Source organism: Erysipelatoclostridium sp. MSK.23.31 (genome assembly GCF_019125875.1).
In the GTDB taxonomy this organism is placed as follows: domain Bacteria; phylum Bacillota_I; class Bacilli_A; order Erysipelotrichales; family Coprobacillaceae; genus Thomasclavelia; species Thomasclavelia ramosa.
The window spans coordinates 115,344-173,014 of the sequence record NZ_JAHOCB010000002.1 but is presented as its reverse complement, the minus strand read 5'-3'; the positions used below and the strand labels follow the sequence as shown (position 1 = coordinate 173,014).

The window sequence follows — 57,671 nt, the reverse complement described above, 5'->3', positions numbered from 1 at the left end:
AAGTAATTCGTAATGATGAGATGACTGTTGATGAAATTGAAAAAATAGATCCTAATACGATCGTAATATCGCCAGGACCTGGAAAACCTAGTGAGGCGGGAAATATTGAGGAAATAATTAAATATTTTTATAATAAAAAACCTATCTTAGGCGTATGTTTAGGGCATCAAGCAATTTGTGAAGCCTTTGGTAGTACAATTACTTATGCTAAAGAATTGATGCATGGCAAAAGTTCGATTATCAAAATGACTGATGATTTAATTTTTCAAGGGTTGAAACAGCAAACTAAAGTCGCACGTTATCATTCGTTGGCGGTTAAACGGGAAACTTTAGCTAAGGTCTTGAAAGCCATTGCACTGAGTGAAGATGGTGAAGTAATGGCAGTTAAGCATATTGATTATCCAGTATATGGGTTACAATTTCATCCTGAATCAATTTTAACTGATGATGGTAAAAAAATGATAGAAAACTTTTTGGGGGTAAAAGAAAATGATTAAAGAAGCGATTTTAAAATTATCGAAGAAGGTTGATCTAACTGCCGGTGAGGCACGTAGCTGTATGAATGAAATTATGAATGGTGAAGCCAGTGATGTTCAAATGAGCAGTTATTTGACAGCCTTAAGTTTAAAAGGAGAGACAATTGACGAGATCACTGGTAGTGCGGCAGGAATGCGAGAACACTGTATCAAACTACTAAATGATAAAGATGTTTTGGAGATTGTTGGTACTGGTGGAGATGGTTCAAACTCATTTAATATTTCTACGACATCTTCTCTTGTTATTGCAGCAAGTGGTGTAAAAGTGGCTAAACATGGGAACCGGGCAGCTAGCTCTAAATGTGGTGCTGCTGATGTTTTAGAAGCTTTGGGAGTAAAAATTGATGTAACTCCTGAAAAAAGTGCTACAATATTAAATGACATTAATATTTGCTTCTTGTTTGCTCAAAATTATCATATTGCAATGAAATATGTGGCTCCAGTAAGACGGGAATTAGGAATTAGGACAGTGTTTAATATTTTAGGGCCTTTGACTAATCCGGCAGGTGCTAATATGCAGGTAATGGGTGTATATGAAGAGGCATTAGTCGAACCATTGGCAGAAGTGTTAACTAATTTAGGAGTTAAACGTGCCATGGTAGTATATGGACAAGATAGTTTAGATGAAATATCATTATCAGCCCCAACAAGTGTATGCGAAGTTAAAGATGGTACTTATACTCGTTATACAATAACTCCAGAACAGTTTGGATTAACACGCTGCTGCAAAGAAGAATTAGTAGGTGGTACCCCTAAAGATAATGCTAAAATTACAAGGGATATTTTAAGTGGTGTCAAAGGACCTAAACGTGATGCTGTGTTGTTGAATGCGGGAGCTGCTATTTATATTGCCGGTCGTACAAAAACAATGCAGGAAGGAATCGAATTAGCTGCTAGATTGATTGATGATGGTAAAGCATTAGCTAAACTAGAGGAGTTCATTAACAAAACTAACATGTAGAAGGAGTTTTAAAATGATTATTGATGATATTGTAGAAAGAACTTTGGAAAGAGTAGCAGAAAACAAAAAACGTAATTCCATTGAAAAATTAGCTAAATTGGCTTTTGATAAGCCAATTAATAAAGATTATCCTTTTGAACGAGCTTTAAGAAGAGCTGGAATTTCTTATATTATGGAGATTAAACGGGCTTCACCGTCAAAAGGAGTGATTGCTCCAAATTTTGATTATAAAAGTATTGCAAAGGAATATGAAGATATTGGTGCAGCTGCAATTTCAGTAGTTACAGAGCCCGACTTTTTTAAAGGTGATGATGACTTTTTAGCTGAAATTGCTAAAATAGTCAAAATACCAGTACTTAGAAAAGATTTTGTTGTAGATGAATATATGATTTATGAAGCTAAACTATTAGGTGCAGATGCCGTATTACTAATTTGCAGTATTCTTGATGAAATAACGCTAATGCGCTGTTTGAATTTAGCAGAGCGTTTAGGGATGAGTGCTTTGGTTGAAGCCCATAGTTCAATGCAGGTAAAGAAGGCATTGCGTGTTGGTGCTAAGATCATTGGTGTTAATAACCGTGATTTGAGAAATTTTGAAGTTGATCTAAATAACAGTATTGAATTACGTTCGATGGTACCAGAAAATATTATTTTTGTTTCTGAAAGTGGGATTAAGACATATGATGATATAAAAACGTTAGAAGAAAATAATGTTGATGCTGTATTAGTTGGAGAAACTTTAATGCGATCTCATGATAAACGTAAGACTTTTGAAATCTTACAAGGATTACGTAAACCGGATAATGCAAATTAAAATTTGTGGCTTATTTCAAGTAGAAGATATAGATTATGTAAATGAGGCAAAACCTGATTATGTTGGATTTGTCTTTGCTAAAAGTAAAAGGCAAGTAGATATTCATCAAGCAGAAAAATTAAAAAATAAACTTGATTCAAATATAAAGGCTGTTGGGGTATTTGTTGACGAACAAATTAGTGAAATTACTGCTATTGTTAAAATGGGGATCATTGATCTTATTCAACTTCACGGTCATGAGGATAATGCTTATATTAAGCAGTTAAAACAGTCAGTGCAGATGCCGATTATTAAAGCCATCAAGGTGATTGAAAAGGATGATCTTAATAACCTGGATTATGAATGCGATTATTATTTACTGGATAGTAAAATAAGCGGTAGCGGTAAGTCATTTGACTGGTCACTAATCAAAGATTTAGATAAACCATTTTTTCTAGCGGGAGGAATTGATTTAGATAATTTAGATGAGGCAATGAGTAAAGCTGATTATGGAATAGATGTTAGTAGTGGGGTAGAAACTAACGGAATCAAAGATCGTAATAAAATTATAGAAATAGTAAGGAGAACAAAAAATGGAAACAGGTAGATATGGAATACATGGGGGTCAATATATTCCAGAAACATTAATGAATGAAATCCATAATGTTGAAAAAGCATATGAATTTTATAAAAATGATCCTGAGTTTAATCGAGAGTTAGAAAAATTATTGAAAGAATACGCAGGGCGCCCATCGTTGTTATATTATGCTAAAAAAATGACAGAAGATTTAGGTGGTGCGAAAGTATATTTAAAACGTGAAGATTTAAATCATACAGGATCTCATAAAATCAATAATGTTTTAGGTCAAGTTTTGATGGCAAAAAAGATGGGGAAAACTCGTGTTATTGCTGAAACTGGGGCTGGTCAGCATGGAGTTGCAACAGCTACGGCTGCCGCTTTACTAGGTTTAGAGTGCGAAATTTTTATGGGCAAAGAAGATACTGATCGTCAGGCTCTAAATGTGTATCGAATGGAGTTGTTGGGTGCAACAGTTCATAGTGTAACAAGTGGAACAATGACATTAAAAGATGCTGTTAATGAAACAATGCGTGAGTGGACAAAAAGAGTTGATGATACTTTATATGTATTAGGCTCAGTAATGGGACCACATCCATTTCCGATGATTGTTCGGGATTTTCAAAGTATTATTTCTAAGGAAGCACGTGAACAAATCTTAGAAGATGAAGGAAAGTTACCAACAGCTGTTATGGCTTGTGTTGGTGGTGGAAGTAATGCAATGGGGATGTTCTATAATTTTATTAATGATCAGGAAGTTCAGTTGATTGGCTGTGAGGCTGCTGGTAAAGGAGTTGATACTGCTTTAACTGCAGCTACGATCAATACTGGATCATTAGGGGTTTTCCATGGAATGAAATCATATTTTTGTCAAGATGAATATGGACAAATCGCTCCTGTTTATTCAATTTCAGCAGGTCTAGATTATCCTGGAATAGGGCCTGAACATGCTAATCTACATGATATTGGTCGAGCTCAGTATGTACCAGTTAGTGATGATGAAGCAGTGGCTGCTTTTGAATACTTAGCTCGTACAGAGGGGATTATTTGTGCAATTGAGAGTGCTCATGCTGTAGCACATGCTCGTAAAATTGTACCATCAATGGATAAAGAAGATATTGTTATTATTTGTTTATCCGGCCGTGGTGATAAAGATGTAGCTGCAATTGCTAGATATCAGGGGGTGGATATTCATGAGTAGAATTAGTGAAGCCTTTAATAATAAAAAAGCTTTTATTGGATTTTTAACTGCTGGAGATCCTTATCAAAAAATGACAGTTGAATATATCTTAGAAATGGAAAAAGCAGGAGCATCATTGATTGAAATTGGAATTCCTTTTAGTGATCCAATTGCTGAAGGACCGGTGATTCAGGAAGCTAATATACGAGCATTATCGAAAGGAATGACAACCGATCAGGTTTTTGAAATTGTAGCTGAGGTTCGTAAACATTCGAATATTCCGCTTTGTTTGATGACTTATTTAAATCCAGTTTTCCACTATGGATATGATGAATTTTTTAAAAAATGTCAAGAAACCGGAGTTGATGGGATCATCATTCCTGATTGCCCGTATGAAGAAAGTAAGGAAGTTAGTGATATTTGTTATAAATATGATGTTGATTTAATCTCTATGATTGCTCCAACATCAAAAGAGCGAACACTTGAAATAGCAGCCCAGGCAAAAGGTTTTATTTATTTAGTTTCTTCAATGGGAGTTACAGGTATGCGAAGCAATATTGTTACAGATATTGAAGGAATTGTTGAATCAATTAAAACGGTTACTGATACACCAGTAGCGGTAGGATTCGGCATTAATAGTCCAGCACAAGTGAAGCATTTTGGAAATATTGCTGATGGTGTAATTGTTGGCAGTGCAATTGTTAATTTAATTAAAGAACATGGTGATCGTGCGCATCAACCATTATTTAATTACATCCAGACACTGATTAAGGAATTATAAAAGGATAATTAGAAGGGATTAAATTATTGAAATTTTAATTAGTTTAGACTGTTAATAATAGTTCGTTTAAAAAAATGAATTTGATTTATAGTATAAAATAAAACTAAAAAACAGCAATCTATCGGATTGCTGTTAAATTTAGTTTAAATTAACTTAAAAAAGTATTATTTTGATAAGGGTTTATTTGAATGATTGTCTTTAATAGTCAAATGATCTAATAAGGTGTCTAACGAACCGGTTAATAAATAGCCCCCGCCTAAAATAATAATCATTAAAATTAATAGTCCAACTGTTTCCATACTACCACCTCTATAGATAAAATACCAAAAATAGTATAAAAATGACGTAAGATATTCACTAATAAGATTAAGATTGTATAAAGATAATTTCTATCTTTATACAATCTTAATACTATTGAGGAAATCTTTATTTTATATTTATGAATAGTTTAGTATAGTGAACTTATAAGATAAAGTATAGGTAAAGGGAGCGATGTCCTATCAAAGAAAAACTAACTGAGAAATTATTGCATGGTCTTACGCCAATGAAGATTATTTTCTATGGTTTTTGTATTATTATTTTAATGGGGACGATTCTCTTGAGTCTCCCAATCTCGTTGAAAGAAAACCAGGAAGTTTCAATAATGACTTCTTTTTTTACTGCCACTTCAGCAACTTGTGTGACAGGCTTGATTCGGGTAGATACATATAGTCATTGGAGCTGGTTTGGCCAGTTTATAATTATTTTATTGATTCAAATTGGTGGTATTGGTTTTATGACTTTTTGTATTTATGCTTTAACATTAGCTAAAAAGAAGATAGGAATTATTAGTCGTTCAATCATGCAGAATTCAATTTCTTCTCCACATGTTGGGGGAATTGTAAAAATGACAAAATTTATTATCTTGGCGACTTTTTTTATTGAAGCGTTAGGGGCTTTTTTTCTTTCATTTATTTTTTGTCCAAAATTAGGATTGGTTAAAGGTTTGTGGTTCTCAATTTTTCATAGTATTTCAGCGTTTTGTAATGCAGGATTTGATTTAATGGGTAATTTTGAACCATATAGTTCGCTAGTTTCTTTTCAAGATAATTGGTATCTGAATATGATTATTATGCTCTTAATCATTATTGGGGGTCTAGGTTTTTTGGTTTGGAAAGATATTATTGATAATCGTGGACATTTTTCTAAAATGCGATTACATACTAAAATAGTTATTACAACCACAATAATTTTAATATTCGGAGGAGCACTATTTATTTATTTTTGTGAGCAGGGGAATGCAACTATTTTAAGTTCGTTATTTCAATCTGTAACTGCTCGTACAGCAGGATTTAATACAGTTGATTTATCGAAGATTAGAGAAACAACACAATTAATCATAATTATATTAATGTTTGTAGGTGGTTCTTCAGGTTCAACTGCTGGGGGAATCAAAACAACAACTATTGCAGTAATGCTAGTTAACATTATAAGTATGTTTAAACAAAAGAAAGGTGTTGAAGTTTTTAAACGGCGAATTAGTGATGAAATAGTAAAAATGGCAAGTTGTGTTTTAATGGCATATTTAGTGTTGACTTTGATTGTTTCATTGATTATATGTCAGCTTGAAAATATTTCTTATATAACGGTATTATTTGAATGTGTTTCAGCTATAGCAACTGTTGGATTGACGATTGGAATAACTTCACAACTTGGCGTTATTTCACAGTGTCTATTGGCCTTATTAATGCTCTTTGGACGAGTTGGTTCAATTACGTTCCTGCTTGCTTTTGCTTCGAATAGGGTGACGCCATTAGCAAAAGCACCAGCTGAAAAAATTCAAATAGGATGATGGAGGAACTATGAAATCTGTATTAGTAATCGGCTTAGGACGCTTTGGACGTCATTTGTCAAGAAAATTTATTGAAGAAGGAAATGCTGTTTTAGCAATTGAAAAAGATGAAACAAGAGCTGATTGGGCGGTTAATATTGTTAATGAAATTCAAATCGGTGATGCGACTAATGAAGATTTTATTAAATCTTTAGGAGTTAATAATTTTGATATTTGTGTAGTTGCAGTTGGCGATAATTTTCAAACGGCTTTAGAAATCACTGTACTATTAAAAGATTTTGGGGCTGAATATATAATTGCCAGAGCGAGTCGTGATGTTCACCGTAAATTATTACTTCGCAATGGAGCTGATCATGTTGTTTATGCAGAACGGGAAATTGCTGAAAAAATAGCAATTAAATATGGAGCAAAAAATGTTTTTGATTATTTAGAATTAACACCTGATATTGCGATTTATGAAATTAAGATTCCAGAGAGCTGGTTGAATAAAACAATTATCGAAAAGGCAGTTAGGACGAGATACCATGTTAGTATCTTAGCTACTAAAAAGAATGGGAGAATTTTTCCTTTGCCACCAACAAATCATGTATTTGCCGCTGATGAAACATTGATTGTTATGGGCACTGCAAAATCAATTAAAGAAATTACGCGTTAGCAAAATTGTGTTATAATATAAGCCGAGTGAGGTTATATTATGATTAATCAACAAGAACATATTCTACTATGTCTTTCTTCATCTACTTCTAATCCTGATGTGATTAAAATGGCTGCTGCTGTAGCACATGAAAATAAAGCAATTTTTACTGCTTTATATGTTGAAACACCAGATAATTCAAAAATTAGTAAGGATGATCGCGAAAGACTCCAATATAATACTAATTTGGCTAGAAAGTTAGGTGCTAATATCGAAACAGCTTTTGGTTTAGATATTGCTTATCAAATTAATGAATTTTGCAAAAATGCTAAAGTAACTAAAGTGTTTTTTGGACATAGTCAAAAGGACAGGAAACATTTATTTAGTTCAAGGCTAGATAAGAAATTATTAAATTTACTAAAAGATTTGGATATTAATATTGTCTATCATCAAAATACGGGGAAAGATAAATCAAAGCAAAGAGATTTTAATTTTGTTGTTAAGGGTAAAGATTTAGCTATTTCAATATTTATTCTGTTGATAGCAACCCTGATAGGGATATTATTCCATCATTTAGGTTTTAGTGAAGCAAATACAATTACAGTTTATATTTTAAGTGTTTTAATTACTGCTATAACTACATCTAACCGTATTTATAGTCTTGTATCATCGATTTTAAGTGTTTTAATTTTTAACTTTATGTTTACTAATCCACGTTTTACTTTAGCAGCCTATGGTTCTGGTTATCCTGTAACCTTTGCAATTATGCTGATAGCCGCTTTTATTACGAGTACTTTAGCAATAAGGATAAAACAGCAGGCAAAACAGTCTGCTCAACATGCATATCGTACAAAAGTTCTATTAGAGACAAATCGTCTTTTGCAAAAAGAAAAAAGTATTGCAGGAATTAAAGAAACGGCAGCTAAACAAATTGTTAAATTATTAAATAAATCAGTGATGATTTATCAAATTACTGAAAATGATACGATTTTACATGAAGTCTTTCATCATAATAATATGACTGTTCATGATTGTGATGAGATTGAAACTAATGTTCACTGGGTCTACCAGAATAATAAAACATATCAAGCTAAGAATTACTATTTACCGCTTGCTAGTACTAATGATATTTATGGTGTAGTAGTAATAATTTTAGAAGATGTTATTCTTGATGCTTTTGAAAATAATTTAGTACTATCAATCGTTGGTGAATGTGCTTTAGCTCTAGAAAAAGAGTTTTTTAACCAAAAGAAAGAAGAAGCTGCAATTGAAGCTAAAAATGAGCGGTTGCGTGCAAATTTATTACGTTCAATTTCGCATGATTTACGAACACCATTAACTAGTATTTCTGGTAATGCAAGTGTACTGATAAATAATAGCGGCAGCTTAGATGAAAATAAAAAAATGCAGTTATACGAAGTAATCTACGATGATTCATTATGGTTGATTAATCTGGTTGAAAATCTTCTTTCAGTTACAAGAATTGAAGATGGCAAAATGAATCTGCATTTAGAAACAGAACTTATTGAGGAAGTTATAAATGAGGCATTGAATCATATTAGTCATAAAAAGGATGAACACCGTATTGAGGTAAAGGCTAATGATGAATTTATTTTAGCAAAAATAGATGCTGGCTTAATAATTCAAGTAATTATAAATATTGTTGACAATGCAATTAAATATACACCAAAAGGTTCAATGATTAGTATTGAAACCTTTAAGCATAAAGATTTTGTAGAAATTCAAATTGCTGATGATGGAGCAGGAATCAGTGATAAGGACAAAGAAAAACTTTTTGAAATGTTTTATACTGTAAAGCATGAGGTTATTGACGGACGTCGCGGACTTGGTTTAGGGTTAGCTTTGTGTAAAGCTATTATTGTAGCGCATGGTGGTAATATTGCAGTTAAGGACAATATTCCTCACGGAACGATTTTTAGTTTTACATTGCCGATTAAGGAGGTTGAAATACATGAATAAGCCATTTGTATTAGTTGTAGAAGATGATAACGCAGTTAGAAATTTGATTGCTACAACTTTAGAAACTCATGATTATAAATATCATACTTCACAAACGGGAAAACAAGCAATTATTGAAACTGCTTCACAAAAACCGGATATAATGCTGTTGGATCTTGGGCTGCCTGATTTAGATGGGGTTGAAATTATAAAAAAAGTACGTACTTGGACAAATATGCCAATAATCGTTATTAGTGCTCGAAGTGAAGATCGTGATAAAATTGAGGCTCTTGATGCTGGGGCTGATGATTATTTGACCAAACCTTTTTCAGTTGAGGAACTTTTAGCAAGATTACGTGTTATTTTAAGACGGCTTAATTATAATCAAAGTCAAAATATAGAAAGTAGTGATTTTGTTAATGGTGATCTAAAAATTGATTACGCTGGCGGATGTGCATATTTAGATCAGCAAGAACTGCATTTAACACCGATTGAATATAAGTTGCTGTGCCTTCTCTCAAGAAATGTTGGCAAAGTATTAACACATACATATATTACTAAAGAAATTTGGGGGAGTACTTTAGAGAGTGATGTTGCCTCATTAAGAGTATTTATGGCTACGCTTCGTAAAAAAATAGAATTAGATCCTACGCATCCTAAATATATTCAGACCCATGTTGGAGTTGGATACCGAATGTTACGAATTGAATAATATGAGTGAAACAGTTTGTTTCACTTTTCTTTTTTGTTAATTGCGGTAAAATATAAATATAATAAGTATAGGGGGAAACTTAGGGTGTGGATTGGATTAGCTTGTCTATCAGCTTTATTTGCTGGGGTTACTGCAGTTCTTGCAAAAATTGGTTTGAAGAATGTTGATTCTTCTTTAGCAACAGCATTAAGGACAATAATTGTTTTAATTTTTTCATGGATAATGGTCTTATTTGCTGGAACCCAGGAACAATTAAAATATATTGATAGTAATACAGTATTGGTTTTATGTTTTTCTGGAATTGCAACTGGATTATCATGGTTATGTTATTTTAAGGCACTACAATTAGGAGATGTTAACAAAGTTACACCAATTGATAAAAGTAGTACAATTTTAACGATGCTGTTAGCATTTATTTTCTTTGACGAAAAAATTACTATGCTTAAAATAATTTCTATGATAATTATGTCTTTAGGAACTTATATGATGATTGAAAAAAAGCAGGTTGTAAATAAAGTGACAAATAACCATTGGCTATTATTTGCCTTGGCTTCAGCTTTATTTGCTTCTTTGACGGCTATAATTGCTAAGATTGCAATGCTTAATATTGATAGTAATCTGGGAACTTTTATTCGTACAGCGGTAGTATTGATTATGGCTTGGGGGATTGTTTTTTATCAGCGAAGTTATCATACAATTAAAGAAATTACAAAAAAGAATTGGCTTTTTTTATTTTCTTCTGGAATTACAACAGGTTTATCATGGATCTGTTATTATAAAGCGTTGCAATTAGGGGAGGCTAGTATTGTGGTTCCAATCGATAAACTGAGTATCATCGTCACAATTATCTTTTCGTATTTTGTTTTAAAAGAGTCTTTGTCAAAAAAGGCTGTGGCGGGATTGATTTTGATCGTTGCAGGAACAATGTTATTATTGATTTAAAGGGAGGGAATTATGAGAGAATATCATTTAATTGAACCTGTATATAATAAAAGTTCTAAAATATTAATTTTAGGTTCTTTTCCATCAGTAAAATCGCGGGAGGCCAACTTTTTTTATCATCATCCGCAGAATCGTTTTTGGAAAATTCTTGCAAATATTTATAATACTGAATTACCAGAGACTATTATTGAAAAGAAAGAATTTTTAATAAATCAACATATAGCTGTGTGGGATGTAATTGCTAGTTGTGAAATCAAAGGTTCGAGTGATAGTAGTATTACAAATGTTGAAGTCAATGATCTAAAGAAAATCATTGATCAAAGTCAAATTACGCATATTTATACAAATGGGAACTTAGCAGATAGATTGTATCATCGCTATTTCGATGAAATTATTGATCTTCCTGTTACTAAGTTACCATCAAGTTCACCAGCTAATGCGAGTTATTCTTTGACGAAATTAATTAGTTTTTGGAAAGAAATAAAATCGTTATAATATATTAATAGAAAGCAAAAAACTCAAAAAGAGTTTTTTAATTATGTTTCATTTTATATTTAAATAATGAAACAGCTGCAATTAAGAGGAGTCCAGCGTAGCTTAAAACCCAGAATAAATTATTAGGCATTGCGTGATAATTCGCATTTAAGCCATCTCGTGCCATATCTACAGCATGGACAAAAGGAAAACAATACGCAATATCTTTAAACAAGCCTCCAATTAAATCTAAACTAAACCATGTCCCACTTAGCCACGCGGTAAGATTAGTTAATAAGGCACCACAGATTCCTCCGACTTGTCTATCATTAAAAATAGTGCCACAAAATAAGCCGATTGTAATAAAAATAATTGAAATGGGGATTGTACATAAGATGGCAATAATGACATCAGGTGTTATTTTTAAACCTAGACAAAATGCTGCTAGATAGCAAAGTAAAGTCTGTATCAAGGCCATTGGTATTAATGGTAAAGTATATCCCAAAATATAATCTTTAGCTGTCATAGGAGTAGTAAATAATCGTGCTAATAATGATGACATTCGATCACGAGAGATCAATGTAGCTGAAAATAATGATAAGAAGGACAAGCCAAATACTGCAATTCCTGGTGTTAATTGTTTTAGTGAAAAAGGGGTGGCTGGAATATTTTTTTGGATTGTTGTCAATAGTAACAAGATAACGATTGGAAAACCTAAACCAAAAATAATATTAATAGGGTCACGTAAAATTTCTTTTGTGGTTCTTTTAGCAAAGGCCCATGTTCTCATTTTCAGTTCCTCCTGTTGCAAGTTTTATAAAGGCATCTTCAAAGCTGGTTGTCTTGGCGAATTTAATTAGTTCATTTGTGGTTCCCAGGGCTTTGATTTTACCATCTTTCATAATACAAACATAATCTGATAAAGCTTCGGCTTCTTCGAGATAATGGGTAGTTAAAATGATAGTAATCTTACCTTTTAGTGCTTTTATTGTGCGCCATAATTGTTCTCTGGCTAAAATATCAAGTCCTAGTGTTGGCTCATCTAAAAATAAAATTTGTGGCTCACTAATTAGGGCCATAGCAATACTTAAGCGCCGTTGATAACCACCCGATAGTTTTTTACTTTTTTTAGCAGCAACATCTTTCAAATTAAAAGCGGTAATCATTTCGATGACTTTGTTATTGATTAAAGTTTTTTTAAAACCATGGATTTCCGCCATTAATTCCAAATTTTCTCTAACGGTTAAATTCGGTGCGATTGCAGTTTCTTGGGGTGAAACGGCGATAAGCTCTTTAACAAAGAGGCTTTCATTAACAATGCTATAGTTATTGATTCTAGCATCACCGCTTGTTGGTTGAATCAAACCCGATAACATTTTGAGTGTAGTAGTTTTACCGGCTCCATTTACTCCCAATAGAGCTAGTAATTTTCCTTGTTTGATTGATAGATTTAAATTATCAACAGCAAGTTTATCATTATATTTTTTTGTTAAATTTTTAATTTCAATCATTTCCATGATAATCAGTCCTTTTCATTTTTGGGTACTCCTAATTCACTAACAAAGTTAATAACATCACGCTGATGGACAATAGCTAGACCACGTTCTTCATCACCAAGGATCAAAATTTTATCACCAGCGGAAATTTTAAAGATTCGACGTGCTTCTTGAGGAATTACGATTTGTCCACGTTCACCAACAGTAACTGCTCCAAAAAAATGTTTTCCTTTGGGAGGAATTACGATTCCAGCATCATCTTCATCATGATTGATTAAATTATCAATTGTTACATTGTATATTTTTGCCAATGCCATACAGCTGTCAATATCAGGCAATGATTCACCGCTTTCCCATTTTGCTACAGATTGACGTGATACACCAACTTGCTGTGCAATTTCTTCTTGAGTATATTGATAATGTTTTCTAAGCCAAACGAGATTCGTACTAAGCATATTTTTCATACCTCCTATATTTAGGATTATACGTTAAAATCAATTATTGTCTATCAATCAAAGTTGCCTTGAATGTTAAAAATAGTTGCATAATAAAACGGTATGACTGTCCATACCGTTTTACATTTATTCACTTAAATCTTCACCATTTGTGGCAATGACTTTCTTATACCAGTCAAAAGATTTTTTCTTACATCTTGAAAAATCTCCTTCATGATTATTATTGTAATTCACATAGATAAATCCATAGCGTTTATCATATTCACCAGTAGAAGCAGAGACAATGTCGATCGGTGACCACATTGTATAACCTAATAATTCTACTCCATCATAGTCAACTGCATCCCTCATAGCTTCGATATGTGCTGCTAAATAGTCGATACGATACTGATCATCGATTGTTCCGTCTGCTTCTACTTTGTCATAAGCACCAAAACCATTTTCAACAATCATCATTGGTAACTCAAAACGGTCATGGAACCAGTTTAGGCACCAGCGTAATCCTAGTGGATCGATTTGCCAACCCCAGTCTGAAGCTTTTAGATGAGTATTTCGAACAAAGTCCTCACTGAAATAATCATATGTTTTTTCATTACGTCCTTGATATTTTGAAGCAAAACTCATGTAATATGAGAATCCAATATAGTCCACTTTACCTTGAGATAAAATCTTTTTATCTTCTTCAGTAATAAAATCATAACCTTTTCTTTCGAATTTTTTCAATATATGATTTGGGTAGTGACCACGGGCATGGACTTCAACATACCAGTATTTTTGATGCATTGCTCCTAAAGCGTTCATTACATCAGTTGGATTAGGTGATGCAGGGTAAACAGCATTCATCCCAATCATACATCCAACTTGTAAATCAGGATTGATCTCATGAGCGGCTTTAACAGCTAAAGCAGAAGCGACTAATTCATGGTGAGCAGATAAATACATTAAATATTCTGCATCATCATCTTTTTTTAAAAGTACAGCTCCTTCTTGGATTAAGTTGTGCTGAGAAACATCAGCTTGATTATTGATTTCATTAAAAGTCATCCAGTATTTAACTTTATGCTGGTATCTTTCAAAGCATACTTTGGCAAATTTAACGAACATGTCGATTGCTTCACGATTTCTAAAACCACCGTACTCTTTTGCAAGCGTCCAAGGCATTTCGAAGTGCGATAATGTTATAATTGGCTCAATTCCATATTTATGACATTCATCAAATAAATCATCATAAAATTGTAAACCCTCTTCGTTAGGTGTTTCTTCATCACCCCGAGGAAAAATTCGTGTCCAGGCAATAGAAGTTCTAAATGCTTTGAATCCCATTTCAGCGAATAAAGCAATATCTTCCTTATAGCGATGGTAGAAATCCACCCCAACATGATTTGGATAATCTTCTCCTTCGATGACGCCATCAGTTAAGCGTCTTGGCGCACCAGTTACATTATTCCCTGCTGTTTCGACATCAGAGCAACTAATTCCTTTTCCACCTTCTTGCCAAGCTCCTTCAGCTTGATGTGCTGCAATTGCACCACCCCATAAAAAATCTTTATTAAATGTCATCTATATCGACCTCCTTATTTATAAATATATTATACTACGAAATCAATAAAGATAACGGAAATAATGATAAGAATGATAAATATCTTACATAATTTTCTTTAATTGACTTTATTGGATGATATATTTATTATGTAAGTAATGGGGTGATTTTATGATAGGGAAATTAACAGAAGGAAATATTACCAGGGCATTAATTAAATTTTCAATTCCAATGATCTTAGGAAATCTTTTACAGCAGCTTTATAATGTAGCTGATACTTTTATTGTTGGACATTATATCGGAACTGATGCTCTGGCAGCAGTTGGCTCATCTTTTACGATTATGACTTTTTTAACTTCCATTATCTTAGGTCTTTGCATGGGGAGTGGAATTTTATTTTCGATGTTCTATGGGGCTAAACAATTAGATAAAATGAAAACATCTTTTTTTGTCTCTTTTGTAGGAATCGGCATTTTTTCAATTGGATTAGAAATAGTTTGTCTTTTAGCAATTGATCTAATTTTAAATTTTATGAATATTCCTAGGGATATTTTTACGGATACCCATCAATATTTGTTTATAATTTTTCTAGGTCTAGTTTTTACTTTTATTTACAATTATTTTTCCTCGCTATTAAGAGCTTTGGGAAATTCTAAAATCCCATTGATCTTTCTAGCATTAGCATCAATTATAAATATTGGATTAGATATTTATTTAGTGGCAGAAGTTGCAATGGGGGTAGCTGGAGCTGCTGTTGCGACATTGATTGCCCAAGCTTTTAGTGCTATTGGTATCATGCTTTATGTCTTTCTAAGTCAAAAAGAATTGTTACCGCAACGAAAACATTGGCATTTTGAACGTGAAATATTTGAGAAAATCAAAGCGTACTCATTATTAACTTGTATCCAGCAATCAGTAATGAATTTTGGGATTTTAATGATTCAAGGGTTAGTAAATAGTTTTGGTTTAGTAACGATGTCAGCTTTTGCTGCTGCTGTAAAGATTGATTCATTTGCTTATATGCCAGTTCAAGATTTTGGTAATGCTTTTTCAACCTATATTGCTCAAAATAAAGGAGCAGGATTAGAAGAACGAATACATAAAGGATTTAAAGTAGCAGTTGTAATGGCTTCTATCTTTTGTATTTTTATTTCTGCCTTAGTCTTTATCTTTGCTGATAAGCTAATGCTGATCTTCATAGAATCTTCAAAGTCTGAAATTATCTATCAAGGGGCTCAGTATCTAAGAATTGAAGGTGCTTGTTATTTAGGAATTGGATGTTTATTTTTATTGTATGGTTATTATCGTGGGGTTGGTAAACCAGGAATTTCTGTAGTTTTAACTGTTATTTCGCTAGGGACACGTGTTGTTTTAGCATATCTTTTAGCACCATTATTTGGAACTTTGGCGATTTGGTGGGCAATTCCAATTGGCTGGTTTTTAGCTGATTTGATTGGGATTATGTATGGTTAAAAAAAAGAAAGGTGGACTAATAGATACATCGATAAGTAGAAGGAACGACATTTAAATCTTTAGAAGTCGCCTTTTTAGATTAGAAAAACAGTTTGCTAGTAACAGGATGTTTTGATTAAGAGGAGCAATAGACGTAGAAAAAGACTGTTATTACAACAGTCCGGTATCAATTTTAAAAGAATAAAAATATTTTCTTATTAATAAGTGTTAAAACATGCCATAATATACTTTGTTGCAGAAATAATGTTCTGTAATGAGCAATTCAGCTTAAGATATTATAAACATGATTACTATATTAGAAAAGTAACTTTTATCTTATTGTTTTTAGTCTAGATTTTCTCCATTTGAAGCAATTACTTTTTTATACCATTCGAAAGAATCTTTTTTACTTCTTTCTAAAGTACCATTACCTTCATTATCACGATCAACATAGATAAAACCATAACGTTTTTTCATTTCACCAGTAGTAAATGAAACACAGTCAATACATCCCCAAGGGGTATAACCAATTAAATCAATCCCGTCAAGTTCAACAGCTTTTTTCATTTCTTTAATATGAGCTTTTAAATAGTTGATGCGATAGTCATCATGGCAAGAACCATCAGCTTCTTTAACGTCAATGGCACCAAAACCATTTTCGACGATAAATAATGGTTTTTCATATCTTTCATAAAAAATATTCAATGCATATCTTAATCCTTCTGGATCAATTGCCCAGCCCCAGTCAGATTCTTTAATAAATGGATTTTTAACAGAATGCTCACTTGAACCATCAGTTGCTTTAGAAACATCTTGATGTGCAGTTGAATCTACAGTATTAGTCATATAATAACTAAATCCTATATAATCTACAGTTCCTTCAGCAAGAATTTTCTTATCTTCTTCTGTAATGTTAATATTAAAGCCTTTGCGTTCAAACATTTTTAAAGCATATGCAGGGTAATGACCGCGACATTGAACGTCACAGAAGAACCAGCGATCATGCATCATCTGATTTGATAATACCATATCAGCAGGACGACATGAAAATGGATAAATTGGAACCATTGCAATCATATTTCCAATCAAAAAGTTAGGATTGATTTGTTTACCAATTTTTACTGCTAATGCACTTGCTAATAAAGTATGATGACCGCAAATATACATTGCTTCTTCAGGATTATCATAATCTCCAAAATGAGCACCACTATTAGTCCAGCCAAAAATATCATTTTTAAAATTCATTTGATTATTAATTTCATTAAAAGTCATCCAATATTTAACTTTATCTTTATATCTTTTAAAACATACTTCAGCAAATTTAACAAAGAAATCAATAGTTTTACGATTCATAAAACCACCATATTCTTTTGCTAAATGATAAGGCATCTCAAAATGAGATAATGTGATAACTGGCTCAATTCCATATTTTAATAATTCATCAAAAACATCATCATAGAATTGTAATCCTTCTTCATTGGGTTCTGTTTCATCACCATTAGGGAAAATACGAGTCCATGCGATAGATGTTCTAAAGCATTTAAATCCCATTTCCGCAAATAAAGCAATATCTTCCTTGTAATGAGAATAGAAGTCAATTCCAACATGGTTTGGATAATATTCATTTTCCATGATTTGATCAGTAATACGGCGAGGAACACCATGTGCTCCGGCAGTCATCACATCAGCAACACTATATCCTTTTGAGGTATTTAAAACCCCACCTTCAAATTGATGAGCAGCTAAAGCGCCACCCCATAAAAAATCTTTACTTAAAGCCATATAATTTAATCCTCCTTATTTTTACAGTCTCATTATAACCAAAAAAATAGGTTGGTACAAATTTTTTTAGCTAAATGTGTTAAAATAAAAACGATTGTAATAGATTACACAAAATGTAACAGGAGTATAGGAAAATATGGAAACGATGATTGAATATGTGCATAATCGAATTAAGAGAAAAGACTACCAAATTGCAATTGATTTTACAATGGGGAATGGTCATGATACTTTATTTTTAAGTAAAGTGGCTAAACAAGTTTATAGTTTTGATATTCAGCAGGAAGCTTTAAATAATACAAAGAAGTTGATAGAAGATACTGATAATGTAAATTTGATTTTAGCTTCTCATGAAAATTTTGATTGCTATGTAAAAAACTTTGATGTAGGAATTTTTAATCTCGGTTATCTCCCCAATGGAGATCATCAAATTACAACTATGGCGGACAGTTCTTTGCAAGCAATAAAAAAAGCAGTTGAATATTTGAATCGAAAAGGAGAATTGTTTTTAGTTGTTTACATTGGTCATGATGAGGGAAAAAAAGAAAGTTTGTTAATTGAGGAATATGTCGCCAGTTTAGATCATATAAGTTATAATGTAGCGTTGTTTAAAATGATGAATAAGTTATCTGCTCCATACGTAATTCAAATTGAAAAAAGATAATTATATTAGATGCAATAACTAGGTAACAATGTTATAATATAAGTAATTAAGGAGGTAAGCAATATGGTAAAAAGAATCGACGTTACCGTAACTGATCCAGTTGGTCTTTATGCGACTCCAGCAACCGAACTAGTTGATACTATGAAGATGTTCAACAGTGATATTAAGTTAGTCTACGCATCTAAAACTGTCAACATGAAATCATTGATGGGGGTTCTATCTCTGGGTATTCCAACAAAAGCAAAAATTGAAATTATTGCTGATGGAGAAGATGAGGACGCAGTTATTAAACGGGCCCTTGAATTAATGAAGGATCTAGGAATTAGTGGGTAAAACAATTTAATAATTGGGACTCTTGTCCCTTTTATTTTGCCTATTAAACGATAATATGATATAGTAAAGACGAATTTTATAAAAAAGGGGACATATAGATGGAAAACTTCTTAAAACTAATAATTGCTTTTGGAATTGGCTTTATTCTTGTTGTTCTAGCAATGCCTAAAGTAATTCCATTCCTACATAAGATGAAATTTGGTCAAGTTGAACGTGAAGAAGGACTTGAATCACATAAGTCAAAAAATGGTACACCAACAATGGGTGGAATCGTTTTTGTGATTGCCGCAATTCTTGGTGCTTTTATTGTTAATTTTAATAATTTACTTGATCCGGAGCTGATTTTAGCAACAATTGTTTTAGTTGGATATAGTGCAATTGGATTTGTGGATGATGCTTTGATCATTGTTAAACATAGTAATAAGGGATTACCGCCACTAGCTAAATTATTAGCTCAGATCGCGTTAGCAATTATTTGTTATTTCTTTGCAATGAACTTTATTCCTGATTTTACATCAGTAATTACAATTCCATTATTAGATATTAATATTGATATGGGTTATTTATATCCAGCATTAATCTTAGTAATGTTTGCAGGGGAAAGTAACGGTGTAAATTTATCTGATGGTTTAGATGGATTAGCAACTGGTCTTTCAATGGTTGCGATTGCACCATTTATAATCTTTTCTATCATGACAAAAGATTATACTCTTGCAAGTTATGCAACTGCAATGGTAGGGGCTTTACTTGGTTTCATGATGTTTAATTATCATCCTGCTAAGATATTTATGGGTGATGTAGGTTCGCTTGGTCTAGGTGGTTTCTTGGCTATTTTAGCGATACTTACAAAACAAGAGTTATTACTTATTTTAGTTGGTGGAGTCTTTTTAATGGAAACTTTATCGGTTATTATTCAAGTAGTCTCATTTAAAACTCGGGGAAAACGAGTATTTAAGATGGCACCGATCCATCATCACTTTGAAATGTTGGGCTGGAGTGAACAACAAGTAACTATTTCATTCTGGTTCATTGGTTTCATCTGTGGAATCTTATCAATTGTAATTGGGGTGCTATAGAATATGTTTACTGGAAAAAAGGTATTAGTGATTGGACTTGCTAAAAGTGGTAAGGCTGCGATTAGATTACTTCATAAATTAAATGCAACGATTACGGTTAATGAAGCTAAAGAAATTAAGGATATTCCAGAATATCAACAATATCTTGATATGGGAATTGAAATGGTAACAGGGTCACACCCAACTGAATTATTTGAACGTGATTTTGACTTTGTAATCAAGAACCCTGGAATTAATTATCATAAGCCATTTATTTTAAGACTTAAGGAAAGAAAGATTCCTGTATATACGGAAATTGAATTAGCTTTTCAAGTTGCTAAAAAACAACATTATATTGGAGTAACTGGTACTAATGGTAAAACAACAACAGTTACTTTAATTGATAAAATATTAAAGGGACAATATCAACATGTTCATTTAGCAGGTAATGTGGGAACACCACTATGTGATGTTGTTTTAGATAATGATCTTCTTAATGAAGAAAATCATTATGTAGTAATTGAAATGAGTAACTTTCAGTTATTAGATATTGAACGATTTAAGCCTTATGTCTCAACGATCATCAATTTAACACCCGATCATTTAGATTATATGGCCTCATTGGATGAGTATTATGCTTCTAAAACAAATATTTATAAGAATACTGATCTTGATGATTATTTTGTGGTTAATCTTGATGATAAAACAGTAATGGAGTATTTGGAAAAATATCCAGTTCCATGTAATCAAGTCACAATGTCATTGATACATGAAGCTGACTGTATGATCAAAGAACAGGCAATCTATTATCGAGATGAATTAATTATTAACTTAGCGGATATTAAAGTTGTAGGACGCCATAACATTCAAAATATTATGACAGCTATCTGCATTGCTAAAAAATGTGATGTACCAGTAACAGTCATCAATCGAGAAATTGCCTCATTTATTGGTGTTGAACATCGAATTGAGTTTGTTAGAGAAATTAATGGAGTTAAAATCTATAATGATTCAAAAGCAACTAATACTGACGCTACGATCATTGCTTTAAAAGCTTTTGAACAACCAGTAATTTTATTGATGGGTGGTTTTGATAAAGGGTTAGATTTAACCGAAATGGCTACTTATGGTAATAAAATCAGTCATCTGGTGACATTTGGTGCTGCTGGAGAGCGATTTAAAAATGATATGCATGTTGCAAACAGTAGTTCTGTTGAGAATTTAGAAGCAGCGACTTTGCTGGCAATCGAGAAAGCAAAAGCTGGCGATATTATTTTACTTTCGCCATCAACCAGCAGTTTTGATGAATTTTCTGGATATGAAGAACGTGGTCGAGTATTTAAAAATATTGTTAATAAATTATAGAAGATGCTTTGTAAAGTGAACCTTTAAGGAATATAGCTTAAAGGTTTATTTTATTGTCGAAAGTGTCTTTTTTAATTTATGAAAAACTTTCTATTTGAAAATTTCCCATTATATAATAAAATTATATGTATATGCATGGTAACATTAAAAATTGCAAGCTTATGGGTAATCGTAAGTTATCTTAATGTCGTTTCAGTGCTACCTGTTTATAGATAAATATTATTTTATAAAGGAGGAAGGCATGAATACATTACTCAGCAGATTGATAGTCTATATCAATTCATGTGTAAAAAAAGATGTGATTTACGAAATAGCCCGGTATATTATTAAAAATTATAGTTATTGCCAAAATATTACGCTTAAAGATATTATGGATGAATGTTATGTTTCGAGAGCTAGTGTAACGAGATTTTGTGAATATTTTGGTTTTCATTCTTGGAATAATTTTCAAAGCTTTTTAGTTAAAACAAAAAAAGTTAAAGAACAGCAAATTGAAAGTCGTTTTAGTAATATTGATATAGAAAGTATCTATGATCATTTATGTTATATTGCTAAAAATGATAGTTTAGAATTTAAAAATAATTTAAAAAAAGAGATCAATGCACTAGTTGAAATAATTAATCAAAGTAGTAGAATTTATTTATTTGGGGCAGTATATCCATTATCATTGGCAGTTGATTTCCAAATAAATATGATCAGTATTGGTAAAACAGTTTATAGTGATTTTCAAAGTGAAAGTGATTATTTAGAGCCAATGAATGAGGACGATCTAGCGATTATTTTAACTGCTTCTGGAAGATATGTTGGTGAATGTAAGTCCAAGTTTAATTTAATTTGTAATAATGCTGGCAAGAAAGCAGTTATTAGCTGCAGTAATCGGTATAGCTCACTTCAATACATCAATCATTATCTCTACATTCCAACGACTAATAAAAATAGTTTTGTTGATTTTGATTATTATACGATATTGATCTTAGATTTAATTTATATTGAGTATAATTTAAAGTATTGTCGAGGGAAATAATAGTGGGATCAATCTTAATTAAATTACATCAATTAATCAATTACAATCAAAATGAAAATATTCATTATTCGTTAGCAAAATATTTATTAGCTAATTGTGATACGATCAATCGATTATCAATTAGCAAAGTTGTTGAAGATACCTTGATTTCAAAAACATCTGTTTTAAAATTTTGCCGTTATTTAGGATATGATTCTTGGAAAGTCTTTTGCAGTGATTTTCAAGAAGAATGTCTCGATGAAAAGATTCGCTTGGATCGCTTAAAGATGAATGCAAACTTAATGTTTTCAAAAGATAATTTAAATGAGTATGTTCGACTAAACGATGAATATTTTAGTGAAGTACAAAAAATTGTTACATTTCAAAAAATAAAAATATTCGCTAAACAAATTAATGAAGCAAATAATATCTTTGTCTTTGGAGAACCTCGAGAATTACCGCTGTTTTATGATTTTCAAGAATTATTGGGGTTATATCATAAGGAATTGATTTTTCCTAAATCTTTAAATAAAAAGGATTTTGAGGAACAGTTAGCTTTGATTGATCAAGAAAGTTTAATAATTATTACTAACGGAGTTCATTCATTTGATGGGTTTATTGAAAAGGAAACTATTGAACCGGTATATGGATTAGAAAGAATTATGCAAACTAATTGTAAAGTTATTTTTATTGGTCAAAAGTCAGTTCAAAATTATGATAATGTTACAACACTAACAATACCTTTTTCATTTAATGAATATTTTATTCGTTTAGCAATTGCTGATTTAATTTATAAAATGATTACTTATTATTTTTATAGATATTAAATAATTTAAGAATTTTATAAATAGATTTATTTTTTTTTTATAAATTTGGTCTAAGAAAAAATACTTTTTTTCACGAAAACAAAAAAGGTTAAACTTTATTTGTGTTTTGTCGATGATTAAGTAAACGCTTTCATCAACTTCTCGTTTATACTAGAAGCATAGGGAATTTAAACGAGGAGGAAAATCGAAGATGAGTAAGAAGAAAAAACTTACAAAAACATTGGCTGCTTTATCAGCTGCCGGCTGTATTATCGGAAGTGCAACACCGATTGCATTAAATGCAGTAGAATTATCAAAATATTCTGTTGTGGAAGCAAAATATCAGGCTGCGAAAACAGAAGGAAGCGGAGAAAATGCTCAATTTAGTGACTACGATATTGATATTATGGTAGTAACTAATCCTGATTATAAAGGTGAAGCAGCTCCAACTTTGACTTATTCAAAAGCTTTTGATGAAAAAGCTAAAGAAGCTGGTAAAACGGCGTTGTTAAGCGAAAATATCGATGGTAAGGAATATGCTTTCAAAGATATGAACTTAAATGGAGAAATCGATGATTATGAAAGATGGTATCTTGATGCTGAAACAAGAGCACAAGATCTTGCTGATGCATTGGTTGCTGAAGGTGAAGATGGGATCGCAAAGATTGCTGGATTAATGTTATTTAGTAGCCATGAAGGAAATAGTGCTGCAGGATTAACAGATTCACAAAAAGATTATTTAACAAATAGTTATGTTAGAAATATTACTGATGCAGCAGGAAATGATGTGGAAGATTCAGTACGTTGGGTCAATGCGATGCAAGAGTATGTAGAAATATCTGATTTCAATGTTCCTGTTGATTTTAGTTCTGATCCTCGTTCAACAGCAGGGTCAGGAGATTTATATTCTGATAATGTTTCTAGTGGGGCTACAGATATTTCTAAATGGCCTTCTAATATTGGATTGGCAGCAACTTTTGATACTGAACATATGTATAATTTTGCAAAGGCATCTTCAGCTGAATATCGTGCATTAGGAATTGTAACAGCTTTAGGACCTCAAATAGATTTAGCGACAGAACCACGCTGGTTAAGAGTTGGTGGAACTTTTGGTGAAAATACTAAACTATCTACAGATATGGCTCAAGCTTATGTAGACGGTTCACAATCAACATATGTTAATGGAGAAGATCAAGGATGGGGAAAAGATTCAATTAACTGTATGATCAAACACTTCCCTGGTGATGGAGCCGGTGAAGGTGGTCGTGAATCACATACCCGTGCAGGTAAATATGCAGTTTATCCAGGTGGTAATTTTGAAGAACATTTAACTCCTTTTGCTCAAGGTGGCTTAAAATTGAAAGGGAAAACTGGAGCGGCAACTGCAGTGATGACATCTTATTCAATTGGAATCAATGCTGACGGTAGTGCTTTAGGTGGCGAAAGAGTTGGTTCAGCTTATAGTAAGTCTAAAATGAGTATTTTAAGAGATGATTTAGGCTTTGACGGTGTAGTTTGTACTGACTGGGGTGTTACTAGCACGCCCCCTGAACAATTAGCACTAGGCGGTCTAGGAATGGCTTGGGGAATGGAAAATGCTACTGATAACGAAAGGCATTTAGCAATCTTAGATGCTGGTGGTGACATGTTTGGTGGTAATAATGACAATAAGCCAATCGTTTGGTCATGGCAGCAAATGGTTGATCGTGATGGCGAAGAAGCTGCTAATACTCGCTTTGCAACTTCAGCTAAACGTTTATTGAAATTAACAATGGAACCAGGATTATTTGAAAATACTTATTTGAATTTAGATGAATCATTAGCTGAAGCTGGAAGTAAAGATAAAAAAGACGCTGGATATCAAGCTCAGTTAGAGTCAGTGGTTATGTTAAAGAATAAAGATAACACAATTAAAGCGGCTAAAGATCAAGCAAAAGATCCTAAAGATATGACTGTTTATATTCCTAAAACATATACTGCAGAACAAAAAGGAGTTTTTGGTGATACACCTGCATCTTGGTCAGATTCAATGAATATTGAGACAGCTAAATCTATCTATGGAACAGTTTTAACTGATGAAATAGTTGATGATAAAGTAGTACGACCTGATTTATCAAATGTTGATAAAGTAATTGTTGGAATGCGTTCTCCAAATAACGGAAGCTTATTTAATCAATCAGGTATGATCGTTGAAGATGGTAAACAAAAATTTTATCCATTATCATTGCAATACCGCCCATATACTGCTGATGGCGAAAACGTAAGAAAAGTGTCAATTGCTGGAGATTTAAATAGTGATGGTACCCAACAAAATAGATCTTATTATGGAGCAACTAGTAAAATTGCTAATGAATACGATTTAACAGCTTGTTTGGAAGCTGTAGAAGCAGCTAAAGCAGTCAATAAAGATATTCCTGTAGTTGTTGCTTTAAATGCTAATGGTCCTGTTATCGTTAGTGAATTTGAAGACAAAGTAGATGCAATCGTATGTGGCTTCTCTGTAAGTGATAGTGCTGTGTTTGATATTATTAATGGTAAATCTGAACCAAAAGGATTATTACCATTACAATTTCCTGCAAATATGGATACTGTAGAAGCGAATAAAGAAGATGTTGCTGGTGATCTAGTATGTTATAAAGATACACAAGGAAATACTTATGATGTAGCCTATGGTTTAAACTGGTCAGGAATTATTGATGATGAGCGTGTTCAAACATATAATCCAGACCGTCCAACTACAGATACAACAACAGTTACCCCTACACCAACACCTGATAAACCTACTACTTCAGTAAAAACTGGTGATGAAATTAATTTAAACACAACAATGCTGGCTGGGGCCGTTGCTCTAGTGGCAGGATTAACTGCATATGTAACAGCTAAAAAAAGAAAAGCAGTAAAATAAAATGATAAAGATGATATAGAGGTATGGTTCAGCATACCTCTATAATTAATTGAGGTGAGCATATGAAAATACTTAAAAAATTAATGATTTTGCTAGTACTGGCAGCTTTGATAATAGGTTGTTCCAAAGAACCAGAAAATAATTATTTAGGAAATCTGAAAGTTGGCTATACAATGAAACTAGATGATAAAGAGGTGCCAAAAGCAAAATTTGAGTTTTTCTATGGTCGCGCTTTGACTAAATATTTAAACCAATATTACAGTGCTTTTAGTGATGATTATGCAAGTATAGTTGATTTTAATATTGAAAAGGATATAAATGATTTAAAAAATCAAGATTGTACGGTTACTGGTTATACAGACAAATCATGGGAATATTATTTTGCTGATCAGGCAAAGAAAGATATTTTAGAAGTAGAGGCATTGGTAAGAGGTGCTAAAACTGCTGGTTATCAAATAAATGCTGATGATAAAAAGAAAGCTCGCTCAACATTTGGTGAACTAGAAAGTTATTGTAAAGAAAATAAGATTGATTTTGAAGATTATCTCCATTCAACCTTTGGTTTAGAGGCAACAAAGGATAATTTAATCAGTTATTATGAGGAAGCTAATCTGGCCTCACGCTATGCAGCAGTTTTATTAAAAGAACCAACTGATGAAGAGGTGGAGCAATATTATCTAGCTAATAAAAATGATATTGATACGATCAATATTCGCTATTTTGCTTTTGCTAAGGATGATAAAGCAAAAGCAGATGAGTTTGCCCAAAAGATTCGTAGTGAGGCAGATTTTAAACAGATGGCAGTTGATTATAGTAGTGATGATAAAAAAATTTATTATCAAAATAATGATTTGAGTCTACGTCAAGATTTAAGAAAATCAGATTTACCTGAATATTTGCAATCCGTATTATTTGATCAGGCATTACCAATTAATAGTGTTAAAGTAGTTGAAGGGGATTCTAGTATTGATGTAGTTATGCTGGTGGCTAGAGAACAGCCTGTTTATCGACAAGCTAGTATTTCAACAGTTTATTTAGATGCTAGAGAAACAGATACTGATAATTTGACAACCGAAAAAATGAATACATGTAAAGAATTTGCAGACAATTTGCTACAAGATTTTATGAATAATACTGACAGATCGATTGATAAGTTTCATGAATATAATAGTAAATATGCAGATGATAAGAACAATCAGGGAGATTATGACAATATATCTAAAGGGGATAGTACTATTGAAATTGCAAATTGGGTTTTTGATGAATCTCGACAAGTTGGAGATTTGGAAGTATTAATGAGTAATTATGGTTATACCATTGTATATTTTAGAGGATTTGGAGGAATTGATTATTTTGAAAGAGCAAAGGTATTAGCTAAAGAAGCAACGTATGATAAGCAGTTAAATGATTTAAAAAGGAATATCAAGGTTATGATTAAATAAAAAGTTTATCAGGAATGATAAGCTTTTTTTCATTTCTTAAAATATTTTTTCATATACTTAAAATGGAGGTAAGTATATGAAACGTAGAAGAGTGGTCGTTACAGTTTTAATAATTGTGATAATTGGGTTGATGATGGTATATAGTGCCTCGAATATTTGGGCCGGATATAAATTTAATGATTCTTTATATTACATTAAACGACAAGGAATTTTTGCTGTTATTGGTATAATTGCTATGTTTGTGTTTTCAAAGATTGATTATCATATTTATCAAAAAAATGCAAATAAACTTTTGATTGGGTCTTTTATCTTGATGATTTTAGTTTTGATTCCGGGGATTGGAGCAGTTCGCGGGGGGTCGCGCTCATGGTTTAATTTAGGTATTATTTCGTTGCAGCCATCTGAGCTGTTTAAAATTGCGATAATTATTTATAGTGCAAACTATATTAACAATCATTATCATGAATTAAAGAAACTAAAAGCTAGTTTGAAGTTGTTATTGATTTTGGGACTTGGGTTTGGTTTAATTATGCTTCAGCCTGATTTTGGTAGTGGTGTTGTAATGGCTTGTTCAATTGTAGTGATGTTGATCGTTAGTCCATTTCCATTTAAATATTTTGTTATGTTAGGGATCTTAGGGGTAATTGGAATCGTTATTATGATTATTTCGGCTCCATATCGTTTAGCACGTATCGTAGCTTTTTTAAACCCTTTTGCCGATCCCTTAGGAAGTGGTTTCCAAATTATTCAGTCACTTTATGCGATTGCACCAGGGGGAATTTTAGGAGTAGGCTTTAATAATAGTGTGCAAAAACATTTTTATTTACCGGAACCACAAACAGATTTTATTTTTGCTATATTTTTAGAAGAATTTGGATTGATTGGGGGCGTTTTATTAGTTGGAATGTACGGTTATATGTTTGTAACTGTCTTTAATCAAGCAACTAAAGTAAAAGATTTATTTGGCAGCTTTTTAATGATTGGAATTATTTCAATGATTGGAATTCAAACTTTGATCAATCTTGGAGTAGTTGTCGGTTTATTTCCAGTAACGGGAGTAACTTTGCCGTTAATGTCTTACGGAGGATCGTCATTGACGATTACGCTTATTGCAATTGGAATTGTATTAAATATTTCAAAATCAACATATTAATGTTATACTAGTGTCTAGAGGTGAGATGATGAAAGTAATAGTTGGAGCTGGGGGCACAGGTGGACACTTATACCCTGCCTTAGCTTTAGTTGAATATATAAAAGAAGTAGAACCAGATAGTGAGTTTCTTTTTGTAGGAACTAAGGATCGTATTGAATCAGAAGTAGTACCTCAACAAGGCTATGAATATATTGGTTTAAATGTTCGCGGGTTAGTTGGAAATCCTATTAAAAAGGGGATTGCTGCTGCTATTTTTGTTAAATCAATTTTTACAGCGAAAAAAATAGTTAAAAAATTCAAACCGGATATTGTCATTGGTTTTGGTGGTTATCCTAGTGCTAGTGTTGTTGAAGCTGCTAATCGCTTAGGATATAAAACAATGATTCATGAACAAAATTCAATTATTGGTTTAACAAATAAAATTTTAATTAAAAATGTTGATAAAATCGTATGTTGTTATGATAAAGCATATGAGAATTTTCCCAAAGATAAAACTTATAAATTAGGGAATCCACGTGCTAGTGTAATTGCCTCAATCAAACCAGATGATATTTTTAAAAAATATCATCTAAATAAAAATCTTCCTTTAGTGACTATTGTAATGGGATCATTGGGTTCAAAATCTGTTAACGAAATGATGTTAAAATCATTAAAGACTTTTGAACAAAAGAATTATCAAGTGCTTTATGTAACTGGGAAGCCTTATTTTGAAGAGATGAAAACAAAATTAGGAAAGTTAAATAAGAATATTAAATTAGTACCGTATATTGATGATATGCCATCAGTATTAAAGAATACAACCTTGGTTGTTTCTCGTGCTGGTGCTTCTACGCTGGCAGAAATTACAGCGGTAGGGATCCCAGCAATTTTAATTCCAAGTCCTTATGTTGCCGCTAATCATCAGGAGTATAATGCTCGAGAATTAGCTGATCGTAATGCAGCAATGATGATTTTAGAGGAAAATCTTAATAGTAAAGATTTTGTGGAAAAAGTGGATTATATTTTAGAGAATAAAATTGTTCAAGAGAGTATGCAAAAAAGTGCCAAGGCTCTTGGTAAACCAAATGCATGTAGAGATATTTATAAATTAATTAAAGAAATGTAGGAGTATAGAATGAAATTTTCTCAAGTTAAAGAAGATTTAGAAAAATTAGATGTTGGTGAGATGATTGAAGATGAGCCGATGTATAAACATACCACTTATAAAGTCGGAGGACCAGCGCGTATTTATTTAAAAGTTAAAGATGTTGATAGTCTGATTAAAACAATTAAATATTGTGGTAAGCATCGGGTTAAATATTTAGTAATCGGTCGGGGTTCAAATTTATTATTCTCTGATCGTGAATATGAGGGCTTAATTATTTCTCTCAACGAATGTTTTAATGAGATTAAGGTCAATGGTTCGACGATGATTGCTCAAGCTGGTGTACCAATGATTTCATTATCATATCAAGCTGCTAAAATTGGATTAAGCGGTTTTGAATTTATGGGCGGGATTCCTGGCTCAATTGGTGGTGGAATATATATGAATGCTGGAGCATATAAGTATGACCTGGCAAGTGTAGTAAAGACGGTCACATTATTAAATGAAAAGCATGAAGTTGTTACTTTTAATAATGAACAGATGGACTTTTCTTATCGTCATTCAATTTGTCAAGATAATCGAAAATTGATTGTTTTGGAAGTAACGTTTGAATTGACTGCTAAAAGTCCTGATGAGATTAAAGCTGTTTTAGATAAACGTAAGGAACGAAGAATGTCTTCACAACCTTGGAATATGCCAAGTGCCGGAAGTGTATTTAGAAATCCGCAAGATAAACCGGCTTGGCAGTATATTGATGAATGTGGCTTAAGAGGCTATGAAATTGGAGGAGCTCAAGTTTCGCCAAAACATTCTAATTTTATTGTAAATAATGGCTATGCCAGTGCTAAAGATATTTATGATTTGATTATGTTAGTACAAGAGAAAGTAAATGAAAAATTTGGAGTTAAGTTAAGACGTGAGGTTGGATTGATTAATTGGGAGTAGTGTATGGCAAAAAGAAAGCAACAACAGAATATATATAACGATTATGATCGCGATCAAGTTCTTGCTTATTTAAAGAAACAAAAGGCAAAGAAGCGAAAAAGGCGTCGACGTGTCATTTTTGTAATTTTAGTTATAGGATTGATTATTGCTTTTTTTGTCAGTGATTATAGTCGTTTACAGACAATAACTGTTAGTGGTAATAATCGTGTGAGTAGTGAAGAAATAATTACCGCTTCAAAAATAAAACTGCATCAGGATTATACTTTCTTTAAAAGTATGGATGCAGCTGAAAATGCCATTAAAAAAACATCGCTAATTAAGGATGCCAAGGTTACAAAAGATTTATTTGGTCATGTTAAAATAAAAGTAGTTGAAGCTGACCCGATTGGTCAATGTACGATTGATAATATATTGTACGTTGTTGATGAAACTGGCCGTGTAACTAAAGATGAGGCTGGAGTATTAACTACATATGTACAACGGTGTCCAAAATTAAATGGTTTTGATTATGATCGCTTTGCAGCTTTTGCAAAGGAATTTGCAAAAATTCCCGCTCAAGTAGTTAATCAAATTTCAGATATTAATTATGCGCCTGAAAATCTTGACGATAAACGTTGTGAATTTATCATGGATGATGGTAAAATTCTATATTTGCGATATGATGATATGGCAGTACAATTAAAGGGCGATAATTATGCTTTAAAGATGGAAGAATTCCCAGATTATAAGTATTATGATTTTGTCGGGAAGTATGTTTATGTTCATAATTAATTTTTTCTACGGGATTGCTTAAAGGAGTTTAAAAATAACTGTTTTTATGCTAATATTGTATATATACTAAGAAAAGGGGATACGTGATGAAAGATATTTACGCTGTTTTAGACATCGGTAGTGCAACCTTAAAGTTTCTTGTTGCTGAAGTAAATAACATTAATGTCAATGTACTGTTTGTCAAAACGATTCCTAGTCACGGAGTGAAAAAGGGAATTATAGAAGATGATCGTATCTTAATTAGAGATATACGAAAACTGATTGATGAAGCAGAGGCTTTTCTAGAATCTAAGATTACGAGCGTCGCTTTAACAATTCCAACCATAAAAGCTAAATTATATCAAAGTGACAGCAGCATTAGTTTATCAGATGCTGGGTCTAAAGTATCTACTGATGATATAGTTAGAGTATTGCGTTTGTCATCAAAATTTAAACGTTCTAAGGATGAAGAAGTAGTATCAATTATTCCAGTTCGCTATCATAGTGATAAAGGAGCAACCGTTGAGGCGCCTTTAGGGGAACTTTCAAGAAATTTGATCGTTGATTCTTTAGTCATTACTACTAGTAAAGAGTTGCTTTACCCATATATTTCGGTAGTTGAAAAATGCGGTGTGGAAGTACTTGATATTACTATCAATGCGTTTGCATGCGCAAAAGAGGCTTTTGATGCAGTATATCTTCAAGAAGGTGCTTTATTGATAGATATGGGTTATAAGACTTCGACAGTTTCATTTTATAAAGATGGATATTTACAATACTTGACAGTTTGCCAAGTAGGAGGGTATGATTTTACTCGTAAAATTGCCCAAAATATGCAGATATCAATGAATCAGGCAGAAGCTTATAAAATTAAATATGGTTCATTAGATGTAACACAAGGTCAGAATGATATTATTCATACAACCTTTGTTGATGAACAAAAACGTGATTATACACAACAGGACTTGGCTGATTTATTAAATGAAACAGCTTATGAAGTAATGAATAAGATTAAAGAAAAGATTTCAGTTATTGATGATATTAGTAAATATGAAACTTTAATCGTTGGTGGTGGTGGAGAGCTGGAAATGCTGGATACTATTGCTACAGAGGTTTTAGAATGTCCCGTTCGAATCTATCGTCCTGATACGATTGGAACTCGTGATATGTCATTAGTAGCTGCAATTGGGATGGTTTATTACTTAATGGAAAGAAAACAGGTTGTTGGTGATTATACACCTTCATTAGTATTGCCGGATGTGACAAATACAATGGCAATTAGATTTAAAGGGTTGACAAAGTCAGCGCCTTCAAAACAAGGAAGTAAAATGTCAAAACTATTAGATTCATTTTTTAGTGAAGATTAATATAAAAAGAGAGGATATATTGTCATGAGTGAAGAATTAGGATTTGAACAAGTAGCACGAATTAAAGTAATTGGTGTTGGTGGTGGTGGTAATAATGCCGTAAACCGCATGGTAGAAGAGGGTGTAGCTGGAGTAGAATTTTATGTTGCAAATACTGATTTGCAAGTATTAAAACGTTCTCCTGTTACTAATAAAATTGAATTAGGTAGAGATTTAACAAAAGGTCTAGGAGCTGGTGGAGAACCTGAAATTGGAAAAAAAGCAGCTCTTGAATCAGAAGCAGAAATTCGTCAAGTGCTAGAAGGTGCAGATATGGTTTTTATCGCTGCTGGTATGGGTGGTGGAACAGGTACTGGGGCTGCTCCCGTATTTGCTAAAATTGCTCGTGAATTAGGTGCTTTAACAGTTGGGGTTATTACAAAACCATTTACTTTTGAAGGAATGAAAAGAAAAAAACAAGCAATCTCAGGGATTGAAGAATTACGTGCTAACGTCGATTCAATTATTACCGTTTCTAACGATCGTTTATTACAATTGATCGGTGGACGTCCAATGCAAGAAGCATTCAGAGAAGCTGATAATGTTTTACGTCAAGGGGTTCAAACAATTACTGACTTAATTGCTATTCCTGCTTTTATTAATCTTGACTTTGCTGATGTTTCTGCGGTTATGAAAAATCGCGGTAATGCTTTAATTGGAATTGGGATGTCTTCTGGTGATGATAAAGCGAAAGAGGCTGCAAAACGTGCTATTTCTTCGCCATTATTAGAAGTGTCTGTAGCGGGTGCTAAAGATGCAATTATTAATGTAACTGGTGGACCAAATATTTCATTATTTGATGCAAATATTGCTCTTGAGACGATTTCTCAAGAAGTTGGTGATGATATTAATACATATTTAGGAATTGCAATCAATGAAAATTTAGATGATGATATTATCGTCACTGTTATTGCAACAGGTTTTGAAGAGGAAAACGATGATGATTTTGAACCACGTCCAAACGTTTTAAAAACACGCAGTGTTGAAGATGTTGTACCTTTATCAGCGCGTTTTGAAGATGAAGAAGACGATGATGACGGTGATTTTCCACCAGCATTTATAAAAAATAGAAGAGTTTAATTAATAAGCTAACTAAGGTTAGCTTATTTTGCAAAGGGGGATAATTTAGATGAAAAAAATAGGATTTATTGGTATGGGAAACATGGCCGGTGCTATTGCTGGCGGGATTATTAAAAGTGGTTTTGTTGAAGGTGAAAATGTTTATGCATTCGATATAGATAATGATAAACTAACAAAGATGCATACTGATTTTTCAATAAATGTTTGTACTAGTGAAAAAGAATTAGTTGCTATGGCTGACATAGTGATAATTGCAGTTAAACCAAATGTTGTTGAAGATGTAGTCGCTAAAATTACAGACGAATTAGATAATAAGGCAATTATTTCAATTGTTGCTGGTTACGATAATGAAATGTATAATGAATTGTTATTGGATTCAACACGACATTTGACGATCATGCCCAATACACCAGCTTTGGTAATGAATGGAATGACTTTATTTGAACAAGAAAATACGCTAACTGCAGATGAACTAAATTATGCTGTTGAGATGTTTTCAAGCATTGGAGAAGTAGTAATTTTACCAAGTTATCAAATGAAAGCCGGAGGAAGTATTAGTGGTTGTGGACCAGCGTTTGTTTATATGTTTATTGAAGCAATGGCAGATGGTGGGGTACGCTTAGGCTTACCAAGAGATGTTGCTTATAGACTAGCTAGTCAGACTTTAATCGGTGCTGGAATGATGCAAAAAGAAACACAGTTACATCCAGGTATTTTAAAAGATCAAGTTTGTTCGCCTGGGGGGATCACTATCAAAGGGGTCGAAACTTTAGAAGAAAATGGCTTTAGAAATGCTGTTTTAAAAGCAATTAAAGAATCAAATTAAAATATTAGGATCGCAAGATCCTTTTTTCTTTTCTTGACATTTTTTTGCTTAGATAAGCGCTATGATAGTTAGGGGTGAAAAGATGGAGGTATATATTGAACTGACGTATCTAACAAACTATTTAATTATTTTGGTTGCTTTGGAAATGATGGCGATTTTAATTAGTAAGGAAATGTCGTATCTAATGGTTATTAAACATAGCTTTTACTTAAGTGGAGTAATTTTACTATTATACTTAGATAGTTATAGTTGGTTAATTATATTGATCTGGGCAGTTGTTTTTTTATGTCTATATCAACGCCAAATATTTCTGTATTATCCAATTTTTATTTTTGTTTATTTTTCATTATTATTATTCGCTAGTTCAATAATTCCAGAAGCATTTATTTATAATGGAATCTTAATTTCACCAGTAAATGTTAGTAGCATTGGTTTATTTATTGTTAGCTTGCTCGTTGTATTGATGCAGATTATGTTTATTGTTTATTTAAAAAGAAAAATAAGAATTGATGACTATTTATATGTAATGAAATTGGATTACCAGCAACATAGTTATACAATTAAAGGATTTCTTGATAGTGGTAATGAAGTTTACTATGAGGGTTTTCCTTTAATCTTAATTAATCAAAAAATTATTGATGAGTATGAAGTAATCGATGTTTTAGAATTAAATGATTTACGTGAAGATATTATTGAAATAATCAAAGTTGATCAGGTTATAATTAATAATCAGAGATTACAAGATATCTATGTCGGGGTGATTGCCGGGATACAATATGATTGTTTATTAAATAAATCACTTATGGGAGGAATTTTATAATGATAAAATTTATTTTAAAAATATTAAATAAAACTAAATATCTTTATTATATTGGACGGCATGATATCTTACCACCACCATTAAAAGGTATTGAAGAAAAGGAAGCTTTAGAAAAGTTGGGAGCTGGTGATAATGATGCTCGAGATTTGTTGATTGAGCATAATTTAAGGCTAGTTGTATATGTTGCAAAACGCTATGATACGACGCAAAATGGTGGAATAGAAGATTTGATTAGTATCGGAACGATTGGTTTAGTTAAAGCAATCAATACTTTTAAACCTGATAAAAATATTAAGTTAGCTACTTATGCATCACGGTGTATAGAAAATGAAATTTTGATGTTTCTAAGAAAAAATAATAAATTGCGTCACGAGATATCTTTAGATGAACCATTAAATATTGATTATGATGGAAATGAATTGTTGTTATCGGATATTATTGGAACAGATAGTGATATTGTTAAAAATGAATTGGAACAAAGTGATCAAAAAGCAATGTTTTATGAGGCTTTTAAGGATTTATCCAAACGTGAAAAGGAAATTTTGATGTTTCGTTATGGTTTAATGAATTATGATGAGTTGACGCAAAAGGATGTTGCTAAAATGATGGGAATTTCACAGTCATATATTTCACGATTAGAAAAGAAAATAATCAAAAAATTACGTAATAAATTAAATTATAATGAAATAAAATAAGTATAAATTTGTCATATTTGCTAAAAATAGAGTTGAAAGAAGGCAAATATGAGTAATTATCAAGTTATTATAAATGGTTATCAAGAACCGAAAAAAAGACTTACAACCGATGAAACTTATAAATTGATAGACGAATACCAAGCTACTAAAAACGAGGCGATAAAAGACAGATTAGTTAACGATAATACTAAGTTAGTTTTATCAATGGCAAGACGTTTTTATGGTCGTGAAGATAGCATGGATGACTTATTTCAAGTTGGAATGATTGGGCTGATTAAAGCAATTGAAAATTTTAACACTAGTTTTGGTTTGAAATTTTCAACATATGCAGTTCCTCTAATAATTGGTGAGATGAAACGTTATCTTCGTGATAACCATCAAATCAAGATTTCTCGCTCAATTCGAGATTTAGCGTATAAGGTTTTAAAGGTTAAAGATAGCTATATAACAAAATTAAATCGTGAACCAACGATAAATGAATTAGCTAATGAACTGGAAGTTGAGCCAAGTGCTGTTATTGAAGCGCTGTTATCAACAAACAGTGTTTCTTCATTACAAGAAGAAGTTAAAAATGATGATGGTAATAATTTAAAGATGATTGATTCGATTACAGATGATAAAACAGTTGTATCAAGAACAAATGAAACAATAGATTTATATGATGCTTTAAAATCATTAAATCAAAAAGAGCATCGTGTGATTAAACAAAGATATTTTGAGGGGTTGTCCCAAAGTGAGATTGCAAAGGAATTATTTATTTCCCAAGCTCAAGTGTCAAGAATCGAAAGAAAAGCTTTAGATAATTTACATAATTATCTAAAATAAGCATATATATTAATGGTGATTCGATGAGATTTGTAAAACTGCAGTCTAAAGACGTGATCAATGTCGTTGATGGCTGCAAAATTGGTTTTATCAGCGATATTGAAATTGACTGGTGCGGTAAATGTATACAGGCAATTGTAGTAGAGAAATATAGCTTTTTTAAACTATTATGTTTTTTTAAAGAAGCACCATGTATTGTTATTCCAATTGAATGTGTAGTGAGCATTGGTGGCGATGTGATTCTTGTATCGATTGAGCCATAATAGTCAAATGTTTAAGCATTTGACTATTTTAATAAAATCTTTTAAATAACCAGCAGTTTGTTGAGTAATTATCCTTTTATGGACGGATTTATTGTGCTATAATATACTAGTAATAAATTAAGGAGGACCACTTCATGGGATACGGACAAAAAGTAAAAAAATGGTTTTTTGACGAAGACGGTGACGAAGTTGAAGAATATGAAGATGTAGAGATTGATACAGAACCTAAAACAAGCTTATTTGAGCAAGCAAAGTTTTCTAAAACAAGTGATGCAATCAAAGCTTTAAATGCAAATAAAGATAGCCAATTAATTTTATTTGAACCACGGGCATTTGCAGAAACTCAAGATATTGCAAATCATTTAAAGCAAAAGAAAGCTGCTGTTGTTAACTTGCATCGTTTACAAAAAGAACAATCTAAACGAGTTGTAGATTTTTTAAGCGGAGTTATCTTTGCAATTGAAGGAGACATCCAAAGAATTGGACCTAGAATATTCTTATGTACTCCTAAAAACATTGGTGTTTCTGGGACAATTGATTTAGATGAAGATGAATCTGAAGAATAATAGATAAGTATTAGCTTAGCTAATACTTTTTAATTATGATAGAGCATTTTAAAGGTGAAGAAGTTTTTGTTAAAAAGGTATTAGAGTTTAAAGATCAAGCTCTATATAAACAAAGACTTGTTTTAACTAAATTTTTAAATCCATATCATCAATCAATTGTTTATAGCATTGTAGGGAATCAAAATGATTTGATTGTTATTGAAGATGGTGGAATGGTTGATAGTGAAATGAAACGTTTGATTATTGCACCATCATTTTATCAAATTGAAAAAGAAGATTTTGAAATAGTTTTAGCTAAAATAAGTTATGCAAAACCATTTGGTACATTGAATCATCGAGATATTTTAGGAGCATTAATGTCTTTAGGGGTTAAACGCGAATTATTTGGGGATATTTATGAGTATGAGGATAATTTTTATGTTGCCATGGATGCAAAAATCTATGAGTATGTAAAAAATAACTTAATTAAAATTAAACGTAGTAAAGTTAAAATTTTAGAGAGTGAAGAGATTATTACAATTAAACATCAATATATAAGTAAAACTTTTATTGTCTCCTCATTTCGTTTAGATAAAGTTGTTTCAACTTTATATGGAGTGCCTCGAAGCAAGGCTGTCAGTTATATTCAATCAGGTTTTGTAAAAGTTAATCATAAAGAAGTTGAAGAAATAAATTATTTGTGTAATAATAGTGATATAATATCGTTAAGACGTCATGGAAGAGTTAAATTTGTCGATACTAAACGACGAACTAAACAGGATAATTATGTCGTTGAAGGGTATTTTTATAAGTAGGGGAGTGAGACGATGAGTGAATTTAAAAAGCAATTTAGGGGCTATAGTGTTCAACAAGTTGATAGTAAAATAGATGATTATCAAGCTGAGTTAGCATCACTAAAGCAGCAAGTTGCTAGTTTAACAGATGAATTAGATCATGTTAAAGAACAAAACTCGCTATTGCAGCATCGTGTCAATATTACCGAAAAAACTAATGAAGAAATTGCTCGTCTAGCCTTAAAAGAAGCAAGTGAATTGATTGATAAGGCTAAACGCAATGCCAATATGATCTTAAAAGAATCATTGGACTATGTTCGTAGTTTATCTAGTGAGATGAATGATTTTAAAGATCAGGCAATTAAATTCCGTTCATCGGTTCAAAAAATGTCCCAAGATATTTTGGATTCAATCGATAATTCGGAAGTCTTTAATCTTATTAACGAAGAAGATGAAGATAACTAAATACGATGAAAGAGACAGTTTATAGTAAGATGTTTGTAGAGAGCTGATGGATGGTGAAAATCAGTAACTATTATTATAATGGATCACTCTGGAGTAGCACCTTGAAATTAGTAGGGGTTGCCGTTAATCGCGTTAAGATGTTTGAGTGCGTATTGGAAAATACGAATTAAGGTGGTACCGCGAATTATTCGTCCTTTTATTTTGAAAGGACGTTTTTTAATTTATTTGGAGGAAAAGAAATGAACTATAAGGACACACTATTAATGCCAAAAACTGAGTTCGAAATGCGTGGGAATCTTCCTAAAAAAGAACCTAAGTATGTTGAACGCTGGCAAAAAGAGAACATGTACGAAAGAGTAATTGAGCAAAACAAAGGGAAAGAAGATTTTGTTTTTCATGATGGTCCACCATATGCCAATGGTAATATGCATATGGGACATATGTTAAATAAGGTAATCAAAGATGTTATCTGTCGTTACAATAATATGGAGGGACGCTATACGCCATATATTCCTGGTTGGGATACGCATGGATTACCAATTGAAAATGCGATTCAAAAATTAGGGGTAAATCGTAAAGAAATGTCTACAGCGGCTTTTAGAGAAAAATGTGATGAATATGCTCATGAGCAAGTAAATAAACAAATGGAACAATTAATCAGAATGGGGACATTTGCTGATTATAAACATCCATATTTGACTTTAATGCCCGAGTTTGAAGCTAATCAAATTGATGTATTTGCAAAAATGGCAATGGATGGATTAATTTTTAAAGGGTTAAAACCTGTCTATTGGTCACCATCAAGTGAATCAGCTTTAGCAGAGGCTGAGATTGAATATCATGATATTAAGAGTCCGACTATTTTTGTTAAATTTGCTGTTAAAGACGGTAAAGGAATCTTAGATACTGATACTAGCTTTGTTATTTGGACAACTACACCTTGGACTATTCCTGCAAACCTGGCAATTTGTTTAAATGAGCGTTACGATTATGCACTGATTGAAACAACTAAAGGAAAATTAATCGTTCTAAATGAATTAGTTGATTCATTAATGGAAAAATTTGAAATTACTGAGTATAAAGTAATCAAAAACTTTAAAGGTAGTGAGTTAGAATTAATCACTTGTCAACATCCTTTATATGATCGTGAATCATTAGTGATCTTAGGTGATCATGTTACTGCTGAGGCGGGGACTGGTTGCGTTCATACAGCACCAGGATTCGGAGCAGATGACTTTTTCGTCGGACAAAAATATGGTTTACCAGCATATTGTAACGTTGATGAACATGGATGTATGATGAAAGACTGTGGTGAATGGCTAGAAGGTCAATATGTAGATGATGCAAATAAAACAGTTACAATGAAACTAGATGAATTAGGAGTTTTATTAAAGCTTGAATTTATTACACATAGTTATCCACATGATTGGCGTACTAAAAAACCAATTATTTTTAGAGCGACTGATCAATGGTTCTGTTCAGTTGATAAAATCAGAGAGAAATTATTAAGTGAGATTGATAAAGTTAACTGGTTAAATGAGTGGGGACATATTCGTATTTATAATATGATTAAAGATCGTGGTGACTGGTGTATTTCTCGTCAAAGATCTTGGGGAGTACCGATTCCAATCATTTATTGTGAAGATGGAACACCGATTATGGAAGAAGAAGTTTTTAAACATATTTCTAATTTATTTAGAAAATATGGTTCAAATGTTTGGTTTGAACGTGATGAAAAAGATTTATTACCAGAAGGATATATAAATGAACATTCACCAAATGGTATCTTTAAAAAAGAAAAAGATATTATGGATGTATGGTTTGACTCAGGTTCCAGCCATACTGGATGTATGATTGAACGGGGATATCGTTATCCAGTTGATTTATATTTTGAAGGTAGTGATCAATACCGTGGCTGGTTTAACTCTTCACTGATTGTTGGAACAGCAGCTCATGGTTGTGCACCATACAAAACAGTTTTATCACATGGATTTGTTTTAGATGGCAAAGGCAATAAAATGTCTAAATCATTAGGTAATACTGTTGATCCAATTAAATTAGTTAACCAATATGGAGCTGATATTGTAAGATTATGGGCAACTTCAGTAGCTTACCAGCAAGATGTAAGAATCAGTAATGATATTATGAAACAAATTTCTGAAAATTATCGTAAAATTAGAAATACAATGCGTTTCGTATTAGGAAACTTAAATGATTTTAAACAAGCTGATCTAGTTGCAGTTGAAGCTTTGGCTGATGTTGATAAATATATGCTAGCTCAATTAAATGACTTGATTAAAGGATATCATAAAGCTTATGATAATTATGATTTTGCTGAAGCAAATCAATTAATTTTAAATTATTTTACTAATTTATTAAGCTCATTCTATATGGACTTTACTAAAGATATTCTTTATATTGAAAAAGCCGATAGTCTTCGTAGAAGACAAGTCCAAACAGTTTTATATTATCATGCTAAAGCAATGATGAAATTGATTTCACCAGTTCTAGTATTTACTGCTGAAGAATTACATGATCATTTCCATTGTGATGATAATAAGGCTGATTCAATTTTCTTAGAACCTAATGTTGAAATGATCAATATGCCTAACAGTGATCAATTAAAAGCTCATTTTGATCGTTTCCTAGAGCTTCGTAAAGATGTCATGAAAGCTTTAGAAGGATTGAGAAATGAAAAAATTATAAAATCAAATATGGAAGCAAAAGTGACGATTTCATTAAAAGATGAATTTAAGGAAATGGCTTCAATGCTTGCTGACTTAAAACAATTATTTATTGTTGCTAAAGTTGAGTTAGTGAAAGATTCTTCGTTAGAAGAATTTGATAGCGCTTATATCAAAGTTGAAAAGTTCGAAGGTCATCAATGTCCACGATGTTGGAACTATTTTGATGAAGATGAAATGGAAGGCGAATTGTGCCCTCGTTGTCATGCTGTAATCAATGGATAGATAAAATCTCTAAGTTTAAATAAGTATAGCTAAAAGTAATCATATAAATTGGACTGCATCTCTGATCTTGGATAGCCAAGGATGACTGTTCGATTTAGATTACTTTTTTTATTGCAATAGTTATTACTAAAATAGAAAAAGTAGCTGTTTAATGGGGTTTTATTAAATAAATATTGTTGAAATAGGTCGAAAGTGTTAAAATAAACAAGTATGTATGGAGGGTTCAAATGAAAAGTGATAAATTTAAAGGGTCATTTTTGTTGTTATTAGCAGCCTTGATTTGGGGGAGTTCATTTATTGTTATGAAAAGTGCAGTGGATTTCTTAACTCCTAATGTCCTGTTATTTGTTCGGTTTACATTGGCAACATTAGTAATGATCATAATGTTTTATAAATATATTAAAGATACTTGTATTCGTGATTTAAAAGGGGGTGCGATTACAGGAACCTGTTTATTTTTGGCTTATTTGATACAGACATTAGGTCTGACAATGACAACCCCAGGGAAAAATGCATTTTTAACTGCTATTTATTGTGCAATTGTACCTTTTTTAGTTTGGTTATTCTATCATAAACGACCTGATAATTATAACTTTGTTGCAGCTTTACTCTGTGTATCAGGAGTTGCTTTAGTTTCTTTAGATGGTGATTTGACAATGAATACTGGTGATCTTTTAACTATTTGTGGAGGATTTTTTTATGCCTTACATATCTTGGCGATAAAAAAGTATTCACAAGAGATGCATCCTATTAAATTAACCACACTACAATTTGGAATGACTGCGATCTTAGCTTTGTTTGGTTCATTATTATTTGAAGATATTACAGTGATAAAACAAATTGACAGTAGTGTGATCTTGCAGATTGGCTATCTAGTTTTTTTTGCTACTGCGCTAACATTACTATGTCAAAATATTGGTCAAAATCTTGTGAGTGAGTGTAATGCAGCGATTTTATTAAGTCTTGAGTCTGTATTTGGTGTAATATTTTCAGTTCTATTATATGGAGAAGTACTTACGTTAAAAGTTATTGCAGGATTTGTTATCATTTTTGTTGCAATTATTGTTTCTGAAACGAAACTATCATTTTTAAAACGAAGTAATGTCAGGGAGGAAGAATTGAATGTGTAAAAAAATATTATCGTTTTTATTAGTTGGAATATGCTTAATAGCAACACTAACACCGATAAGAGCTTTAGAAAATAGTGAAGATATTGGGCTTACTTGTGATTATGCAGTTGCAATTGATGCAAAAAGTGGTTTGGTTTTATATAATAAGAACATGGATGAACGGATGTATCCTGCGAGTATGACCAAGGTAATGACCGTTATTCTTGCTTTAGAATTAATGGATGATATGAAGAAAACAACAGTAATTACACAAAGTGATATTGATACTGTATGGGAAACTGGAGCTTCCTCAGCTAATTTTGAAGTTGGAGAGACAGTTACATATGAAGATTTATTATATGGCGCTATTTTACCAAGTGGGGCGGATGCAACTAGAGCTCTAGCAAATAATTTATGTGGAAGTCAAGAGGCATTTGTTGATAAAATGAATGAATTAGCACAAAAATTAAATTTAAAAGATACTCATTTTGTAAATACGACCGGGATTCATGATGAAAATCATTATACTACAGTTCATGATATGGCATTAATTGTTCAATATGCAATTCAAAATGAAGATTTTAAAAATATATATGCTCAACGTTATAAAACGTCTTCAAATGGATTACATCAATGGGTTAATAAATCGATGTATAATGCTAAACGAGCAAAAATAAATGTTGATGATATTCTTGGTTGTAAAAGTGGGTATACAAACGAGGCTAAGAGTTGTCTATCGAGTTTAAATCGGGTTAATGATAATGAAATTATTACCATTGTAGGTCATAGTGTTAATAATGATGTTAAAACTCATGCTGCAGTAAGTGATACTTTAGATATAATGAATTATGTGGGGCAACATTATTCATTACAAAATATTTTAACTAAGGGTGCTAAAGTAAGAACGTTAGATGTAACTTTAGCAAAGGACGAACAAAAAATAGCTATTACAAATTTAAATGACGTTAGTGCCTTTTTACCAAATGATTTTAATAAAGATGATTTAGAATATAAATACTCATTTAAAAAATTAGAAGCACCTGTTAAAAAGGGAGAAAAAGTTGGTGATTTAAAAGTATATTATCAAGACAAATTATTATATCAAGAAGAGTATGCTACTACTAAAGAAATTGAAAAAGATACTTTTAGTTACATCCTTGGAGTAGTTAAAGATTTTATGTTTCCATATGGTCTTGCGATTATTTTAGTAATTATTTATATACTGATTTTAAGAATGAAAAAAAGATGAGAAATTAAATTTTTATGCATTTACTTGAGTGGAACATAAAAACAGTACAAGAAATTGTACTGTTTTTATGTTCCAATATGTGTTTATAAAATCAAAGGTATTAAAAGTCATTTTAATGGGATAAAAAGTGTATTTTAAAAGCAAAAGACAGTATAGAATCCTACACTGTCTAAATTGATTTTATTTATTCATTAACATTTTCAAATGCTTGAGGAATTAATGGAGTTGGTTTTTTAATTCGATGATTATAAACCAGAATGGTTAATAAACTGCAAATAATAATAATTCCTACAAATACAATTATTTCTGTATTCAATGAAACATTTGACATACTAATAACTTTTCTGAAGCCATCAACGCTATATGTGAATGGCATAAAAGGATGAATTGCTTTAAAAATTGCACTTGATGTTTCTAGTGGATAAGTACCGGCCGAACCACCCAAATTAATAACCATGAAGACTAAGAGTACAAATTCACCAATTTTACCACACACAATACTTAACAAGGTCACTAATGCCATTGAAGCCGCTCCTACAATTACAGCAAAGATAAAAGTCATTAGTAACTGTTGCGGAGCAAAATCACAGAAGAACATCAATGATGCAATCATTACAATTGAAGCAATTGTAGATACTGTAAACCAGACTGAAGCTTTAGATAACCAATATTTAAAGCCGCTTTCTGCTTTTTCAACATCATTGAATAATGGATACATCAACGTAAATGCCATACAAGCTACATATAAACCTACACTCATCATATATGGAGCCATTCCATGACCATTGTTTTCAACTGTTGAAATTTCCTTATGAGAAGTATCTACAGGACTAGCAAGCATATCAAATGTGCTGTCGTTACTGTTAATACTATTTACCTGCTCTGCACCATCATGAAGTGAAGTAGCTAAAGTATTTGCGCCGTCTTGTAAGGTGGTTAACCCAGTTCCAAGAGTAGTTGATCCAGCTGCTAATTGTCCAGCGCCGTCACTGATTTGATTAGCTCCATCAGCTAACTGATCAGCACCGCTGAGCAAAGTTGGATTATTGCTTACTAAAGTACTAGTACCATCAGCTAATTGTTTTGCTCCTTGATCAAGGGCACCGATACCGTTAGTTAGAGTTGGTGTTTGGCTAGCTAATTGAGAAGTACCAGTTTTTAATTTATTGGCACCATCTACTAAAGAACTTGAATTGTCATTTAATTGAGCTAAGCCACTATTGATTTGACTTGTTCCAGCAAGATAGCTTTTAATTCCAGTTTTTAAACTTTTCTCTGTGGGAATAGTAGTTTTACTACCATCAGTGTTAGTATATTCACCACCACTAATTGAAGCATCAAGATTATTTAAACCAGCTTGTATAGTTCTACTAGCAGTTGCTAGACCTGGGGTAGTTGTATCACCATTTAAGGCTGTATTCATCGTACTAAGACTAGAACTCATCTGCTGAACCAATTGATATGAAGAAGGCAAAGCATCAGTTACACCAAACTTTGTTAATCCGTATTGTTCAACTTCTTCTTTACTTAGACCTGTATCCAAAATTGTTTGTGCTAGCTTTTTATAGTCTGCATTACCACTATTTTGAAGTGTATTGATTAAGGTAGTATAATTTGATAAAGAAATACTAGATGTTTTTACTTGTGAAGCCATTTGTGTTAAGCCATCACTGATTTGCTGGTTACCAGCTTTTAATTGACTTGCCCCGGCTGCGAGAGTATCTACACCATTACTTAAGGTAGAATTATTGCTAACTAAAGCTTGAGAACCTTGATAAGCGCTAGTAACACCGCCAGTATATTGACTTATTCCAGTTTGAAGTTCTGTGGCTCCATTATCAAGTTGATTTATTCCACTTGATAATGCAGGAGTAGCGTTGTTTAGAGAATTGATACCATCCTTTAATGAATATACACCATTATTTACAGTTACTACACCATCGGTATAATCTTGTAACCCGTTTGTAAGGGTAGAAGCCCCATCTTTAAAAGTGATTGAACTAGTTGCTAATACTTGAAGATTATCCGAAATAGTTTTATTACCACTAATTAACTGATTAGCCCCATCATTAATTTGATTAGAACCATTAGCTGCCTCACTCATGCCGCTTCCAACTGTTCCCAATTGATTGAAAATAGTTTCAGCATAAGTCTTAGTTACGGTTGAAGAAACTTCAGCTTTGATTTTAGCAATTGCTGAATCATCCATTTTAGAAGCAATGTAACTGCTGCCAGGATTAGTAGTATAGTTTAAAATCATTTTTTGTGGTTGGGCATCTAATAATGTCGTTGCATTTTTAGAAAAATTACTAGGAATAGTAATTACCATATAATAATCACCGTCTTTTAATCCTTGATCAGCAGTTTTACTGTCAACCAGTTTAAAATCCATTGAATCATTGTTTTGAAGACTTTTTGCTAACTCTTTACCGACATTTAAAGTGGAATCATTATATTCAACCTTTTTATCCTCATTAACTACCGCTACGGGAATTTCTTTAGTATTTCCATACGGATCCCATATTGACCCTAAGAATACCCCCGCATAAATACTTGGAATTGCAATGATGGCTACGGCCACTATTTTCAGCCACCAATTTTTACGAAATGCTGACCACTCTTTTTTTATCATTTTTTCTCCTTTCCATTAAATTATAGTTTTATCTTGAAATTTAATATATTAATAGATATAATCTATCCATGGATAAAGTTTATCTATTAATAAAGCATATTTTAATCATCTACTATAAGTTTGTCAATCAATTTATAAAAAATATTTTCTAGATTATTAATCTCGAATAATGTTACAATATATAGTAAAGGGGAAATGAAGTAATGAAAGTAAAAAATAGTGTCGAACAAGCAATTTGTTTATTAATAATTATCGCCCATAGCAATGATGAAAAACCTTTAAAAAGTTATAATATCTCTGATAGTTTAGGTGTTTCTGATTCTTATTTAAAAAAAATTATTAGGCAATTAGTTGTAGCTGGGCTGATTACATCTGAAGCAGGGAAAAAAGGTGGTGTATGCTTAAGCCGGAAACCTGATAAGATTACTTTGCTGGATATTTTTGAGGCTATCGAGGGTAAAGAGCCGTTTGCAAAAGCAACGGGACTAGTAGAACGTGTTTTTGTTAATGAATTAAAAGAAATCATGGATCAAAAGCAGGCGATGATTTTAGATGCATTTAATGCTGCAGAAGCAAGTTATAAAGAAAAATTAAAAACGATCACATTAAAAATGGCTATGGTAGAACGAAAAAAGGATTCTTAAGCGAATCCTTAAATATTAACCATGCTTTTTTTGATTGTTTTTATCGACAATTCGATCTAAGCCATATCCAATTACACGTCCAATAAATGCAAATACGATAAACCAGAGTGCGCTCCATGAACTTGTTTCTTTATTAACAAAGCCAATAACAAAAATAATAACTGCGATCGTTAATCCAACAGCTGTACCTAATGTCATAAATACACTACTTTTTTCTTTCATCCTTTCACTCCTCAATTCTAAATTATACCACAACAAAGTGCGCATACAAGTAAAATATGTGTTATAATACTGTCGTAAATAATGGAGTGATAAGATGATAAATACAATTATATTTGACTTAGATGGTACATTGATAGATTCTTTAGTTGATCTTGCAAATACTGTTAATGTTATTTTAACAGAAAAAGGATATCCTACGCATACCCTTGATGAATATCGTTATTTTGTTGGAAATGGTGTATTAAAATTGCTTGAGCGGGCTTTACCTGCTGATCATCAGGGGGATATTACAGCTGTAAAGAAACGTTTTGATGAAATTTATGGTGAAATTTGTTTAGAAAATACCAAACCATATCCTGGAATCACAAAATTAATTAATACTTTGGCTGATCAAGGATATAATTTGGCTGTTGTGACTAATAAACCGCAAGACCATGCAGTTAAAATTGTTAAGACTTTATTTCCAGGATGTTTTAAATATATTTTCGGTAGTAGTATTAGACATCCTAAAAAGCCGGATCCCTGTTTAACAAATCTAGTTATTAATCTTTTTGATGTGCGTAAAAACGAAGTCGTCTATATAGGCGATAGTGACGTTGATATTTTAACTGCAAAAAATACGAAGGTTAGATCAATAGGCGTATCATGGGGATTTAGAGGACGTCAGGAGCTGCTTGAAAATGGTGCAGATCTTGTTGTTGATCATGCCAATGAAATTAAAGAGGCTATAAATGATTGGTGTAAGTAGTTGTCTAGCAGGATGCAAATGCACTTATAGTGGTGATGATAAATTAATTAAATTAGTCAAAGAGATGGTTATGCGAAATGAAGCAATAATGATTTGTCCTGAAGTGTTAGGGGGATTGAGTATTCCTCGTTCTCCTTGTGAGATAAGAGATGGAAAAGTAGTTGATATTAATGGTGTTGATTGGACTAAGGAATATCGATTAGGAGCACAAAAGAGTTTAGAAATATTACAAGAACATGATGTTGATGTAGTTTTGTTAAAGGCAAAAAGTCCTAGTTGTGGAAAAAACTATATATATGATGGGACGTTTAGTCATACCATTATAAATGGTGATGGTATTACTTGCCAACTACTAGAAAAACATGGCATAATAGTATTCAATGATGATAATATTGATGAATTTTTAAAATACATAGAAAGAAGGTAAAAAAATGGGACACGTATTAAAAATTAATCCAGTTTTTAAAGAAATGATTTGGGGAGGTCATAAATTAAGAGATGTTTATGGCTATGATATTCCTAGTGACAATACTGGTGAGTGTTGGGCAATCTCAGCTCACAAAAATGGAGATTGCACTATTAGTGATGGAGAATTTGCTGGAAAGACATTATCTAGTTTATGGGATGAACATCGAGAGTTATTTGCTAATATTGAAGGTGACCAATTTCCATTATTGGTAAAAATTATTGATGCTTGTAACGATTTATCTGTTCAAGTTCATCCAAATGATGAATACGCTAAAGCTCATGAAAATTCTTTAGGTAAAACAGAATGCTGGTATGTTCTAAATACCGATGAAGGAACAAAAATGGTAATGGGACACCATGCTAAGACTAAAGAAGAGTTAGTAAAAGCGATTGAAAATGATGACTACGACAATCTGTTAAATAAATTTGATATCAAAGAAGGAGACTTCTTCTATATTCCTTCAGGTACGATTCATGCTATTTGCAGTGGTTCATTAATTTATGAAGCACAACAATCTTCAGATATTACATATCGTGTTTATGATTATCATCGTAAAGATGCTCAAGGAAATGAACGTCAATTGCATGTACAACAATCGATTGATGTTGCAACAGTTCCATATGTTCCACTTGCGGCGGATAGTATGGTTGAAACAGCAATTGAAAATGGAACGAGGACGAAGTTGGTATCAAGTGAATTTTTTACAGTTAATAAATACGAAATGACTGGTAAAAATACGATTGTTAATGATAAACCATTCCAATTAGTCACTGTTATTAAAGGTAATGGTGTTATTAATGGGAATAGTGTAAAAATGGGCGATAACTTTGTAGTTTGTGCTGATCAAGATGCCGTAGAATATGATGGTACAATGACAGTTATGATCTGTACATTATAATGTATTGTTCGAACTGTAATCATGAATTTAAAGCAGCTTCTTTTGCCTATAAAGCAAGACAAAGATGTCCTGAGTGTGGAACGTTGATGCAAATCCAGTTTCCTTCGGGAATGGGGTTCATTCCTATCATTGTTGCAATACTTCCAGCAGTATATATGGTTTCAGTACTGCAATTTGATTTATTGGTTGGATTAAGTGTCTTTATTCTTGTTTATTGGCCAATTGAAGTTATTATGAATATCTTATTAATATATTTTGATAAATACCGCCTATATGAAGTAGATCAGTGATCTACTTTTTTTGAACAATAATGTAATAAATCATTGGCGGAAATAATGACTAAATGGGAACTTTGTGATAGAATGTTGACGATAACGATTAAGTGAGGTAAATTATGGCACATTTGAAATTTAAATTTGAAACATTAAATGCTTTTTGTAATGAAGCATTTGAAAAATTCGGTTTTACAAGTGATGAAAGCAAAACAATCACAGATGTATTATTATTGTCAGACGTATATGGAATTGAGTCACATGGTATGCAGCGGCTTTCACGGTATCACAAAGGGATTGAAAAAGGCATGATTAAGGTTGATGCAAAACCTGAGATTGTTTTTGAAACCCCTGTTTCGGCAGTGATTGATGGTCATGCTGGAATGGGCCAATTGATTAGTAAATTTGCAATGGAAAAATGTATTGAAAAAGCTAAAACAGTAGGGATGGCAATTGTAACGGTAAGAAATTCTAATCATTATGGAATTGCTGGTTATTATGCAAAAATGGCTTGTGACGAGGGATTAATGGGGATGTCATTTACTAACTCAGAAGCTATTATGGTTCCTACTTTTGCCCGTAAAGCAATGCTAGGATCTAATCCTATTGCTTTAGCAATGCCAGCTAAACCATATCCATTCTTTTTTGATGCTTCTACTACAGTAGTTACTCGTGGTAAGTTAGAAATGTATCGAAAAGCTGAAAAAGAATTACCAAATGGATGGGCACTAGATAAAGATGGTAATCCTTCTATAGATGCACCAGATGTTTTAGACAACATTGCTAATAAAATCGGTGGTGGGATTATGCCTTTAGGTGGTTCAACGGAACAATTAGGAAGCCATAAAGGATATGGTTATGGAATGTTCTGTGAGATTTTCTGTTCTATTTTATCACAAGGACTGACTTCGAATCATACACATACAAATGGCATTGGGGGAACATGTCATGGATTTATTGCTATTGATCCTAAAATATTTGGAAACCCAGAAGATATTGAGACACATTTTTCAACGTTCCTGCAAGAATTAAGGGATGCTCCAAAAGCTGAAGGACAACCGCGTATATATACTCATGGTGAAAAAGAAGTTGAGGCTACAAAAGATCGCATGGAAAATGGAATTGACGTTGATGTCAAGACAGTATTAGAGATGAAGGATCTATCTAACTTTGTTGGTGTTGATTTTGAAAAATACTTTGGTAAATTAGATATTGAAGATAATGATTATAAAACGGTTTATTAATTATTAGGAGAGAAAGATGAAATTTAAGTGTATACATTGTAATATTAATATTACAGATATCAATAAAAGTGTTGCTTTTTACCAAAAGGCTTTAGGTTTAAAAGTCGAAAGAACTAAAGAAGCTAATGATGGTAGTTTTATTTTAACTTATCTTGGTGATGGTTTAAGTAATTTTCAAATTGAGTTAACTTGGTTAAGGGATCATCCGCAAGCTTATGAATTAGGTGAAAATGAAAGTCATATTTGTTTTGAAGTAGATGATTTTGATCAAGCTTATCAGTTACATAAGGAAATGGGATGTATATGTTTTGAAAATAAGGCAATGGGATTATATTTTATTAATGATCCTGATGATTATTGGATTGAAATTATTCCTAAAAAATAGACTGTATTTTTTTGTATATTTATTTGCTTAATCTTGTTTAAAGAGTTATTATAGATAGGTAATATAGAAGATATTATGGGAAATGAAATATTGAGATGTTTCTGGGAATTAGCAATTTGGGTGTTAATACTGAAATGATTTGTTCTATAATTATCCCTATGTCATAAATCAATATATACTAGTATTAGCGAGCTAATAAAAAATATATCCATTAAGGATATATTTTTTGTTATTCAATAATTTTTTTAAAAAGTCGATCAAAATCTGGTTTGATTTTTTTTAAATTAATTGGTCGTCCACTCCGATCAGTAAAACAATGATTAGAGTTGCCAGTAGTACAAAGTGTATGTTTTTGATTATATATCTTATATTCACAGGCGAAGCGGACACCAGTATATTTAGTTATTTTAACTTCAATTATAGCAAGGTCATCAAAATACATCATTTTTTGATAATTACAATTAATTGATAAAACAGGAGAAATGATACCTTCTTCTTCCATTTTTTTATATGTTAAACCAATTTGGTTCATATAATCGATTCTTGCTTCTTCAAACCAGCGAATATAGTTAGAGTGATGAATAATTCCCATTTGATCGGTTTCATAGTATTTAGCATTATGTAAATAAGGTCTAATCATCATTGTTATCACCAATAATAAATATTTCCCCTTCATTATTTATCTTTAAAATATTATTATACTGTTTCAAAGGTTCGTGATTGAGATATTTAAGCATCATTTTAGGATTATCAGTAAAATGCATTGGCAAAACATATTTTGTTTTAATATTTTTTAAAATATGCTCCATACCCCACCAGCTACTTTCTTCAAGACGAGGGTCTAGAGGAATCATCATTAAATCAAAATGAATATCTTTAATTTTACTAATTTCTTTTTTAAAAGTTCCAGCTTGATATTTGTTGTCAGCCTCAGGTTCACCAATCCAGTGCCACCAGTGTAAATCACCAGCATGATAAATTTGTTTATTTTCAACCTTTACAACAAAAGCTACACCTGCATCTGTTGATAATAGGGTTTGAATATACAAATCATCAATTTCATATATTTCGCTAGGGCGAACTTTAATTCCAGTATTATTGATTTTTCGGTCGATAATATAAGTGATTTTAGGATGGTTGATTTGATAAATTGCAGGATTGTAGTGGTCATGATGAAAATGAGAGACAAAGACATATAATGGTTTATTTTGATTAAGCGGGGGAATTGTTCCTTGATAATAATCGAATAGTAAAATATGCTTATCCAATTCAACTAAAAACCCACTGTTATAAATATAAGTTACTTGCATAAAATACCTCCTTGTAAAAAAAGGGAGAATTATTCTCCCTCGTCGTAATTTGCAACATTATGATAAATTTGATCAACATCATCACAATCATTAAGATTATTCATTAAACGTTCAAATAATTCCATATCTTCACCTTCAAGTTCAACAGTGTCTTGTGGTAAAGTCTGAATTTCATCTATTTCAAATTCAATATCAGATTTAATACCTTCAATTGCCTCTTTGATTTTATATAAATCAGTTGGTTCACCAATAATTTTGATAGTTCCATCTTCTTCACTAACAATATCTTGAGCATCAACTTCAGCCATGACTAAAGCATCTAAAACAGTTTCTTCATCTAGTCCTTTAAAAGCAACGACGCTGATAACGTCATATAAATATGAAACAGATCCTTCATTTCCTAATTTTGCTTTTGACTTTGTAAAAGCAGGACGTACTGATGAAATAGTACGATTAATATTATCAGTTAGACATTTAACGATTAAAGTAGCTCCACCATTAGCATACCCTTCAAATACTTTTTCTTCATAATTTTCAGTAACACCACTTTTTACTTTATCAATTGCTCTTTTAATAACATCAGCGGGTACTTGTTCTTTTTTAGCTTTTTCAATTAAACGACGTAATGCTAAGTTACCATCTGGTTCAGGTCCACCTGCTTTTGCAGCTAAGTAAATCTCTTTACCATAACGTGAGTACAATTTAGCTTTTTTTGCTGCTGTTTTTGCCATTGCAACTTTGCGCACCTCATGTGCTCTACCCATAAATAACTCCTCCTTAAAGTGATAAATTCTTTTAAATTATACACTTATCGATTAATATTATCAAGGGGCGTTTTAAATGAGATAAATATTCTGATTTTATGAGGAAAAAGCAGAGTTTAATAGATAAAAAGCAGTTGTTTTAAAATAATCAAAAAGGTTTCATGGAATAAAATAGTAGTTCATCCTTTTCTAATTCAAAAGAACTCTGCTAAAAACATTAAGATTAGTTTTAAATAAATAGCGAGTATGCTATAATCTAGGCATTAAAAGGAGCAATGTATGGAAACAACAGTAATTATTGGAGCTGGAGCTAGTGGACTGATTTGTGGTCATGAACTAGCTAAAAGTAATCATAATGTAATTATTCTTGAACAATCAAATAAGGCAGGACGAAAAATTTTAGCTAGTGGTAATGGTCGCTGTAATTTATCTAATACTAATTTAGATATGTATTTTTACAATACTGATGAATCCAAGATTAAGAGGATTATTCATGCCTTTGATGCAAGAAAATATTTTAACCAAATTGGAGTAATGACTCGACAGGTGGGAACACTTCTTTATCCGCGTTCTAATCAAAGTTTAACCGTAAAAAATGCTTTAATGAATAATTTTGATCAAGTTGCTTTAATTGAAGAGTGTCAGGCTAAAAATATTATCGTTAAAAAGGATGGGTATATAGTTAAAACTAATAAAGGTGAATACTTTTGTAATAATATTGTTATTGCAACAGGCTCACCTGCTTCTTTATTATCAGGCAAAAATAGTTATGATTTGGTTAAATTGCTTGATTTAAAGGTGACAAAGTTGTATCCTAGTCTAGTTCAAATAAAAACCAAACCAGCCTACCGAAGCTTAAAAGGCGTTCGAACTAAATGTAAAGCGAGTTTATTAGTAGATGGAAAATTAATTGAAAGTCAAAATGGTGAAGTGTTATTTAGTGATAATGGGTTATCAGGAATATGTATTATGCAGTTATCACGATTATTATCACGTTATTGCGGAAATAAAGAGATTAGTTTAGATCTAATGGAGGAATATACTAGCCAAGAATTAGAACGATTTTTAAAAGAGCGGCATGATAGATTTGGTCATTATTATTTAGAAGGAATCTTCAATGATAAATTAGCTAAAATATTAAAAGATATTGATAATTTAAAAGATATCCGCTTTAAAATTATCGATACATATGATTACAGTAAAGCTCAAGTTATGAGTGGTGGGGTTAGTTTGGATGAAATAGATGAAAATTTGGAAGTGATTAAATACCCTGGAATATATTTGGCTGGGGAGCTTTTAGATGTTGATGGTGATTGTGGCGGATATAATTTACATTTTGCTTTTGCTTCAGGCCATCATATCGCTAAAACAATAATGAATAAGCAGGTAAAAAAATGTTATTAATAAATAATGTAAAAGTTCCTTTGGAACTGGCAGATTATCGAAAAATAATCTCACAACAATTAAATATTTCTAAAAATAAAATATTTGACGTTAAACTAGTTAAACAGGCTGTTGATGCAAGAAGAAAAAACAAAGTTCACTTTGTTTGTAGTTTTAATTTTACTGTCGAGAATGAAGATTTAATGATAAAAAAATATCCTAAATTAAACTTATCAAAAGTAGTTGCTTATGACTATCCGGTTTTAAAATCAACTGACGAGCATATTGTAGTAGTAGGCAGTGGTCCCGCTGGACTTTTTTGCGCTTATAATTTGGCGCGGGCTCATCAAAAGGTAACATTGATTGAACGTGGCAATGCGGTTGAACAGAGGAAAGAAGATATCGATAACTTTTTTAAAACAGGGAAATTAAGTCCTGATAGTAATGTTCAATTTGGGGAAGGGGGAGCAGGAACTTTTAGTGATGGCAAATTAACAACTGGGGTTAAGGATAAACGAAAAAAATTTATTCTTGAAACCTTTGTTAAGCATGGTGCTGAAAGTGATATTTTATATGTAAATAAGCCACATGTAGGGACTGATTATTTAATTAAGGTTGTTAAAAGTATGCGTGAGACGATTATTGCTAATGGTGGTGAAGTGTTATTTGAGACAAAATTAGTTGATGTTAATTTAGCAGATGATCAGCTAGTAAACATTGTTGTTGAAAAAAATAATATTAAAACTACGATGGAATTAGATAAATTAGTTCTAGCAATTGGTCATAGTGCTCGAGACACTTATGAAATGCTATATCAAAAAGGAATAAAAATGGAGCAAAAATCATTTGCGGTAGGACTTCGAATTGAACACTTGCAGTCATTCATAAATGAGCATCAATATGGTAAATATGCGAATCATCCAAGTTTAAAAGCTGCTGATTATAAATTAGCGGTCAAAACTAGTAATGGTCGTGGAGTATATACTTTTTGTATGTGTCCGGGAGGTAAAGTTATAAACTCAAGTAGTGAGGCTGGTGGAATCGTTGTTAATGGAATGAGTAATCAAGCTCGTGATGAAGCAAATGCTAATAGTGCAGTTCTGGTTACTGTGGGACCTGAAGATTTTGCTAGTTCGCATCCATTAGCTGGTATTACCTATCAACGAGAATTAGAACAAAAAGCTTTTGAATTAGGTGGTAAAGATTATAGTGTGCCAGTCATGAGGGTTGAAGATTATTTAAATGATACTCTGGATTTAAAAATGGAAGAAGTAAGCTGCAGTGTTCAACCAAATGTGAGATATGCTAAATTAAGTCAAATATTTAGTAATGAGGTCAATCTTGCTTTAAAAGAAGGATTACAATTAATGAATCATAAATTTACAGGGTTTACAGAAAAAGCAATGCTTTCAGGAGTTGAATCTAGAAGTTCAGCACCAGTACGCTTATATCGTGATGAAAATTTTCAAAGTAATATTAAGGGAATCATGCCGATTGGTGAAGGCGCTGGGTATGCTGGTGGAATTATGTCTAGTGCAATAGATGGTTTAAAATGTAGTGAATTTATTTTAAAAGGGGAATAGATAAGGAATGTCAATAATAGAAATAGCCCTCATTGGAGTGGGCTTAGCAATGGATGCTTTTGCAGTTTCAATCTGTAAAGGTTTAGCAATGCGAAGAATGAACTATAAAAAAGCTATTATCATTGCTGCTTTTTTCGGGGTGTTTCAAGCTTTAATGCCGGCATTAGGTTATGTTTTAGGAACAACATTTGCCAATAAGATTGCAGCTATTGATCACTGGATTGCTTTTATCTTATTAGCTTTAATCGGGGCGAATATGATTAAAGAAGCATTATCAAGTGATGATGATGAATGTCAAGATGATAGTTTGAGATTAGGGGATTTGATCATGTTGTCAATTGCTACCAGCATAGATGCCCTAGCTGTTGGCATTACTTTTGCGTTCTTTAATGTGTCATTATTGCTTTCAGTAAGCATGATTGGAATTATTACCTTTATTATTTGTGTAATTGGGGTCAAAGTTG

Annotated in this window: 59 protein-coding genes and 1 other annotated feature (2 of these 60 cut by a window edge); of the genes, 48 read left to right on the top strand and 11 right to left on the bottom strand. The window is 32.1% G+C overall.

Annotated elements, in window-relative coordinates:
- The 6 genes in view from KSU54_RS02225 to trpA are tightly spaced (at most 13 nt apart) and all read left to right on the top strand, a layout consistent with a single transcriptional unit that may run on beyond the window.
- Nucleotides 1-497: the 3' portion of an anthranilate synthase component II gene (locus tag KSU54_RS02225; protein WP_003536515.1), read on the top strand. Its footprint begins 79 nt before the window's first position; the window shows 497 of its 576 coding nt (coding positions 80-576); its start codon lies off the left edge, out of view; it ends in the stop codon at nucleotides 495-497.
- Entirely contained in the window at nucleotides 490-1,497 is a 1,008-nt protein-coding gene (gene trpD, locus KSU54_RS02220; protein ID WP_003536516.1) for an anthranilate phosphoribosyltransferase, read from the top strand. Before KSU54_RS02225 ends, trpD begins: the two co-directional genes overlap by 8 nt.
- Before the next feature lie 13 nt (nucleotides 1,498-1,510).
- Nucleotides 1,511-2,311: an indole-3-glycerol phosphate synthase TrpC gene (gene trpC, locus KSU54_RS02215; protein ID WP_003536518.1), complete on the top strand. Its 801-nt coding sequence runs from the start codon at nucleotides 1,511-1,513 to the stop codon at nucleotides 2,309-2,311.
- Nucleotides 2,301-2,897, top strand: a complete 597-nt coding sequence (locus KSU54_RS02210) for a phosphoribosylanthranilate isomerase (RefSeq protein ID WP_003536520.1) — start codon at nucleotides 2,301-2,303, stop codon at nucleotides 2,895-2,897. Before trpC ends, KSU54_RS02210 begins: the two co-directional genes overlap by 11 nt.
- Nucleotides 2,884-4,068 (top strand): tryptophan synthase subunit beta, encoded by a 1,185-nt coding sequence (gene trpB, locus KSU54_RS02205; protein ID WP_003536521.1) that lies wholly within the window; start codon nucleotides 2,884-2,886, stop codon nucleotides 4,066-4,068. The genes KSU54_RS02210 and trpB overlap by 14 nt, the downstream gene beginning before the upstream one ends.
- Complete coding sequence (trpA, locus tag KSU54_RS02200) at nucleotides 4,061-4,828, top strand: tryptophan synthase subunit alpha (protein ID WP_003536523.1); 768 nt, start codon at nucleotides 4,061-4,063, stop codon at nucleotides 4,826-4,828. The genes trpB and trpA overlap by 8 nt, the downstream gene beginning before the upstream one ends.
- Before the next feature lie 164 nt (nucleotides 4,829-4,992).
- On the opposite strand, the gene KSU54_RS19105 is transcribed toward trpA, so the two are convergent.
- The gene (locus tag KSU54_RS19105; protein ID WP_003536526.1) at nucleotides 4,993-5,127 is read right to left on the bottom strand and encodes a hypothetical protein; all 135 of its coding nucleotides are present in this window, start codon (nucleotides 5,125-5,127) and stop codon (nucleotides 4,993-4,995) included.
- A gap of 245 nt (nucleotides 5,128-5,372) precedes the next feature.
- Between KSU54_RS19105 and KSU54_RS02195 the strand changes: the two genes are divergently transcribed.
- From KSU54_RS02195 to KSU54_RS02170, 6 genes are all read left to right on the top strand, one after another.
- Nucleotides 5,373-6,659: a TrkH family potassium uptake protein gene (locus KSU54_RS02195; protein ID WP_226825652.1), complete on the top strand. Its 1,287-nt coding sequence runs from the start codon at nucleotides 5,373-5,375 to the stop codon at nucleotides 6,657-6,659.
- Between the two features lie 10 nt (nucleotides 6,660-6,669).
- Nucleotides 6,670-7,314, top strand: coding sequence for a potassium channel family protein (locus KSU54_RS02190; RefSeq protein WP_003536530.1), 645 nt, complete (start codon nucleotides 6,670-6,672; stop codon nucleotides 7,312-7,314).
- A gap of 39 nt (nucleotides 7,315-7,353) precedes the next feature.
- Entirely contained in the window at nucleotides 7,354-9,273 is a 1,920-nt protein-coding gene (locus KSU54_RS02185; protein ID WP_003536532.1) for a DUF4118 domain-containing protein, read from the top strand.
- Entirely contained in the window at nucleotides 9,266-9,964 is a 699-nt protein-coding gene (locus tag KSU54_RS02180; protein WP_003536534.1) for a response regulator, read from the top strand. The genes KSU54_RS02185 and KSU54_RS02180 overlap by 8 nt, the downstream gene beginning before the upstream one ends.
- Before the next feature lie 84 nt (nucleotides 9,965-10,048).
- Nucleotides 10,049-10,906 (top strand): EamA family transporter, encoded by an 858-nt coding sequence (locus KSU54_RS02175; RefSeq protein ID WP_008791411.1) that lies wholly within the window; start codon nucleotides 10,049-10,051, stop codon nucleotides 10,904-10,906.
- Between the two features lie 12 nt (nucleotides 10,907-10,918).
- The gene (locus tag KSU54_RS02170) at nucleotides 10,919-11,401 is read left to right on the top strand and encodes a DNA-deoxyinosine glycosylase (protein ID WP_003536537.1); all 483 of its coding nucleotides are present in this window, start codon (nucleotides 10,919-10,921) and stop codon (nucleotides 11,399-11,401) included.
- Nucleotides 11,402-11,438: 37 nt separating this feature from the next.
- On the opposite strand, the gene KSU54_RS02165 is transcribed toward KSU54_RS02170, so the two are convergent.
- The 4 genes from KSU54_RS02165 to KSU54_RS02150 form a co-directional block, all read right to left on the bottom strand.
- A complete protein-coding gene (locus KSU54_RS02165; protein WP_117791871.1) occupies nucleotides 11,439-12,170 on the bottom strand; it encodes an ABC transporter permease in 732 nt (243 codons plus the stop codon).
- On the bottom strand, nucleotides 12,148-12,897 hold the full coding sequence (locus KSU54_RS02160; protein ID WP_003536539.1) for an ABC transporter ATP-binding protein: 750 nt from the start codon (nucleotides 12,895-12,897) through the stop codon (nucleotides 12,148-12,150). The genes KSU54_RS02165 and KSU54_RS02160 overlap by 23 nt, the downstream gene beginning before the upstream one ends.
- Nucleotides 12,898-12,902: 5 nt before the next feature.
- Nucleotides 12,903-13,331, bottom strand: coding sequence for a helix-turn-helix transcriptional regulator (locus tag KSU54_RS02155; RefSeq protein ID WP_008791413.1), 429 nt, complete (start codon nucleotides 13,329-13,331; stop codon nucleotides 12,903-12,905).
- A 126-nt stretch (nucleotides 13,332-13,457) separates the two neighbouring features.
- Nucleotides 13,458-14,891, bottom strand: coding sequence for a 6-phospho-beta-glucosidase (locus tag KSU54_RS02150; protein WP_003536541.1), 1,434 nt, complete (start codon nucleotides 14,889-14,891; stop codon nucleotides 13,458-13,460).
- Between the two features lie 151 nt (nucleotides 14,892-15,042).
- On the opposite strand from KSU54_RS02150, the gene KSU54_RS02145 reads away from it, so the two are divergent.
- Nucleotides 15,043-16,344 carry an MATE family efflux transporter gene (locus tag KSU54_RS02145; RefSeq protein ID WP_117791872.1) on the top strand — a complete coding sequence of 434 codons (1,302 nt, stop codon included), beginning with the start codon at nucleotides 15,043-15,045 and terminating at the stop codon, nucleotides 16,342-16,344.
- Nucleotides 16,345-16,668: 324 nt separating this feature from the next.
- On the opposite strand, the gene KSU54_RS02140 is transcribed toward KSU54_RS02145, so the two are convergent.
- Nucleotides 16,669-18,105 carry a 6-phospho-beta-glucosidase gene (locus KSU54_RS02140; protein ID WP_003536543.1) on the bottom strand — a complete coding sequence of 479 codons (1,437 nt, stop codon included), beginning with the start codon at nucleotides 18,103-18,105 and terminating at the stop codon, nucleotides 16,669-16,671.
- 136 nt (nucleotides 18,106-18,241) lie between these two features.
- Between KSU54_RS02140 and KSU54_RS02135 the strand changes: the two genes are divergently transcribed.
- The 25 genes from KSU54_RS02135 to KSU54_RS02015 all read left to right on the top strand — a co-directional run bounded on the left by KSU54_RS02135 (nucleotide 18,242) and on the right by KSU54_RS02015 (nucleotide 44,653).
- Nucleotides 18,242-18,766, top strand: a complete 525-nt coding sequence (locus tag KSU54_RS02135) for a tRNA (mnm(5)s(2)U34)-methyltransferase (protein ID WP_003536544.1) — start codon at nucleotides 18,242-18,244, stop codon at nucleotides 18,764-18,766.
- A gap of 63 nt (nucleotides 18,767-18,829) precedes the next feature.
- Nucleotides 18,830-19,099 carry an HPr family phosphocarrier protein gene (locus KSU54_RS02130; RefSeq protein WP_003536545.1) on the top strand — a complete coding sequence of 90 codons (270 nt, stop codon included), beginning with the start codon at nucleotides 18,830-18,832 and terminating at the stop codon, nucleotides 19,097-19,099.
- Nucleotides 19,100-19,197: 98 nt separating this feature from the next.
- Nucleotides 19,198-20,175, top strand: coding sequence for a phospho-N-acetylmuramoyl-pentapeptide-transferase (mraY, locus tag KSU54_RS02125; protein ID WP_003536546.1), 978 nt, complete (start codon nucleotides 19,198-19,200; stop codon nucleotides 20,173-20,175).
- Between the two features lie 3 nt (nucleotides 20,176-20,178).
- Entirely contained in the window at nucleotides 20,179-21,519 is a 1,341-nt protein-coding gene (gene murD / locus KSU54_RS02120) for a UDP-N-acetylmuramoyl-L-alanine--D-glutamate ligase (protein ID WP_009008949.1), read from the top strand.
- Nucleotides 21,520-21,760: 241 nt separating this feature from the next.
- Complete coding sequence (locus tag KSU54_RS02115) at nucleotides 21,761-22,543, top strand: MurR/RpiR family transcriptional regulator (RefSeq protein WP_009008950.1); 783 nt, start codon at nucleotides 21,761-21,763, stop codon at nucleotides 22,541-22,543.
- Nucleotides 22,544-22,545: 2 nt separating this feature from the next.
- Entirely contained in the window at nucleotides 22,546-23,349 is an 804-nt protein-coding gene (locus KSU54_RS02110) for a MurR/RpiR family transcriptional regulator (RefSeq protein ID WP_003536549.1), read from the top strand.
- Between the two features lie 190 nt (nucleotides 23,350-23,539).
- Nucleotides 23,540-26,233: a glycoside hydrolase family 3 N-terminal domain-containing protein gene (locus KSU54_RS02105; protein WP_009008951.1), complete on the top strand. Its 2,694-nt coding sequence runs from the start codon at nucleotides 23,540-23,542 to the stop codon at nucleotides 26,231-26,233.
- Between the two features lie 62 nt (nucleotides 26,234-26,295).
- Nucleotides 26,296-27,675, top strand: coding sequence for a peptidylprolyl isomerase (locus tag KSU54_RS02100; RefSeq protein WP_008791419.1), 1,380 nt, complete (start codon nucleotides 26,296-26,298; stop codon nucleotides 27,673-27,675).
- A 76-nt stretch (nucleotides 27,676-27,751) separates the two neighbouring features.
- A complete protein-coding gene (gene ftsW / locus KSU54_RS02095; protein ID WP_003536552.1) occupies nucleotides 27,752-28,828 on the top strand; it encodes a putative lipid II flippase FtsW in 1,077 nt (358 codons plus the stop codon).
- 28 nt (nucleotides 28,829-28,856) lie between these two features.
- Nucleotides 28,857-29,933, top strand: a complete 1,077-nt coding sequence (gene murG / locus KSU54_RS02090; protein WP_003536553.1) for an undecaprenyldiphospho-muramoylpentapeptide beta-N-acetylglucosaminyltransferase — start codon at nucleotides 28,857-28,859, stop codon at nucleotides 29,931-29,933.
- 9 nt (nucleotides 29,934-29,942) lie between these two features.
- The gene (gene murB, locus KSU54_RS02085) at nucleotides 29,943-30,857 is read left to right on the top strand and encodes a UDP-N-acetylmuramate dehydrogenase (protein ID WP_003536554.1); all 915 of its coding nucleotides are present in this window, start codon (nucleotides 29,943-29,945) and stop codon (nucleotides 30,855-30,857) included.
- Nucleotides 30,858-30,860: 3 nt separating this feature from the next.
- On the top strand, nucleotides 30,861-31,628 hold the full coding sequence (locus KSU54_RS02080; protein WP_003536555.1) for a cell division protein FtsQ/DivIB: 768 nt from the start codon (nucleotides 30,861-30,863) through the stop codon (nucleotides 31,626-31,628).
- 86 nt (nucleotides 31,629-31,714) lie between these two features.
- Nucleotides 31,715-32,974: a cell division protein FtsA gene (gene ftsA, locus KSU54_RS02075; protein WP_003536556.1), complete on the top strand. Its 1,260-nt coding sequence runs from the start codon at nucleotides 31,715-31,717 to the stop codon at nucleotides 32,972-32,974.
- Nucleotides 32,975-32,998: 24 nt separating this feature from the next.
- On the top strand, nucleotides 32,999-34,093 hold the full coding sequence (ftsZ, locus tag KSU54_RS02070; RefSeq protein WP_003536557.1) for a cell division protein FtsZ: 1,095 nt from the start codon (nucleotides 32,999-33,001) through the stop codon (nucleotides 34,091-34,093).
- 49 nt (nucleotides 34,094-34,142) lie between these two features.
- Nucleotides 34,143-34,919 (top strand): pyrroline-5-carboxylate reductase, encoded by a 777-nt coding sequence (proC, locus tag KSU54_RS02065; protein WP_003536558.1) that lies wholly within the window; start codon nucleotides 34,143-34,145, stop codon nucleotides 34,917-34,919.
- Nucleotides 34,920-35,001: 82 nt separating this feature from the next.
- A complete protein-coding gene (locus KSU54_RS02060; RefSeq protein ID WP_008791421.1) occupies nucleotides 35,002-35,739 on the top strand; it encodes a sigma-E processing peptidase SpoIIGA in 738 nt (245 codons plus the stop codon).
- Complete coding sequence (sigE, locus tag KSU54_RS02055) at nucleotides 35,739-36,434, top strand: RNA polymerase sporulation sigma factor SigE (protein ID WP_003536560.1); 696 nt, start codon at nucleotides 35,739-35,741, stop codon at nucleotides 36,432-36,434. Before KSU54_RS02060 ends, sigE begins: the two co-directional genes overlap by 1 nt.
- A gap of 48 nt (nucleotides 36,435-36,482) precedes the next feature.
- On the top strand, nucleotides 36,483-37,259 hold the full coding sequence (locus KSU54_RS02050) for a SigB/SigF/SigG family RNA polymerase sigma factor (protein ID WP_003536561.1): 777 nt from the start codon (nucleotides 36,483-36,485) through the stop codon (nucleotides 37,257-37,259).
- Between the two features lie 23 nt (nucleotides 37,260-37,282).
- Nucleotides 37,283-37,522, top strand: a complete 240-nt coding sequence (locus KSU54_RS02045) for a YlmC/YmxH family sporulation protein (protein ID WP_003536562.1) — start codon at nucleotides 37,283-37,285, stop codon at nucleotides 37,520-37,522.
- Nucleotides 37,523-37,656: 134 nt separating this feature from the next.
- On the top strand, nucleotides 37,657-38,088 hold the full coding sequence (locus tag KSU54_RS02040; RefSeq protein WP_003536563.1) for a cell division protein SepF: 432 nt from the start codon (nucleotides 37,657-37,659) through the stop codon (nucleotides 38,086-38,088).
- A 35-nt stretch (nucleotides 38,089-38,123) separates the two neighbouring features.
- Nucleotides 38,124-38,882 (top strand): YlmH family RNA-binding protein, encoded by a 759-nt coding sequence (locus KSU54_RS02035; RefSeq protein ID WP_003536564.1) that lies wholly within the window; start codon nucleotides 38,124-38,126, stop codon nucleotides 38,880-38,882.
- A 12-nt stretch (nucleotides 38,883-38,894) separates the two neighbouring features.
- The gene (locus KSU54_RS02030; RefSeq protein WP_003536565.1) at nucleotides 38,895-39,326 is read left to right on the top strand and encodes a DivIVA domain-containing protein; all 432 of its coding nucleotides are present in this window, start codon (nucleotides 38,895-38,897) and stop codon (nucleotides 39,324-39,326) included.
- Nucleotides 39,323-39,525: a binding site (T-box leader), on the top strand. (Overlaps the previous gene by 4 nt.)
- Before the next feature lie 40 nt (nucleotides 39,526-39,565).
- On the top strand, nucleotides 39,566-42,295 hold the full coding sequence (ileS, locus tag KSU54_RS02025) for an isoleucine--tRNA ligase (protein ID WP_022007778.1): 2,730 nt from the start codon (nucleotides 39,566-39,568) through the stop codon (nucleotides 42,293-42,295).
- A 227-nt stretch (nucleotides 42,296-42,522) separates the two neighbouring features.
- Entirely contained in the window at nucleotides 42,523-43,425 is a 903-nt protein-coding gene (locus KSU54_RS02020) for a DMT family transporter (protein WP_003536567.1), read from the top strand.
- Nucleotides 43,418-44,653 (top strand): D-alanyl-D-alanine carboxypeptidase family protein, encoded by a 1,236-nt coding sequence (locus KSU54_RS02015; RefSeq protein WP_003536568.1) that lies wholly within the window; start codon nucleotides 43,418-43,420, stop codon nucleotides 44,651-44,653. The genes KSU54_RS02020 and KSU54_RS02015 overlap by 8 nt, the downstream gene beginning before the upstream one ends.
- Before the next feature lie 184 nt (nucleotides 44,654-44,837).
- Here the strand turns inward: KSU54_RS02015 and KSU54_RS02010 are convergent, their stop codons facing one another.
- On the bottom strand, nucleotides 44,838-47,285 hold the full coding sequence (locus KSU54_RS02010) for a YhgE/Pip domain-containing protein (protein WP_003536569.1): 2,448 nt from the start codon (nucleotides 47,283-47,285) through the stop codon (nucleotides 44,838-44,840).
- A 203-nt stretch (nucleotides 47,286-47,488) separates the two neighbouring features.
- Between KSU54_RS02010 and KSU54_RS02005 the strand changes: the two genes are divergently transcribed.
- Nucleotides 47,489-47,929 (top strand): RrF2 family transcriptional regulator, encoded by a 441-nt coding sequence (locus tag KSU54_RS02005; protein ID WP_003536570.1) that lies wholly within the window; start codon nucleotides 47,489-47,491, stop codon nucleotides 47,927-47,929.
- 15 nt (nucleotides 47,930-47,944) lie between these two features.
- Here the strand turns inward: KSU54_RS02005 and KSU54_RS02000 are convergent, their stop codons facing one another.
- Nucleotides 47,945-48,151: a DUF2273 domain-containing protein gene (locus tag KSU54_RS02000; protein ID WP_003536571.1), complete on the bottom strand. Its 207-nt coding sequence runs from the start codon at nucleotides 48,149-48,151 to the stop codon at nucleotides 47,945-47,947.
- 94 nt (nucleotides 48,152-48,245) lie between these two features.
- Here KSU54_RS02000 and KSU54_RS01995 point away from each other — a divergent pair, with 94 nt between their 5' ends.
- From KSU54_RS01995 to KSU54_RS01970, 6 genes are all read left to right on the top strand, one after another.
- Complete coding sequence (locus tag KSU54_RS01995; protein WP_003536572.1) at nucleotides 48,246-48,899, top strand: HAD family hydrolase; 654 nt, start codon at nucleotides 48,246-48,248, stop codon at nucleotides 48,897-48,899.
- Nucleotides 48,883-49,326, top strand: coding sequence for a DUF523 domain-containing protein (locus KSU54_RS01990; protein WP_003536573.1), 444 nt, complete (start codon nucleotides 48,883-48,885; stop codon nucleotides 49,324-49,326). The genes KSU54_RS01995 and KSU54_RS01990 overlap by 17 nt, the downstream gene beginning before the upstream one ends.
- A gap of 4 nt (nucleotides 49,327-49,330) precedes the next feature.
- The gene (locus KSU54_RS01985) at nucleotides 49,331-50,266 is read left to right on the top strand and encodes a type I phosphomannose isomerase catalytic subunit (protein WP_003536574.1); all 936 of its coding nucleotides are present in this window, start codon (nucleotides 49,331-49,333) and stop codon (nucleotides 50,264-50,266) included.
- Nucleotides 50,266-50,556: a hypothetical protein gene (locus KSU54_RS01980; protein WP_003536575.1), complete on the top strand. Its 291-nt coding sequence runs from the start codon at nucleotides 50,266-50,268 to the stop codon at nucleotides 50,554-50,556. The genes KSU54_RS01985 and KSU54_RS01980 overlap by 1 nt, the downstream gene beginning before the upstream one ends.
- A gap of 104 nt (nucleotides 50,557-50,660) precedes the next feature.
- On the top strand, nucleotides 50,661-51,782 hold the full coding sequence (locus KSU54_RS01975; protein ID WP_003536576.1) for an Ldh family oxidoreductase: 1,122 nt from the start codon (nucleotides 50,661-50,663) through the stop codon (nucleotides 51,780-51,782).
- A gap of 16 nt (nucleotides 51,783-51,798) precedes the next feature.
- Entirely contained in the window at nucleotides 51,799-52,167 is a 369-nt protein-coding gene (locus tag KSU54_RS01970; protein ID WP_003536577.1) for a VOC family protein, read from the top strand.
- Between the two features lie 229 nt (nucleotides 52,168-52,396).
- Here KSU54_RS01970 and KSU54_RS01965 read toward each other — a convergent pair whose 3' ends face one another.
- From KSU54_RS01965 to KSU54_RS01955, 3 genes are read right to left on the bottom strand one after another with little or no spacing between them, the layout of a single operon-like run.
- Nucleotides 52,397-52,810 (bottom strand): acyl-CoA thioesterase, encoded by a 414-nt coding sequence (locus KSU54_RS01965; protein ID WP_003536578.1) that lies wholly within the window; start codon nucleotides 52,808-52,810, stop codon nucleotides 52,397-52,399.
- The gene (locus KSU54_RS01960) at nucleotides 52,800-53,477 is read right to left on the bottom strand and encodes an MBL fold metallo-hydrolase (RefSeq protein WP_003536579.1); all 678 of its coding nucleotides are present in this window, start codon (nucleotides 53,475-53,477) and stop codon (nucleotides 52,800-52,802) included. Before KSU54_RS01960 ends, KSU54_RS01965 begins: the two co-directional genes overlap by 11 nt.
- Nucleotides 53,478-53,506: 29 nt before the next feature.
- Complete coding sequence (locus KSU54_RS01955; protein WP_003536580.1) at nucleotides 53,507-54,241, bottom strand: YebC/PmpR family DNA-binding transcriptional regulator; 735 nt, start codon at nucleotides 54,239-54,241, stop codon at nucleotides 53,507-53,509.
- A 279-nt stretch (nucleotides 54,242-54,520) separates the two neighbouring features.
- Between KSU54_RS01955 and KSU54_RS01950 the strand changes: the two genes are divergently transcribed.
- The 3 genes in view from KSU54_RS01950 to KSU54_RS01940 are tightly spaced (at most 7 nt apart) and all read left to right on the top strand, a layout consistent with a single transcriptional unit that may run on beyond the window.
- Nucleotides 54,521-55,645, top strand: a complete 1,125-nt coding sequence (locus tag KSU54_RS01950; RefSeq protein ID WP_003536581.1) for an aminoacetone oxidase family FAD-binding enzyme — start codon at nucleotides 54,521-54,523, stop codon at nucleotides 55,643-55,645.
- Nucleotides 55,636-57,207 carry an NAD(P)/FAD-dependent oxidoreductase gene (locus KSU54_RS01945; protein WP_003536582.1) on the top strand — a complete coding sequence of 524 codons (1,572 nt, stop codon included), beginning with the start codon at nucleotides 55,636-55,638 and terminating at the stop codon, nucleotides 57,205-57,207. The genes KSU54_RS01950 and KSU54_RS01945 overlap by 10 nt, the downstream gene beginning before the upstream one ends.
- Nucleotides 57,208-57,214: 7 nt before the next feature.
- Nucleotides 57,215-57,671, top strand: partial view of a manganese efflux pump MntP gene (locus KSU54_RS01940; RefSeq protein WP_003536583.1) — the 5' portion only. The gene runs 104 nt beyond the window's last position; only the first 457 of its 561 coding nucleotides appear in the window; the start codon lies at nucleotides 57,215-57,217; its stop codon lies beyond the right edge, outside the window.

Excerpts from the sequence above, each read along its gene's own strand:
- KSU54_RS02150 (WP_003536541.1), bottom strand. The coding sequence starts at position 14,891 with ATGACATTTAATAAAGATTTTTTATGGGGTGGTGCAATTGCAGCACAT.
- KSU54_RS01990 (WP_003536573.1), top strand. The coding sequence starts at position 48,883 with ATGATTGGTGTAAGTAGTTGTCTAGCAGGATGCAAATGCACTTATAGT.
- KSU54_RS02080 (WP_003536555.1), top strand. The coding sequence starts at position 30,861 with ATGGCAAAAAGAAAGCAACAACAGAATATATATAACGATTATGATCGC.
- KSU54_RS02155 (WP_008791413.1), bottom strand. The coding sequence starts at position 13,331 with ATGCTTAGTACGAATCTCGTTTGGCTTAGAAAACATTATCAATATACT.
- ileS (WP_022007778.1), top strand. The coding sequence starts at position 39,566 with ATGAACTATAAGGACACACTATTAATGCCAAAAACTGAGTTCGAAATG.
- KSU54_RS01980 (WP_003536575.1), top strand. The coding sequence starts at position 50,266 with ATGTATTGTTCGAACTGTAATCATGAATTTAAAGCAGCTTCTTTTGCC.
- KSU54_RS01965 (WP_003536578.1), bottom strand. The coding sequence starts at position 52,810 with ATGATGATTAGACCTTATTTACATAATGCTAAATACTATGAAACCGAT.
- trpC (WP_003536518.1), top strand. The coding sequence starts at position 1,511 with ATGATTATTGATGATATTGTAGAAAGAACTTTGGAAAGAGTAGCAGAA.
- KSU54_RS02210 (WP_003536520.1), top strand. The coding sequence starts at position 2,301 with ATGCAAATTAAAATTTGTGGCTTATTTCAAGTAGAAGATATAGATTAT.
- KSU54_RS02165 (WP_117791871.1), bottom strand. The coding sequence starts at position 12,170 with ATGAGAACATGGGCCTTTGCTAAAAGAACCACAAAAGAAATTTTACGT.
- KSU54_RS02170 (WP_003536537.1), top strand. The coding sequence starts at position 10,919 with ATGAGAGAATATCATTTAATTGAACCTGTATATAATAAAAGTTCTAAA.
- KSU54_RS02030 (WP_003536565.1), top strand. The coding sequence starts at position 38,895 with ATGAGTGAATTTAAAAAGCAATTTAGGGGCTATAGTGTTCAACAAGTT.
- KSU54_RS02100 (WP_008791419.1), top strand. The coding sequence starts at position 26,296 with ATGAAAATACTTAAAAAATTAATGATTTTGCTAGTACTGGCAGCTTTG.
- ftsW (WP_003536552.1), top strand. The coding sequence starts at position 27,752 with ATGAAACGTAGAAGAGTGGTCGTTACAGTTTTAATAATTGTGATAATT.
- ftsZ (WP_003536557.1), top strand. The coding sequence starts at position 32,999 with ATGAGTGAAGAATTAGGATTTGAACAAGTAGCACGAATTAAAGTAATT.
- KSU54_RS02140 (WP_003536543.1), bottom strand. The coding sequence starts at position 18,105 with ATGGCTTTAAGTAAAGATTTTTTATGGGGTGGCGCTTTAGCTGCTCAT.
- KSU54_RS02060 (WP_008791421.1), top strand. The coding sequence starts at position 35,002 with ATGGAGGTATATATTGAACTGACGTATCTAACAAACTATTTAATTATT.
- KSU54_RS02045 (WP_003536562.1), top strand. The coding sequence starts at position 37,283 with ATGAGATTTGTAAAACTGCAGTCTAAAGACGTGATCAATGTCGTTGAT.
- KSU54_RS02160 (WP_003536539.1), bottom strand. The coding sequence starts at position 12,897 with ATGGAAATGATTGAAATTAAAAATTTAACAAAAAAATATAATGATAAA.
- murB (WP_003536554.1), top strand. The coding sequence starts at position 29,943 with ATGAAATTTTCTCAAGTTAAAGAAGATTTAGAAAAATTAGATGTTGGT.
- KSU54_RS02195 (WP_226825652.1), top strand. The coding sequence starts at position 5,373 with ATGAAGATTATTTTCTATGGTTTTTGTATTATTATTTTAATGGGGACG.
- sigE (WP_003536560.1), top strand. The coding sequence starts at position 35,739 with ATGATAAAATTTATTTTAAAAATATTAAATAAAACTAAATATCTTTAT.
- KSU54_RS19105 (WP_003536526.1), bottom strand. The coding sequence starts at position 5,127 with ATGGAAACAGTTGGACTATTAATTTTAATGATTATTATTTTAGGCGGG.
- KSU54_RS02005 (WP_003536570.1), top strand. The coding sequence starts at position 47,489 with ATGAAAGTAAAAAATAGTGTCGAACAAGCAATTTGTTTATTAATAATT.
- KSU54_RS02035 (WP_003536564.1), top strand. The coding sequence starts at position 38,124 with ATGATAGAGCATTTTAAAGGTGAAGAAGTTTTTGTTAAAAAGGTATTA.
- KSU54_RS02020 (WP_003536567.1), top strand. The coding sequence starts at position 42,523 with ATGAAAAGTGATAAATTTAAAGGGTCATTTTTGTTGTTATTAGCAGCC.
- murG (WP_003536553.1), top strand. The coding sequence starts at position 28,857 with ATGAAAGTAATAGTTGGAGCTGGGGGCACAGGTGGACACTTATACCCT.
- KSU54_RS01955 (WP_003536580.1), bottom strand. The coding sequence starts at position 54,241 with ATGGGTAGAGCACATGAGGTGCGCAAAGTTGCAATGGCAAAAACAGCA.
- KSU54_RS02135 (WP_003536544.1), top strand. The coding sequence starts at position 18,242 with ATGGAAACGATGATTGAATATGTGCATAATCGAATTAAGAGAAAAGAC.
- KSU54_RS01950 (WP_003536581.1), top strand. The coding sequence starts at position 54,521 with ATGGAAACAACAGTAATTATTGGAGCTGGAGCTAGTGGACTGATTTGT.
- mraY (WP_003536546.1), top strand. The coding sequence starts at position 19,198 with ATGGAAAACTTCTTAAAACTAATAATTGCTTTTGGAATTGGCTTTATT.
- KSU54_RS02010 (WP_003536569.1), bottom strand. The coding sequence starts at position 47,285 with ATGATAAAAAAAGAGTGGTCAGCATTTCGTAAAAATTGGTGGCTGAAA.
- KSU54_RS02185 (WP_003536532.1), top strand. The coding sequence starts at position 7,354 with ATGATTAATCAACAAGAACATATTCTACTATGTCTTTCTTCATCTACT.
- KSU54_RS02000 (WP_003536571.1), bottom strand. The coding sequence starts at position 48,151 with ATGAAAGAAAAAAGTAGTGTATTTATGACATTAGGTACAGCTGTTGGA.
- KSU54_RS01985 (WP_003536574.1), top strand. The coding sequence starts at position 49,331 with ATGGGACACGTATTAAAAATTAATCCAGTTTTTAAAGAAATGATTTGG.
- trpB (WP_003536521.1), top strand. The coding sequence starts at position 2,884 with ATGGAAACAGGTAGATATGGAATACATGGGGGTCAATATATTCCAGAA.
- KSU54_RS02040 (WP_003536563.1), top strand. The coding sequence starts at position 37,657 with ATGGGATACGGACAAAAAGTAAAAAAATGGTTTTTTGACGAAGACGGT.
- trpA (WP_003536523.1), top strand. The coding sequence starts at position 4,061 with ATGAGTAGAATTAGTGAAGCCTTTAATAATAAAAAAGCTTTTATTGGA.
- KSU54_RS01975 (WP_003536576.1), top strand. The coding sequence starts at position 50,661 with ATGGCACATTTGAAATTTAAATTTGAAACATTAAATGCTTTTTGTAAT.
- KSU54_RS02180 (WP_003536534.1), top strand. The coding sequence starts at position 9,266 with ATGAATAAGCCATTTGTATTAGTTGTAGAAGATGATAACGCAGTTAGA.
- KSU54_RS01970 (WP_003536577.1), top strand. The coding sequence starts at position 51,799 with ATGAAATTTAAGTGTATACATTGTAATATTAATATTACAGATATCAAT.
- KSU54_RS01960 (WP_003536579.1), bottom strand. The coding sequence starts at position 53,477 with ATGCAAGTAACTTATATTTATAACAGTGGGTTTTTAGTTGAATTGGAT.
- KSU54_RS02015 (WP_003536568.1), top strand. The coding sequence starts at position 43,418 with ATGTGTAAAAAAATATTATCGTTTTTATTAGTTGGAATATGCTTAATA.
- KSU54_RS02105 (WP_009008951.1), top strand. The coding sequence starts at position 23,540 with ATGAGTAAGAAGAAAAAACTTACAAAAACATTGGCTGCTTTATCAGCT.
- KSU54_RS02190 (WP_003536530.1), top strand. The coding sequence starts at position 6,670 with ATGAAATCTGTATTAGTAATCGGCTTAGGACGCTTTGGACGTCATTTG.
- KSU54_RS01945 (WP_003536582.1), top strand. The coding sequence starts at position 55,636 with ATGTTATTAATAAATAATGTAAAAGTTCCTTTGGAACTGGCAGATTAT.
- KSU54_RS02130 (WP_003536545.1), top strand. The coding sequence starts at position 18,830 with ATGGTAAAAAGAATCGACGTTACCGTAACTGATCCAGTTGGTCTTTAT.
- KSU54_RS02050 (WP_003536561.1), top strand. The coding sequence starts at position 36,483 with ATGAGTAATTATCAAGTTATTATAAATGGTTATCAAGAACCGAAAAAA.
- KSU54_RS02115 (WP_009008950.1), top strand. The coding sequence starts at position 21,761 with ATGAATACATTACTCAGCAGATTGATAGTCTATATCAATTCATGTGTA.
- KSU54_RS01995 (WP_003536572.1), top strand. The coding sequence starts at position 48,246 with ATGATAAATACAATTATATTTGACTTAGATGGTACATTGATAGATTCT.
- ftsA (WP_003536556.1), top strand. The coding sequence starts at position 31,715 with ATGAAAGATATTTACGCTGTTTTAGACATCGGTAGTGCAACCTTAAAG.
- murD (WP_009008949.1), top strand. The coding sequence starts at position 20,179 with ATGTTTACTGGAAAAAAGGTATTAGTGATTGGACTTGCTAAAAGTGGT.
- proC (WP_003536558.1), top strand. The coding sequence starts at position 34,143 with ATGAAAAAAATAGGATTTATTGGTATGGGAAACATGGCCGGTGCTATT.
- trpD (WP_003536516.1), top strand. The coding sequence starts at position 490 with ATGATTAAAGAAGCGATTTTAAAATTATCGAAGAAGGTTGATCTAACT.
- KSU54_RS02145 (WP_117791872.1), top strand. The coding sequence starts at position 15,043 with ATGATAGGGAAATTAACAGAAGGAAATATTACCAGGGCATTAATTAAA.